Genomic DNA, 57,671 nt, shown 5'->3' on the forward strand with positions numbered 1-57,671 from the left:
TAATAAATAATAAATAATTAGACATAGTTTAAGCTAAAAAAGATATTAAGTATCGTATAATATAAAGATCGCATAATTGCAGAAAAAAACTTAAGGAGAGGAAATGCACCCAGGAAATGCATTAAACTATGACTATACGGTTGCTAAATATTTTATGTTTGCTACCTTATTGTTTGGTGTTATTGGTATGGCTATTGGAACGCTTATTGCCTTTCAGATGGCTTATCCGGATTTAAATTATTTAGCCGGTGAGTATGGTACTTTTTCAAGACTTAGACCATTGCACACTTCAGGTGTAATTTTTGGTTTTATGCTCTCAGGAATTTGGGCTACTTGGTATTATATTGGTCAGCGTGTGCTAAAAGTTAGTATGGCAGAATCAAGCTTTTTAATGTTCATTGGTAAATTGCATTTTTGGCTTTACATGATCACTATGATTATAGCTGTTATTACTTTGTTTGTAGGTGTTAGCACTTCAAAGGAATACGCAGAGCTTGAATGGCCACTTGATATATTGGTAGTTTTAGTTTGGGTTTTATGGGGTGTAAGTATTTTTGGGCTTATTGGAATTCGCCGTGAAAAAACTTTATATGTTTCACTTTGGTATTATATAGCTACTTTCCTAGGTATAGCAATGCTTTATTTATTTAACAATATGGCTGTGCCTACTTATTTTGTGAGTGGAATGGGCGATTGGTGGCATAGTGTTTCTATGTATGCAGGGACAAACGATGCATTAGTTCAATGGTGGTATGGGCACAATGCAGTTGCATTTGTATTCACTGTTGGTATCATCGCTCAAATTTATTATTTTCTACCAAAAGAAAGTGGACAACCAATTTTCTCATACAAATTATCTTTATTTGCATTTTGGGGCTTAATGTTTGTTTATTTATGGGCAGGTGGACACCACTTGATTTATTCTACAGTGCCTGATTGGATGCAAACTATGGGTTCAGTTTTTTCAATCGTTCTTATTTTACCTTCTTGGGGTTCAGCAATTAATATCTTACTTACTATGAAAGGTGAGTGGAGTCAATTAAGAGAAAGCCCATTAATCAAATTTATGATTTTAGCTTCAACTTTCTATATGTTCTCAACTTTGGAAGGTCCTATTCTTTCTATTAAATCAGTTAATGCATTAGCACACTTTACAGATTGGATTCCAGGACATGTTCATGATGGTACTTTAGGTTGGGTTGGCTTTATGACTATGGCTGCGCTTTATCACATGGTGCCTAGAATGTTTAAAAGAGAATTATATAGTAAATCGCTAATGGAAGCTCAATTTTGGATCCAAACTACAGGTATAGTATTGTACTTTAGTTCTATGTGGATAGCAGGTATTACTCAGGGTATGATGTGGAGAGCTACAGATGAGTATGGTAACTTGCTTTATACTTTCATTGATACTGTTGAAGCTATTATTCCTTATTATTGGATTAGAGCTGTAGGTGGCTTGTTGTACTTAGTAGGATTTTTCATGTTTGTTTATAATATTTATAAATCAATTTCAGTGGGTAGAGTGCTTGATAAAGAGCCAAAAAGTGCTTCACCTATGGCAGCATAAGGAGGAAAAATATGTTTAGTTGGTTAGAAAAAAATCCATTCTTTTTTGCTGTGGCAGTATTTATAGTGATCGCATATGCAGGTATTGTGGAAGTTTTACCTGATTTTGCTCAAAATGCAAGACCAATTGAAGGTAAAAAGCCTTATACGGTTTTACAACTTGCAGGACGCCATGCTTATATTAAAGAAAGTTGCAATGCATGTCATTCACAACTTATTCGTCCTTTTAAATCAGAAACAGATCGTTATGGTATGTATTCAGTTAGCGGTGAATATGCTTATGATAGACCATTTTTATGGGGTTCAAAAAGAACTGGACCTGATTTATTGCGTATAGGTAATTTTAGAACTACAGATTGGCATGAAAATCACATGTGGGATCCAGTTTCAGTTGTTCCTGGTTCTATTATGCCAGCTTACAAACATATGTTTAGCAATAATGCAAATATAGAAACAGCTTATGCAGAAGCACTAACTGTAAAAAAAGTTTTCAATGTTCCTTATGATGTTGAAAATGGTACAAAACTTGGTACTTGGGAAGAAGCTCAAGCAGAAGTTAAAGCAGAAGCCCAAGCTATAGTAGATCAAATGAAAAATCAAGATGTTAAAGATGCGTTTGCTAGAGGTGAAATTAGAGAAATTGTCGCTTTGATTGCGTATCTTAATAGCTTGAAATAGGAAAAATTATGGATTTAGAACTAATAAGAGAGTTGCAAGCTTATGGCTTTTTTGCCCTTGTAGTATTCTTAGTGGTAGTTTTGTATTCTTATTGGTTTCATTTGTATAGATCTGAAAAAACAGGTAGAAGAAACTATGAAAAATATGCTGATTTAGCATTACATGATGAAATTGGCGATCGTGTTTTAGAGCAAAATAAAAGGAGTGCTTAATGCAATGGTTGAACTTACAGGATAATGTTAATTTATTATCTTTTATTGGAGCAATTCTTATCATATTGATTACGCTTGTTGTGGTAGGAAAATTGTTTAAAAGTATGAAAGAAGAAAAAAGTCAGGGTGAGCTAAGCGAACATAGTTGGGATGGTATAGGTGAATATAAAAATCCTATACCACTTGGCTGGGCTGTGGTATTTTTCTTAGCTATAGTATGGTGTATATGGTATTTTCTTTGGGGGTATCCTTTAAATAGTTATTCTCAAATTGGTCAATATAATAAAGAAGTGCAAGCGCATAATGAGAAATTTGCACAAAAATTTGCAAATTTAAACAATGAAGATAAGCAAGAAATGGGCAAAAATATCTTTTTAGTTCAATGCTCTTCTTGTCATGGTATTACAGGTGATGGTATCAATGGAAAAGCTCAAAATCTTAATGTTTGGGGTTCAGAAGAGGGACTTATAGAAGTAATTACTAAAGGTTCTAAGGGCTTAAATTATCCTATGGGTGAGATGTTAAGTGCAGCAGATAATGGTATAGATGAAGCTGATATTCCTGCAATTGCCGCTTATGTTGCTTCTGAAATTTCAGCAATTAAAAAAACCGAAAATCCTCAACTTGTGGCAAAAGGAAAAGAATTATTTGTCACTTGTACAGTATGCCATGGTGAAGATGGAAAAGGAACTATTGATGGTCAATTAGTGGCTCCAGATTTAACAAAATATGGTAGTGCAGAATTTGTAGTAGATGTTTTAAATCGTGGTAAAGCAGGTAGTATAGGTGTAATGCCTCATTTTAACAATGGCTTGTTAAATGAGCTTCAAAAAGAAGCGGTCGGCGAATATGTGATTTCTCTTTCAAGGGGCGAATAATGGAAAATTCAAACAGATGTGTATTTTCACTTTCAGGCGTTAGCGGAATGTTAATAGCAACTATTTTATTATTATCGATTTTAGCAGGATTAACTATTTTGGGTCTAAAAACACAACAAGATGTTATGCAAAAACCTTATAAAATAGAAAATGCAGAACAAATTAAAATGTTTGACTCTAAAAGAGAAGAACATATCATTATAAAGGAATGATTATGGCAAAAGTTCTTGAGTATTTAATCATAGCCGGTTTAGTTGTAGCGGCTGGAATCACTGCTTGGTCGGTTTTAACTGCAAATCATCTTTTTATAGGATGAAAAATATATTTAAAGGCGGTTTTTTAGCCGCCATTTTTATTTGTTTTGCTAATTTTTTACATGCTGAAATATTGTTAAATGATAATATCTTAAACACTGCGATAGAACAAAATATCACTACAAGTTCTAGACAAATTTATGAATTAACTGGAGTAAATATCGCTTTAGCATTAAGTGATAAAAAAGATTTTGAAAGTTTAAAAAATTATGAAGCTAATTTAAGTAAGCCATATATTTTACTTGTATTTTCTAAAGCTTCACATAAGGTAGATATACTTGCAAGCGATGATGCTTTGGCTTTTTTTGATAAAGAAGGTGTTTTGAGTCCTTATCCTGAAAAAGGAACAATTTTACCTATACTTGCAAATCCTAAACAAAAAGATATTTATAATGCAGCTATTTTAAATGGTTATGCAGATATAGCCGATCAAGTAGCAAATTATTTTAATATAAAACCTTTTTATGGAAATTCAAATCGTGATACTTTAAATATTATGAGAATTTTAATCTATGGATTTTTATGTGTTGCAATTTTAATGCTAGTTCAAAGAAAAATCAAAAGGAGAAAATAAAAATGGAAAATAAGAAAACATTTTGGCCTTATGGCATTTTGATTTCTTTGGGGCTTATTGTTATAGCTTGTATTGTTACGATTTTTATTGCAAGCAAGGCTCCTGTGTATGAAGATAATTTTTATTTTGATTCTTATCAAAATGTAGAGTTAAATTATAATGAAATTCAAAACAGACAAAAGACTTTTGATGAAAATTTTAAGCTAAGCATTAAAGACAAAGAAAGCTTTATGCATAAGAAAAATCAAGTTTATTATATCAATGAAGGACAAAATGAGCTTAGGATTGCAATTGAAAATTTAAAAGATTATGACTTAAGTAAGCTTCAAATCCAAACTTTACTTTCGCGTCCACATACAAATGTAAATGATGAGAATTTGCAAGTAAGATTAGAAGGAAGTGATTTGGTGTTTGATTTTAATATCAAAGAAAAAGGTGTTTGGCAAATACTTTTAAAAATCACTCAAGATGAAAATAGTGTAGGATTTTTTAAATTCTTTTTGCAGACTAAATAATGAAACTTTTTGTATTTAGCTCACTAAGAGCTTTAAGAAAGTATTATGAGAAAAAACTACAGGTTGATAGTTTAGTAGAACCGGCTATGAGTATAGCCGAATTTATACAAAAGTTAGTTTTTTCTCCGCATTTTCAAGCAACACACTATGAGTGTTTACTTTTGATGAAAAAGGCTTGTGAGCAAACTAAAAATTTAGAGCAAAGCTTAAAAATACCGAGTAATTTTTTTGCTTTCTTAAAAAATAATGCTTATTTATTTAGTTTCTTTAAAGAGCTTAGTTTAGAAAAAAAAGATATCAACTCATTAAAATTTCATGATGCTTACGCTCAGTATGATGAACATTTGCAAATTTTAGAAGAACTTTTTAAAAATTATCTTACCTTGTTAAAAGAGCAAAATCTATATGATGATATTTCTTTGCCGCTAGATTATGAAATTAATAGTGATTTTTTAAAAAATTATGATGAGATTATTTTTGATTTTCAAGGTTTTTTAAATGCCTTTGAAGTAGAGCTTTTGTTAAAAGTTAAGGAAATGCTTCCTCTTAAAGTGCAGTTTAATTGCACTAAATTTAATAAAGATTTTTTAAATACTCTTAGCTTTTTACAAGGACTTTCTCTTAAGGCAAATTATGCTTATTTGTTTGATTTAAATCAAAAAACAATTTTAAAAGAAGAGTGCTTTTTTAAAGAAAGTAAAATTAGTTATAAAAGTTTTCATTTAAGATCTTTACAAGCTGCTTTTGTTTTTGAAAAAATTAATTCTTTTTTAAAATCCGGTATAAGCGCAAAAGATATTGTAGTGATTACACCTGATGAGAATTTTGTAGATATTTTAAGACTTTATGATAAAAACAATGTTTTAAATTATGCAAGTGGAGAAAGTATTAAAAATACACTTTTTTATCACAGATTAAAGTCTTTGTATGAAAGTGCTAAAGATGATGAGTTTGAGTATGAAGAAAATGAAGAATTTTATGAAAGGTGTAATTTAAACAAACATTTGTGTAATTTACATTTTTTTTCTTCTAGTGTTGATTTTACAGAGTTTAAAAAGCTTTTTGATGAAAATATTTCTTATGATTTTTTTGAGAATTTTATTTTTAATTTACTAGAAGATAGTGATGAGGAGTTAAAAAATTATATACATCAAGAGCTTATTTTTATCAAAGAGCTTGTAAAAACACACGAGTTAAGCTTTGTGCAAATTTTAGAATTATTTTTCATGCAAATTGATGGTATAAAATTAAGCAGTGTTGGTGGTGGTGAAGTTACTGTAATGGGGCTTTTAGAAAGTAGGGGACTTAGATATGACGGGGTGATTATAGTCGATTTTAATGATGAATTTATCCCAAAAAGAGTTTCAAGTGAGTTATTTTTAAACAATGAAATTCGCAAAAAAGCAGGACTTATCACTCATGCTCAAAGAGAAAATTTACAAAGACATTATTATTATACTTTAATAGCCAAGGCAAAATTAGTTGGAATTTCTTATGTGGAAAATGAAGAAAAAATCAAATCAAGATTTTTAAACGAGCTTGAACTTCCATTTTATGAAGACAAGACTTATAGTAATAATGCTTATGTGAAATATTTTCAAACTTATCCATGTACTTTTAATCTTGAGCCTATTGTAAGTATTAAAGCAAAGCACGATTATTTTCAAAGTGATCTTTCTTTTTCAAGATTTCATCTTCTTGTGCATTATGGTTTGGATTATTATTATAAATATGTTTTAAGATTAAAAGAGCCAAAGACTTTAGATGATACACTTAGAGCAAATGAGTTGGGGAGTTTTATCCATAAGGCTTTAGAACTTTATTATACACAAAAATCTAAAAATCATTTTGATTATGAAGTTTTTATGCAAGTGATAAAAAGCATTAAACAATACCGAGTTGATGCGCTAAATTTAGCTTTAATACAAACTATATTTAAAGAATTCCAAACACTTGAAAATGAGCATTTTAAGCAAGGTTATGTGGTAGAAAAATGTGAATTTAATCCACCAAGAAAAGAATTTATTGCAGAAAATGGAGTGAAAATTCACGCCATAGGCTTTTTAGATAGAGTAGATAATAATGGCAATGAAAGATTGATTATAGATTATAAAAGTGGTAAGGCAGATGAAAAATCTTATCAACTTGCTTTTTATAAGTTTTTATTAGAAAATCAAAATACCTTATTAAATACAAAAGCTTGCTTTTATGATCTAAAAAATATCAAAATCATACATGAAAATGCTAAAAGTAAGAGCGTGCAAGAACTGAAAGACTTGCTTAATGAGCTTGCTAAAGAGCCTTTGGAAAAAGAATTTTTTAATCAAAAAAACGACAATACTTACAGCCCTTATACCATGCTTTATAAAAAGGAGTTTAAACTTTGAGTTATCATTTTGAGCCTTTTTTAGCTTTGGAAGCTAGCGCAGGAAGTGGAAAAACTTTTGCATTAAGTGTGCGTTTTGTAGCTTTGGTTTTAATGGGAGCTAAGATTAATGAAATTTTAGCCCTTACTTTTACTAATAAAGCTACAAGCGAAATGAAAGAAAGAGTTTTTAAAACCTTTTTAGAATTTGATGTGCTTGAAAATGGAGAGAATAAAGCAGAGTGTAATGAGCTTATGAAAATGCTAGGTAAAAGCAAAGATGAGCTTATAGCTTTAAGAGAAAAATACAAAGATGAGTTTTTAAGATCTAAGCTTAATATCTACACTTTTGACAGCTTTTTTTCACAAATCATTCGTTCTTTTGCTTTAAATTTAGGTCTTATGAGTGATTTTGACATTATAGAAAGTCAAGATAGTTATAAAAATTTCATTTCTAAATTAGACGAAGAAGAATTAAGAGCTTTAGCTTATTACATTGTCCAAACAAAAAGTAAAAGTGATTTTTTGCAAAATCTTGAAAGCTTGTATGAAAGATCTTGTGAGATTAATTCTATACAAAATGCACATTTTCCAAATAAAACTTTTTTAGAAAAAAGCTTAAGTGAGTTTATAGCTTATGCAAGAAATTTAAGCACAGATAAAAACTATCAAAAAAATTTTGAATTTGAAAACATAGAAGATTTCTTTACTAAACCTATTATTTGTGATTTAGATAAAAAGTATTTTGCAAAAGTCATCGATAGTGAATTTTTACAAAAAAGAGCAGAGTTTTTACAAAGCGCAAAAGAGTATTTTACTCAAATGGAAAATTATCGCATTAGTATGCTTGCAAAGCTTTTGAAGCATTTTAAAGAAGCAAGAAATGAAAACAATGCTAAGCAAAATGCATTAACTTTTTCAGATATAGCTTTAAAAACTTATGAGTTAATTAGTGATGAAACTAATAAAGATTTAATTTATTTTAGACTTGATGGTTATATTTCGCATTTATTAATTGATGAATTTCAAGATACTAATGTTTTGCAGTATCAAATTTTAAAACCTATTATCGCTGAACTTGTTTCAGGTGAGGGAGTGAAAAAAAACAGAAGCTTTTTTTATGTGGGGGATAAAAAGCAAAGCATATATGGTTTTAGAGGGGGTAAAAAAGAGCTTTTTGATAAGCTTTTAAAAGATTTTCCACAAATTAAATTAGAGCATTTAGATACTAATTATCGTAGTAAAAAGATTATTGTTGATTATGTAAATGAAGTCTTTAAAGATAAATTTTTTGATAGCTTTTTAAATCCTAGCTTTACTTTGCAAAAAAGCATTAAAGAAGGTGGATATGTGGAAGTTTTACAAAATCATATCCCGCCAAAAAGTTCTTTGCATGAAGCAAGTGGTAAAGAAGTTTTAAAGATCATTCAAAAGCTTTTAGAAAAAGGCTTAAAGCTTAGTGAAATTTGCATTTTGGTATGGATTAACAAAGACGCTACTTTAATGAAAGAATTTCTTGAAGAAAATGACATTAAAGCTTATACGCAAAGCAATGTAGCTTTGATGGATTGTATTAGTGTAAGAGTGCTTTTTGAGTATGCAAAGGCTTGTGTGCTTAAAGATGAGTTTAGTTTGTACTTTGCAAGTAGTATTTTAGAAAAAGAGCTTGAGTTTATCACGCTTGATTTAAACCGCAGTGTAGGTGAGATTTTAAAATACTTAGTACATGTTTTAAAGCTTGATTTAAGCGATGTTAATCTCATCGCATATTTAGAGTATGCAAGTACTTTTGATAATTTCTTCGATTTTTTATTTGCTCCATGTGAATTAAAGTCTTTACAAGCTCAAGATGATGGAGTAAGTATTATGACCGTGCATAAGTCTAAGGGGCTTGAATTTGAAAATTTAATCGTACTTGATAGACTTAGTAAAAAAGCTCCGGATAATGAAACTTTAATGTTTGAGTATGATTTAGAGCAAGGTTGGGAAGTAAAATACCGACACAGTGCTAGAAAACATCTTGAAGATCAAAATTACAATACCTTTTTAGCTAAAAGAGAAAAACTTCAAGCAGAAGATGAGATAAATTGTCTATATGTAGCACTTACTAGAGCTAAAAATTCTCTTTTTATCATAAAAAACGATGAGAGTTTTAAAACCTTTAAGAGTTATTTTCAAGACTATGAAGAAAAACAAATAGGCATTATAGAAGAACAGCTTGTTAAAACAAAAGAGCCTTTAGAAAATTTAGAACAAATAGAAAACTTTGAAGAATTTCAAAAGGTAAATTTACAAGAAGTTAAAGTAAAAAGTCATCTTTCAAGCACGCAAATACACTTTGGTTTGGCTTTGCATGAGTTTTTGCAATATTTTGATTTTAACACTAAAAGCAATTTTGAATTTTGCAAGCAAATGGTGTATAAAAAATATCGTTTTTACTTAGATGATGAAAGTTTTAATGAGCTTTTTAAAAGACTTACTATGCTTTTAAAAGATGAGAGCTTTAACGCGCTTTTAGCGGGTAAAAAGCTACTAAAAGAGCAAATCATCACTTATAAAGGTGAGCAAAAACAGCTTGATATGCTTGCATTTGATGATAATGAAGCTATCATTATAGACTATAAAACGGGTTTAAATTTAAACGAGCATAAAAAGCAAGTTTTACTTTACAAAGAAGCCATAGAAAAAATCTTAGCCAAGACTTCCACTAAGGCTTTTTTGGTATATGTTTTAAAGGATAAAGTGGAAATAGTGGAGGTTTAATAATAATCTATATCATCAAATATAGGTTCTACTATAAAATTTCCATTTTTATCTATAAGTCCCCATTTTTCATTTAACTTGACTTTTGCAATTCCTTGGTTGAAACTATAAACTTTATCAAAAATAGGTTTTATTGCAAATTTTCCATTTTTATCTATAAAGCCATATTTTCCATTTAGTCTAACACTTGCCAAATCTTCTTTAAAATCCCAAGCCCAATCAAAATTAGCTTCTATTGCAAATTTTCCATTTTTATCTATAAAACCCCATTTTCCGTTTAAATTAACACTTGCTAGATTTTCCTTAAAATTAGAAATATTGTCAAATATAGGATTTATTATTATCTCCCCGTTTTTATTAGCAAATCCCCACTTTTCGTTTAAATTAATACCTGCAATATTTTCACTAAAACCAAGAGTATAATCAAAAATAGGATCTAATATAAATTTTCCACTTTTATCTATAAAACCCCATTTTCCATTTATCTTAACACTTGCTAGATTTTCCTTAAAATTAGAAATATTGTCAAATATAGGATTTATTATTATTTCCCCGTTTTTATCTATAAATCCCCATTTTCCATTTAATTTAGCTTGTATGGGCTTTTTATATTTAAGAGGATAGGAATCTAAGCACGCCTTAATATCCCCACTGTTACACTTTTCTTTTAAAATTTCATATTTGTTATTTTGTTTGTTTGGGTTAGTTGTATGAATTTCACTTTTATTTGTATTATAATAAATATTAAAACCAAAAGCTAAAATAGGTAGTACAAAAGCAATAGCAAATTTTATTTTATGTTTAGCAAATAAATTTAACATTATTTCGCCTTATAAAGTATTTTATATTACAATTGTAATATAAACTATTTAAGAATAAGTTACAATATAAAAAAGATATCATTTAAACTTTAAGTATTCTTAAATTAAGTACTAATTAAGCTAAAATAATTATAATCTCATTTTAAAAAAATTTTTGGCAAAGGTAAGATGATGACAAAGATAACAAAGCCAAACGAAGTAAAACGCGAATGGATCGTTTTAGACGCTGAAGGAAAGCGTTTTGGTCGTCTTTTAACAGAAGTAGCGACTATTTTAAGAGGTAAAAATAAACCTTGCTATACTCCAAATGTTGATTGTGGAGATTATGTAATCATTATCAATGCTTCTAAAGCAGTTTTCACAGGTGCAAATAAAGCAGAAGATAAACTATATCACAGACATTCAGGGTATTTTGGAAGCGTAAAAAGTGAAAAATTTGGTGATTTATTAGAAAAAAATCCAGTTAAATTATATAAATTAGCAGTTCGTGGTATGCTACCTAAAACAAACCTAGGTAGAGCTATGCTTAAAAAATTAAAAATTTATGCAGGTAGCGAACATCCTCATACTGCTCAAATTGCTAATAAAGGAAAATAATCATGGCAACAACATACGCAACAGGTAAAAGAAAAACCGCTGTAGCTAAAGTTTGGGTAAAAGCTGGTAGTGGTAAAATCATCGTTAATGGTATGGATTTAAACACTTGGCTTGGCGGACATGAAGCTATAAAATTAAAAGTAGTTCAGCCTTTATTAGTAACTAAGCAAGAAACTTCTATGGACATTAAAGCAACAACTTTAGGCGGTGGTTACAGTGCTCAAGCTGAAGCTTTAAGACATGGTATTTCAAGAGCTTTAGCTGCTATGGATGCAGATTTTAGAGCATTATTAAAACCAAAAGGACTTCTTACTAGAGATAGCAGAACTGTTGAGCGTAAAAAATACGGTCGCAGAAAAGCAAGAAGAAGCCCACAATTCTCTAAACGCTAATATTTTTTGGATCCATTTTGGATCCATTTTCTCTGTTTTTTTAAAAAAATCATATTTTTTTCATATATTTTTATTTTATTTAAAATCAAAGGATTTTTTGTTTAGAATAAATATTTATAATTCCAAGGTCCGATCAGGGAAACCTCCTTTTTGTAGTAAATTTAAGCCCCTTACCCAAAGGGGCTTATTTTATTTTAATCTTCTTTTTTATATAATCGCTCAATTTATTTTATAAGGATTGTTATGAAAAAAATTATAAGCTTAGTTAGTTTAGCTAGTTTTTTATTTGCTTTTGATGCTAGCAAAATAGAAATAACCCCGACCTTTAACTATACAACACCAGAAGGAAATTTAGATCTTAAAAATTATGGTGGAGTTGGCTTAAGATTTGGCTATCACTATGATGATTTATGGATAGATCAAGCTGAACTTGGTTTAGAGTATTATGATAATGCAAAATATAATAATCCAAATGATAATACACATACAAATACTAGTGTTTCGAGATTTTATGTGAATGCTATTAAAGGAATTGATTTAGCTAATCATGTGTATTTATATGGATTATTAGGAACAGGTTATGAGTATTTAAGTCATGGGGCTTATGAAAATAAAAGTGGTATGTTTGCTCAATATGGTGCGGGTTTTAAATTCGCACTTGGAGAAGATTTAGCTTTAAGACTTGAAGCAAGAGATCAAATTAAATTCAACAATGGCGAACATAATTTAATTTCTAGTGTTGGTTTAAGTTTTTATTTTGGCAATAAAGCTCCAAAAACTCCTAATATTGAAACTAAGCAAATTGAAGAAAAGCCACAAGTAAAACAAATCGATAAAACATGTTCAGAACCAAGAAAAGGTGCTTTGCTTGATCATATAGGTTGTGAAAAAACAATAGCCCTTGAGGGACATTTTGGTTTTGATCAGACTAATATAAATCCAGAATTTGCTCAAAAAATTCAAGAAGTAGGTAAGATCTTAGAAGAAAATCCTCAATACTATACTATTTTAGAAGGCCATACAGATAGTACAGGTCCTAAGGCTTATAATCAAAAATTATCATTAGAGCGTGCTAATGCCGTAGCGAAGGAACTTGAAAAAACAGGTGTTACTAAAGAAAAAATTGTAACTAAAGGCTATGGTTTTGAAAAGCCAAAAGCAAGCAATGATACCAAAGAAGGTCGTGCGCAAAATAGACGCGTTGAAGCAAAATTTTTTATTAAAGAATAAGCTTTGCTAAAAAAGACAATTTTATTTGATTTAGATGGCACTTTGATAGATTCTACAAGTGCCATTTTAGATGGATTTGATGCTGCTTTTAAAGCTTTTAATGAGCCTTTAAGAGATTATGAAGCTATTAAGGCTTTGATAGGTTTTCCTTTGGATGTAGCTTTTGAAAAGCTTGGTGTGGCAAAAGAGAAAACAAGTGAATATATTAATGCTTATAGAAATGTATATCAAAAAATCTATATAGAACAAACTTCTTTACTTCCTTTGGCAAAAGAAAGTGTATATGAGGCTAGTTTATTTGCTGATTTAGCTGTTGTTACGACTAAAAGTTCTAAATTTTCTAAACCTTTACTTGATCATTTAGGTATAGGAGAGCATTTTAAAGTTATTATAGGTAGAGACGATGTAACTTATCCAAAGCCAGATGCTGAGCCTATTTTATTAGCTTTGAAGAAACTTTCTAAAAACAAAGAAAATGCTTTTATGGTAGGTGATACTCATTTAGATATAAAAGCTGCTCAAAATGCCAATATTATTCCTGTGGCTGTAAGTAGTGGTTATGAAAGTAAAGAAAGTTTAGCTAAATTTGAAATTCCGCTTTTTAAAAATACCTATGAAGCCATAAAATATATAAGAAATATCCGATAATTTCCCATTTAAACTCTATACCTATAAATAATAAAAAATTTTTATTATTGTTTAAGACAATTAAAGATAAAGTAGTTATTGACTTTAAGTAATTATTTAATTATAAGGATAGATTAAATGAGTAAAATAATGAAAACGATGGATGGTAATGAAGCAGCAGCTTACGCTGCTTATGCATTTACAGAGGTTGCTGGAATTTATCCTATCACTCCAAGCTCTCCTATGGCTGATTATACTGACATATGGGCTTCTCAAGGCAAAAAAAATCTTTTTGGAGTGCCAGTTAAAGTTGTAGAAATGCAAAGTGAAGCAGGTGCAGCAGGGACAGTTCATGGATCTTTACAAGCGGGTTCTTTAACCACGACTTATACCGCTTCTCAAGGACTTTTGTTAAAAATACCAAATATGTATAAAATTGCAGGTCAACTTTTACCTGGAGTAATTCATGTGGCAGCTAGAGCTTTAGCATCTCAAGCGCTATCTATTTTTGGAGATCATCAAGATATTTATGCTGCAAGACAAACAGGTTTTGCTATGCTTTGTTCGCATTCTGTGCAAGAAAGTATGGATTTAGCAGGTGTTGCACACCTAGCAGCTATTAAAGGTAGAGTGCCTTTTATGCATTTTTTTGATGGTTTTAGAACCTCTCATGAAATCCAAAAAATTGAAGTAATGGATTATGCACATTTTGATCGCTTATTGGATCGTAAGGCTTTATTGGAATTTAGAAATTCCTGTCTAAATCCAGAAAATCCAAAAACAAGAGGTACGGCTCAAAATGATGATATTTATTTTCAAACAAGAGAGTTGGCAAATAAATATTATGAAGCTGTTCCTGATATTGTTAATGAATATATGCAAGAAATTTCAAAAATTACAGGAAGAGAATACAGACCTTTTGTGTATTATGGGGATAAAAATGCAACGCGTGTTGTTGTAGCAATGGGTTCAGTGACTGAAGCTTTAAAAGAAGTTGTAGATTATTTGAGTAGCAAAGGTGAAAAAGTAGGGGTTTTAAAAGTTCATTTATATAGACCATTTAGTTTAAAATATTTATTTGATGTAATGCCTCAAAGTGTTGAAAAAATTGCTGTTTTAGATAGAACTAAAGAGCCAGGAAGTTTAGGCGAGCCACTTTATTTGGATTTAAAAAGTGCATATTATGGAAAAGAAAAAGCACCTTTAATCGTTGGTGGTAGATATGGACTTTCTTCAAAAGATGTGGATCCTGCTCAGTTAATAGCAGTTTTTGAAAATCTAAATCAAGCAAATCCAAAAGATGGTTTCACCATAGGAATTAATGATGATGTAACCTTTACCTCATTGCCTGTGGGAGAGAAAATTTCTTTGGGTGATGAAAGTACTATAGAGTGTTTATTTTATGGACTTGGTGCCGATGGCACTGTAGGTGCAAATAAAAACTCTATTAAAATTATAGGAGATAAAACAGATTTTTACGCGCAAGCTTATTTTGCTTATGATTCTAAAAAATCAGGTGGTTACACAAGAAGCCATTTAAGATTTTCTAAAAAACCTATTACTTCAACTTATTTAGTTTCTACGCCACATTTCGTAGCATGCTCAGTGGCTGCGTATTTAGAAATTTATGATGTTTTAGCAGGTATTAGAAAAGGAGGAACTTTCCTTTTAAATAGTATTTGGAGTGCGCAAGAAACTATTGAAAAAATTCCAAATGCGGTAAAAAGAGTTTTAGCGCAAAAGGAAATTAATTTTTATATCATTAATGCTACAAAACTTGCTAGAGAGATAGGACTAGGTAGTAGAACAAACACGATTATGCAATCAGCATTTTTCAAACTTGCTAATATCATTCCTTTTGAAGATGCGCAAAAATATATGAAAGAATTAGCTTATAAATCATATAGTAAAAAAGGTGATGCTATAGTTGAAATGAATTATAAAGCTATTGATGTAGGTGCAGATGGACTTGTAAAAGTTGATATTGATCCTTCTTGGGTAAATTTAGCTAATGAAGCAAAAGAAGAAACTATAGCTTATAAAGGTACTGAGTTTGTTGAAAAAATCGCAAAACCTATGAATGCAGCTAAGGGTGATGATTTACCAGTTTCGGCATTTTTGGGCTATGAAGATGGTAGTTTTGAGCATGGTACTACTGAGTATGAAAAAAGAGGCGTTGGTGTTATGGTGCCAAGATGGATAGAAACTAATTGTATTCAGTGTAATCAATGTGCTTCAGTATGCCCTCATGCAGTTATCAGACCTTTCTTGATTGATGAAGAAGAATTAAACAATGCTCCAGCAGGTGTAAAAGAGCACAGCTTAAATGCAAAAGGCGTGAAAGAACAAAAATTAAATTTCAAAATTCAAGTTTCGCCGCTTGATTGTACAGGTTGTGAGCTTTGTGTGCATGAGTGTCCTACCAAAGAAAAATCTTTAGTGATGGTACCACTAGGTGAAGAGCTTGATCATGGTGAGCAAGAAAATGCAGATTATTTATTCAAAAAAGTAAGTTATAAAGATAATATTTTAAATAGAGAAAATACCAAAGGCATCCAATTTGCTCAACCTTTATTTGAATTTCATGGAGCATGTCCAGGGTGTGGAGAAACTCCTTATATTACTTTAATTACTAGATTATTTGGTGAAAGAATGATTGTTGCTAATGCAACGGGTTGTAGTTCTATTTATGGTGGCTCAGCTCCTTCAACTCCATATAGAAAAAGCAATAAAAATGGTCATGGACCTGCTTGGGGCAATTCTTTATTTGAAGATAATGCTGAATTTGGTCTTGGTATGAAAATAGCAACTGAAACTACAAGACATAAAATAGAACACATAATGAATGAAAGTATGCAAGAAGTACCTAACGCACTTTCTGCATTATATAAAGAGTGGATTGCAAATAAAGAAGATTCTAAAGTTTCTTTGGAATTAAGAGATAAATTAGTTCCATTGTTAGAAGAAAATAAGCAAATCAAAGCAGTTAATGATATTTTAGAACTTAAAAGCTATTTAAGTAAAAAATCACATTGGATTTTTGGTGGTGATGGCTGGGCTTATGATATAGGTTATGGTGGACTTGATCATGTTTTGGCAAGCGGTGAGAATGTAAATATTTTAGTGCTTGATACTGAAGTGTATTCTAACACAGGCGGTCAGAGCTCAAAATCTTCAAGAACGGGTTCAGTAGCACAGTTTGCTGCAGCAGGTAAGCCAGTACAGAAAAAAGATCTTGGTCAAATTGCTATGACTTATGGTTATATTTTTGTGGCTCAAGTAAATTCTAATGCAAATTATGCACAATTGTTAAAAGCTGTAATGGCGGCAGAAGCTTATGATGGACCTTCTTTGATTATTGCTTATTCTCCTTGTATAGCTCATGGTATTAAAGGTGGACTTGGAAATTCAGGAAATCAAGCAGAGTTAGCTACAAAATGTGGATATTGGCCAACTTATATTTATGATCCGCGTTTAGAAGCTGAAGGTAAAAATCCTTTAACAATTTCTTCAAAAGAACCTGATTGGGATTTATATGAAAGCTTTTTAATGAATGAAGTTCGTTATAATTCTTTGAAAAAATCAAATCCTGAGCAAGCAAAAGAATTATTTGAAAAAAATAAAGCAGAGGCACAACGTCGTTACAGACAGCTTAAGCGTTTAGCAAGTGCTGATTTTAGCAATGAAAATTAATTTTGTTTCGAATTTTTTTTCTTGTTTTATGGGTAATTAATGCTTTTGGTGTTAATTATCCATTTTTAAATCAAAATTGTTATGTTGATAATTTAATTTCAATTCAAGATCCTTTTTTTAAAAAGACTACAAATATAAAATCTAATTTTTCTTTGCAAGCTATTGTTTCAAATAAGATTAAGATTAATGATAAGTGGTATGCTTTAAACGATTATATTGATGGTTTTAAAATAGTTGAAATTAGAAATTCTCAAGTTGTATTAAAAAAGGAAGAAAAAATAATGGTTGTAAATTTGTATGAAAAAAATAGTATTTTTATGTATTAATTTTTTGTTTTTTACAAATGTATTTGCCATGCAGTGTAATCAGCATTTTTTTAATATAAGAGTAGAAAACAAAACTTCTTTGCTTGAAATTTTAAATGAACTCGGAAGAGAGTGTGATTTTAGTATTATTATCAAAGATATTTTTGCTCAAGAAAAATTAATGCATGCTCAAAATTATTTACATATAAAGAAAATGTCTTTAAGAGAGATTTTTAAGCTTTTATTGGTGGAAAACAATCTTGCTTATGAATACGATAAAAATGCTTTAAAAATTTATGGAAAACAAGTTAAAACTTTTAAAGTGCATTATATAAGTTCTATTAGAGAAGGACAAAGTATTACTAAAGCTTCAGTGGATTCTAGACCAAAACAAGGAGATTATGATAATTATAAAGAAGTAGATAATTTAGTTATTAGTACTGATAAATTTGATTTTTGGGAGAAAATTTCAGAAGAAATTCAATCTTTGTTGGATGAAAATACAACTAAACCTATTGTCAATACTAATGCAGGAATTATTACTTTAAATGCAACTCCATATGAACTTGCAAGAGTTGGAAAATATTTAGATGACTTAAATAAAAGACTTAAAAAACAAGTTTTAATTGATGTAAGTATTGTTGCTGTGCATTTAAACAAAAATCATTCAAGTGGAATTAATTGGCAAGAACTTGCTTTTAAACTTAATGGTGATGATAATGATTTTATAATTAATAAAGATGGTGTTAGAAATATTAACTTAAAAGCAAATATTGAAACCAAAGCTATTTTAAATTCATTACAAGAAAATGGTAAAACAACTATACTTTCTAACCCAAAACTTATGGCTTTAAACAATCAGCAAGCTATTATTTCTATAGGCGATACAATAAATTATCAAGTAAAAGAAAGTTCTAAAGGAACAGAAAATGGTACAATAGTTAGTGAAATATATAATAATTACTCTATTTTTGTAGGAATTTTACTTAATATATTGCCTGAGATTTCAGATGATCATAAAATTATGCTTAGGATTAATCCAAGCTTGAGTGATTTTAAATATAGTTTTGATAATCATAGACAAAGCAAACCAAGGAATATAGCGCCAGATACTATACAAAAAAAGCTTTCTACTGTAGTTGAGGTTGATGATGGACAAACTTTAATTTTAGGCGGATTGATTAGTAAAAATACCATTAATAATCATAATGAAATAAGCATTTTATCTAAAATTCCACTTTTTGGAGCTTTATTTCAAGGAAAACAAAATTATGAAGATATTAGCGAAATAGTTTTTATTATCAAACCAAGTTTAGTAAAAACTAATAATAAAATTTTAAGTTTAAAAGACCTAGGTTTTCAGCATGAAGATGATATGTTTTAAAATCTTAATATGTTTTTCTTTTTTAAATGCTATAGAAATTCAAAACAATAGTTTCGATCAAAACATATTTTATGAAAAATTCATTAATCAACCAAACTATGAAAATGCTTTAAATTTAGCAAAATATTTTTATCAAAATAAAGAATACAAACAAGCAGTTTTTTGGGCTATAGAAGCTAATGATTTTGATTTATTGCAAAAAGAAGCTTGGCTTGTTTTTATTAATGCTAAAATAAAACTCGGAAGATATGAAGATGCTTTAATAGCTAAAAAAGAATACGAAAAGCTTTTGGAGATTTATTTTGAGTGATACACATCAAAAATTAAAAAACTTAAGTGAGTATTCTTTAAAAGAAATTGCTTCTCAATACAAAATGGAATTTTTAAATTTAAATCAAACTTTTGATTTTGAAAAATATCTTCACATTTTGCCTTTTTCTTTAATAGAACAACATAATATTTTTTGTTTTTATGAAGATGATGAAAATATCCATATAGCTTCCTTTAAACCATTGGAAGAGAATGTTTTGGAAAAAATACAAAATTTATATCGTTTTAAAACTATCAAGATTTTTCTTTGTGTTTTTACGCAATTTGAATTTTTGCTAGAAAGGGTTAAATTTTTAATTAAATTTCAAAATCATCTTAATAGATTAGAGCTTAGTTTGAAAAGTGATGAAAATAAAGATGAATTTTTATTAGAGCAGTTTTTGAATTTAATTTTAACTTATGCTTGTTTTTTAAGAGCAAGTGATATCCATTTAGAGCCTTTAGAAAATGAAGTATATATAAGATTTAGAATAGATGGGGAGTTAAAATATATACATAGTTTTGATGCAAAATCATACCAAGCCTTATTGATGCATGTAAAAATTATTGCTTTGCTTAATGTAGCTGAACAAAGACAAGCTCAAGATGGGAGTTTTTCTAAAATCATTTTAGAACAAAAATATGATTTTAGAGTTTCAATTATGCCTTTATTATTTGGACAAAGCATAGTGCTTAGAATTTTAAAACAAGATGGATATGTTTTAAAACTTAATAAACTTTTTATCAAAGAAGAAAATTTAATTCAGCTGAAAATACACACGAATGCACCTTATGGTCTGATTTTGTTTTGTGGGCCAACAGGGAGTGGTAAAAGTACTTTTATGCATGCTATTTTAAATGAAATTGAACAAAGTAAAAAAATCATCACCTTAGAAGATCCTATAGAATATAAACTTAAATATGCTCAACAAATTCTTTTAAATTCTAAAGCCGGATTTGATTTTCATAAAGCTTTAAGAGCAGTTTTAAGACACGATCCTGATGTGATTATGATAGGTGAAATTAGAGATGAGGATAGTTTGGATATAGTTTTAAAAGCTTCTTTAAGCGGACATTTAGTTTTAAGCACCCTACACACTAATGGCGCTATAGAAGCTATTTTTAGAATGAAACATATGGGTGCAAGAGAATACTTAATAGCTCATTCTCTTAATTTAATTATAGCTCAACGATTAGTAAGAAAACTATGTGAATGTAAAGAACCTAACAAGGAAAAATTTTACTTTCAAAATCAAGTTTTTGAAGGAAAATTTTACAAAGCAAAAGGTTGTGTTGAGTGTATGTATAGTGGATATAAAGGGCGTTTGATGGTAGCTGAATTTTTATTTTTAGATCATAATTTAAAAAATATGATAGAAAATAATGCAAATTATGAAAATATTTTAACATACGCTTTAAAAAAAGGTTTTTTGACTTTAGGTATGGATGCTTTAGAAAAGGCAAAACTTGGCTTAACAAGTATAGATGAGTTAAGAAAGATTAGTTTTTGAAAAAATTTGTTATTTTTTATGTATTAAATAAAGAGCAAAAACAATATATAATAAGGGCTAGAAATTTATATGAAGCTAGAAATTTTGCGTTAAAGTCATTTGTAAATATTATTAGTGTTGAAGAATATTTCAAACCGATAAAACATAAAATCAAAGAAGAAGAGCTTATTTTCATTCTTAAGGATTTAAATATGATCTTAAAGGCAGGATTAAGCTTACAGGAAGCAATTTTAGAATTTTTAAAATCAAGCTATGAAAAACAAAATATTAAAATTTTTAATACAATTTATAATAAACTCAATAATGGAAGTTCTTATAATGAAGCCTTTAAAGATATTTTAAATTCTAGAGAATGTGCTATTTTAAAAATTTGTGATGGCAGAGAAGATTTACATAGGGCTCTTGATATTATTATTAGTTTAAAAGAAAAAAATCTTCATAGTTTTAAGCAGTTAAAAAAGGCTATAGCTTACCCACTTTTCGTTTTTATGTGTATTATTTTTGCTTTTTTTATTCTTATAACTTTAGTTTTGCCTGAATTTAAAACTTTATTTTTACAACTTGAATTGGATTTGCCAAAAATCACTCAAATTCTTTTTATTATAGCTGATTTTTTTAGTCATTTTTATATGATTATTTTATTAAATATAGGAATTTTTATAATACTTGCTTATTCTTTTAGAAAGTCTTTGTTTTTTCATAAAATTCTTTTTTATTTTCCCATTTTTGGAAAAATAATATTTTATCAAGATAAATTTTGTTTTTTCTTAATTTTTTCATATTTATTAAAAGCAGGAGTGGATATAAAAAGAGCTTTTAAACTTGCTTGTGAAGGTATAGAAAATCAATTCTTTAAAAACAAAATGTTTATTATAAAGACTTCATTTGAATCAGGACTTGATTTAGCTCAAGCTTTTTCTAACACAAAGCTTTTTGAGCCTTTTGTGATAAGAATGTTAAATTTAGCTTTAAAAAGTTCTAAATTAGATGAAAGTACTTATGAGCTTGCTTTGTTTTATGAGTATAAAAAAGAAAATTATACTCAAAAGCTTTTGAGTGTTTTGGAGCCTTTGATGACAATTTTTATGGCGAGTTTGATTTTAGTTTTAGCCTTGGGTGTATTTTTACCTATGTGGCAAATTAGTCAAGAAATTTAAGCAAGATAATCATAAGCAACCTTAGCTATAGTTAAAGCAACCATAATCAAAAAGAGTTTTTTGATAAAAGTTCCTTGCGTTTTTAAGACTAGTTTTGATCCTATAAAAGCACCTAAAATTTGGCCTATACCCATTAAAATACCAACTTTCCAAAGCACCTCATAAGAGTATAAAAATACCCCTAAAGCTACTATATTACTAGTAAAATTTAAGATTTTAGTATTAATGCTTGCATTTTTCATGCTAAAACCAAGAAATATCACGCAAGCAAAAATCCAAAAAGATCCAGTACCAGGTCCTAAAAAACCATCATAAAAACCAAGTAGCAAGCCAAAGATAATTTGAAAGCTTGTAGTGCTCATTTTAGCTTTATTATGTACATGGCCTAAATCAGGCTTGAAAATAGTGTAAAAAAAGATTAAAACAAGGCAAATTAATACAATGATTTTAACAGCATTTTGATCTATTAGTAAGACTGCATAAGTTCCAATGGCAGCACCAATAGCAGTAAATAAAATTCCCAAGGCTATCTTTTCTATATGCATAGATTTTCTATAAGCTAAAACCGCAGTGAGTGATCCAAAGGTGCTTTGAAGTTTATTAGTAGCTAGGGCTAAATGAGGAGGAATACCACAAGCAAATAAAGCAGGTATGGTAATAAGCCCACCACCACCTACAATCGCATCAACACAACCTGCAAAAGCAGCAACAAAGAATAAAATCACATAATAAGTTAATTCAAGCTCCATAAGCTTTCCTTGTTTTGTCCGATTCTATATAGAGCAAAATCATATTTTATAGGATCAGTAGGATCGAATTTTTTAAGACTTTGCGTAAGTTCTAAAACACTTTTAAAATCATAAATCTTACGCTTTAAAAGCTTAAGTTTTAATGAAACTTTATGAGTATGAGTGTCTAAGGGTATGAGTAAATCTTTTTTGTCTATATTTTTAAACAAACCTAAATCTAATTCATCTTTTCTTACCATCCACCTAAGATACATATTGTATCTTTTTAAAGGACCTTTTGGAATGTTAAATTCTTTTGAAAAGAAAAATTCATAACCATAACTTTTATAAGGATTAAGCTTGTAAATTGTTTCTATGAAAGCTTTTATTGCTTGTGTTATGTTTTGCTCTTTTTGATAAGTTTTGGTAAAAATATTTTCTATACTATCTTCATTTTTTAAGCGCTTGAGTGTGATAAAAATTTGAGCTATATCTTGAGAGTTTTGAAAGCGGTATTTTAGATTTTTACATTCTTTTTTAATAATCTCATCGCTTTTCTCAAGCAAGGAAAAATCAAGTTTATTTAAAAAATTTATAATATTTTTAGCATTCCCATAGGCAAATAAAGCACAAAGCAAGGCTATATTTTCATCTTTATAAACACTTGCAATTTGCAAAGGATCAGGATGAGAAAAAAGCTCTTTTTGAGTGTTTTTGCTTAAAATTGCTTCATCTAAAAGAGCTTTAATTTGCATTAAGATTTTAAACCAAGCAAGGTTTCAAGCATTTGATCAACGGTAGTTACGATTTTAGCTGCAGCGCCATAACTTGCTTGATATTGTATGAGTGCTGCTAATTCTTCATTGGTATTTACACCACTTTTTGATTGGTATTCTGCATAAGCTGTATTAAATACCGTCATATTAGTCGCATGCGCAAAGCCATTGCTTTCAGCATCTGAAGCAATTTGGCCTGTAAATTTTCTATAATATCCATCTAAAGTCATAGTATCTACTGTACCATCTTTATTATAAAAATTTACTTTTTGATTTTGAAGTTGCAACATAGCATTAGCTACATCGTTATTTCCATCAACTCCGTTTGAACTTGCTTTTAAGCTATTTGGATCATTTCTAATGCTTGAATTTACATTAATGCTACTTGCATCTTGACCATTGAAAAATGAAGATACATTTAAAGCGCCTGGGAAATTTGTGCCATTGTCCTTAAAAGCTATTTTATAACCTTTTTTTAAGCCATTGATTTGGAAATTTCCACTATCACTTTTTCCATCATAATGATAAAAGGCTTGAAAATAATCATTTAAATCATTACCGCTAACACCATCTTTATTATCATCAACATCTGCATTGATTTGTTTAATAACATCTTCTATAGTGGTATTAACATCTATTTTTATAGTTCTAGTAGCAACCGGCTCACCTTTTTCATCATAAACTGTGATGTCAAAGCTTCCTGCTTGGATGTTTTTATCATAACTCATTAAAGAAGTATCAGATTTTAAACCTTTTAAATCATCTGAATTTACTTTATCGGTTGCTGCTTGAGCATAGACATTATTAGTTTGAGTTATGAGTGTTTTTGTAAAGGTATTGAGCATATCTTTATACTCTTGTAATTTTCCATCGCTGTAAGTATCATGATTGCCATCATAATTTCTACCTCTAAGATCAAGTTGAGCACCAAGCTGTCCGCCTGAAATTTTGCTTGTTAAATCATAGCGGTTTTCATCATTTACTTCATAATAAATTTGATAAAAACCATTAGGGTTGTTATTATCTAATTTTAAAGGGTGAAAGCTAGAGCCATTTACTATACTAAAACCTTGAATACTTAAATCATAATATCTTCCAGAATCAGTCATGGTAGATTCTAAAGTACTATCTTGAGAGCTTGTTCCTTTCCAAGCAACAGCATTAACTAACTTTGAAAGTCTAAGTTCAAGTTCATCTCTTTTGTCTCTTAGTTGATTTGCATTATCGGTAGGTAAAACTTCTTCATTTTCAAGTTGTTTATTAATATTTGCAATTTCTTGACCAATGTTATTAATCTCATCTACGGTTTGTTGAATTTGCTCATTAACGGTTTGTTGCATTTTGCTAAGATCTTGTAATGTTTTTTGTATGTTTTGAGCTAATGTGTTTGCACTATTAACAAGATCTATTTTACTTGCTCCATCGCTTGGGTTGGAAGCAAAGTTATTCCACGCATCATAGTAATTTTTATAATCTTGTAAAATACCAGTTCCTTGCATATCAGGAAATCTTTGACTTGCTTCTTGTAAAATTTGTCCTAAATAATTTGTATAGTTTTGTTGAGTAGTGGCGTTTTTTAGCTCATAATAAGAATGCTCATCATGCAATCTTTTAATAGTATCAATTTGCGTACCTGTTCCTAGGTGTAAGCCACCTCTATCAAGAGACATACCTGAACTTTGCACCGCTCTTTGTCTAGTATAAAATACTGCATTTGCATTAGAGATATTGTTACCTGTGGTATTGATTTGAAGTTCAGCAGCTCTTATACCACTAACCCCTGTATATAAACTATCAAAAATTCCCATGACTTAGCCTTTAAACATTGATCTTAAATAATGAATCTGGAATTGTCTTATTATCCCCATAAGCATTATTTGTTCCATTTTGTTCAAACATTGTATTTAAAAGATTGTCGTAAAAATTTTTAATAATAAGAGCTAATTTAGCATATTCTTTATTTTTTTGATGTAAGGTGTTTAAATTTTGCTTTAAAAGAGCAAGTTTTTCTTTATCTTCATCATCTAAAAGTTCGTCTAAACCCTTATTGTTTCCTTGATTGCTAAGTTCTACTAAAGCCTTATCAAGATTTTTTTTAGCAATTTGAAAATCATTTACAAGTTTAGTTTTTTCTTCTACGCTTTTGCTAACATGTTGGTGATTAGCGGCTTGAATTTGAGCTATATCTTCTAAAGTAAGATTGATGAGTTTTTCTAAAATAGAATTTGTTTTGTCTAAGTGTTGTTTAACCATTTTTTATCCTTTCTTAGGCACTAACCCAAAAAAGGATAAAAATTATAATAAAGAATCTACTATTGCTTTTGAAGTGGCTTGCAAGTCTATTTTATACTCGCCATTCTTTATTTGTGAAGCAATAAAAGATGCCTTATTTTCTTCTACCTTTTGAGTTTCTTTTGCCTTGTTATTTTCTTTGTTTTCTGTTTTATTTATATCGCTAGTAGCAACTTGAGCCACATAGCTTTGATGTATAGGGTTTATCATTTTAAGCCTCCAGTTCTATTGAAAAACTCTAAGAACCATATCGACACTTAAAAAAATAACTTAACGCCTTTCTTTTAAATAATCAAATAATAATTTTGAAAAACCTAAACCACCACTTAATGCTTTACTCATAGTATCATTATACATAGATGAATAAATTTCATCACTTGCATCTTTTCCAAATAAAGAATTTTCTTGTTTTAAAGAAATATCCAAAACACTTTTGATTAAGAAAGCTTCAAAAGCATCGGTTTGTTCTTTTAAAGCTTTATCTTCATCATTTAATGCTTGTATATGAGTTAAATCATTTTTAAAAGCACTATCTGCATAGTTTTTAGCAGCCTTATAGCTATTATTATGCTTGGTAATGTTTTCATAAAGCTCACTGCTGTAATTTTTGCTCGCTAAATAATTATCAACTCTCATCATATCACCTCTAATTCAGCACTGATTGCACCAGCTCTTTTTAGATTTTGCATAATAGCTATGATATCATTTGGTGCTGCTCCAAGTTTATTTAACATTCTAGCTATGTTTGCCACTGTTGTTTTATTGTTTGTGATTTTTAAAGTATTAGATACAGGGTCTAAAATACCACCATCTTTCATATCAATTTCATTTTGTCCTAAAGCTACGGTATTGTTTGGATCAATTTTTATAGTAATATCTTTATGAGTAATTAATATAGGTTCAACTTCTATATTTACTCCCGCTACGATAGTTCCTGTTCTTTCATCAATAATCACTTTGCTTTCTGGGGTATAAGCTATATCTTGTTCTAATACTCTTGCCATAAATTCAACATGAGAAAATTCTTCAGGTTTTGTTAATTTTATAGTTCTAGAATCTAAAGCTTTTGCTATATCTGTGTCAAAAATAGTATTTAAAACTCTTTCTATATTATTAGCTGTTTTAAAATCTGCTTCTTTTAAGCTTAAAATCAAATCTTCACTTTGGCTAAAGTTTTGTGGAATTTCTCTTTCTACTACAGCGCCATTAATAACATTTGCTGAGGTTGAGTGTGTTCCTGCTGCACCCGGTCTTGGGCTAAGTCCACCTATAGCTAATGAACCTTGAGCTACTGCATAAATCTCTCCATCAACTCCTTTTAGAGCTGTCATAAGTAAGGTTCCACCTTGTAAAGATTTTGCATCACCTAAAGAAGCCACACTTACATCAAGCTTATCCCCACTTCTTGCAAAAGCAGGAAGCTTTGCTGTTACCATTACTGCTGCTGTATTTTTTGATTTTATATCGCCTGGGCTAACTTTTACATTCATACCCTGAAGCATATTTGAAATAGATTGTAGAGTAAATTCACTACTTGTACCATCTCCACTTCCGTTTAAGCCAACAACCAAACCATATCCTATAAGTTGGTTATCTCTAACACCTACTACATTAGTAAGTTCTTTAATAGTAGCTGCAAAAACGCTTAGATTTAATACCAAGCAAAATAGTAATATTCTCATCGATTCTTCCTTTAATCTATGCTATTTTCATAAAATTAAAGCAAAAAAAGTTCCAAATTTATATAAAGGAGTAAAAACTTAGAGTAGTTGAGCCAAATTTTTTTTCTTTAGTTTTTTCGTAATCTTGTATTTTAGTTGGAGTTTTAAAAGTGCTGTGGTGTTCTATGATAATGATTTTTACATTTGAATTTTGTATATTTTCTATCAATTTTAAAGTTTTTTCATAAATATCAAAAAAACCTTCTCTAATATCAAATGGAGGATCAAGATATAAAATAATATCTTCTTTGGAATTTTGAATAATTTGAGGAGTTTTTTTAAAAGTATCATCATTAAAACAAAGAGTATTTTGATCAACACCAGAAGCGTTTTTTAAAGCTATTTCATAAGCCTTTTTATCTTTTTCTATGGCATAACTTTTTAAACAACCATTGCTTCTTGCTTCTAATGCCATTAAAGCACTTCCTCCAAAGGCCTCTATAAAAACCTTATCTTGCAAAGAAAAACGCAAAACATTAAAAACACATGATTTTACTATGCTTTTAGTGCTTCTTGTGGTATCTAGGCTAGGAAGTAAAATTTTTTTACCCTTATAAATTCCACTTTCTATGGTGGTGTAAATTTTTTGAGCTTGTTTTTTTGAGCTTGTTTTTTTATTCTCTTTGTAATTTTTTAAAAAATCTCTTACGCTTTGATATTCTTGTGTTTTATGCATTATTATTTTCTTCTTTGATAAGATTTTTTAACTCTGTTTTATAAAGATCAAATATTGCATCGATTTTTTCATGACTTTCTTGGCGTAGTTGTTCTAAAATGGCTTCACATTTTTGATTCATAATTTTTTTCTCACGCATTGCTATTTTATAGGCAATATTTTGCAAGCTTGCATTGAAATCATTTAAAGCACATAGCAACTCTTCTATGTTAAAAGGGTGAGTTAAGAAATTTGATTTTTTGTTGATGATAAATTGTGGCTTTTGTGTGTTGATTTTTTCATCACAGACTAAAAAATCACAATCTTTTTTTAAAACTAAAAAATCTTTTAAAGCAATTTCTAAAGTTTTTTCTAAAATTAAATCCTTGCATTCAAGAGCGATTTTCATTGACTAAACTCACTTTTAATTTGTGTTTTTTTAAAGTGTATGGTACTATACCTAGAGCTAAATTTGCAAGCTCTGCGAAACTTAAAATATAAAAATCTTCAAAATTTCTATTTGAAATTGCTTGTAATTCTTTAGAACACTTATCAAACATATAAAAAGAATAAAAATCTTCTACAACTAAAAAATCACAACCACTATCATAAGCATCTAAAATGATTGCTGCTGCGCTTTTATAAGCTAATTGCGCATTTAAACTTAAGAACCCATAGCCACAACTCTTATATTTTCTTTCAAAATCAATTATATTTGCTTTAAGAATCTTAGCAAGTTCTAAAGAGCAATTAGCATGGGAAAATCCTTGATATACACCTATGTTAAATTTATCAAAAAAATATTTAATGTGTTCTGTTTTTAAGTATTTTAAAAAAAACTCTGGAGCGTATTTAATCTTATCGATTTTACTCATAATTTCATAAGAGCTATATTCGCAGGCTAAGATATTATTCTCATCCATCATTCTAGAATATTCATCTAAAATATCTTTAGGATCATAGTCAATAATAAAATAATTTTTACCCAAAGGTTTTTCACATAATGTGCTTTCAACACCGACTGTATCTAAGACATTTTTGATAATATCAAAATAACAAAATAAATCATTATTGCTATTGGTGTAAATTTTATACATTTTAATTCCTTAAAAAATACTTCTTGCAAGACCTGATTTTACAAGCATAACTTTTAATTCTTTGATGTAAGATTCATAGTCAAGCTCATTAGATGAAATAAAATTTTTGAATTTAGTATGATAATAAATTCCTTTTTCTTCATCTGCTATCAATTTTAAAAATTGTGGAGTTTTTTCTGGATATTTAAGTAGCATTTTATAGGCAAATATAAAGAAACTATCTCCTAGATATTCAGGTAGAAATTCTCTTACTTCGCTTGTATAATATAAAAAGTCATATTGCTTGTAAAGCTCTATATCATGTATGTCAATAAGTCCTTTAAAAAGCTCAAGTTTTTCTAAAAAATCACTCTTATCCATGATCAAGTCTTTAATAGCTCTTTTAGTATCGAGTGGTTCTATGATGAGTTCTTTTCCAAATCTTTCAATAATATTACTTAAATCTCTTCTTTGTCTAATGGTAACTTGATTAACTTTAATACAACTTTCTGGATTTTCTTCAAAATCAAAATATATATCATCTTTTTTAATCTGACTTAAAATATCATAAACACTTTTAAAATTTTTACTATCATAAACATATGGTTTATAATAAGCTAAATAATCACTATCTTTATCAAAACGAAAAATTCTTAAAGTTATTTGCATTTTTTATCCTTGGTATTATTTTTGATTATATACATTTTAAACTTATAAAAATTTGATTATTATATAAAATTAAAAGCTTTTTGTATAAAATATTCACATGGATAAAGAAAAATTTATTATCAATGCCTTTGCTAATCCTATCAATGGAGATGATGGGGCAATCATCGATGGATATTGTTATTCTAAAGATTTATTTTGTGAGGATGTGCATTTTAAACGATCTTGGATGAGTTTAGAGCAAATTGGCGCAAAAGCTATGCTCGTTAATATTTCTGATGCAATTGCTATGAATGCTACACCAAAATACGCTCTTTTGGGGCTTTCTTTACCAAAATGTTTAGAAATGAAACAAGTTAAAGCTTTGCAAAAAGGCTTGCTAGATAGCGCAAAAGAATTTGGGGTGCAAATTATAGGTGGAGATACTATAGCAGATAGGAAAATTAATATTAGTATAACTATTATTTCTAAAGTGAATAAAAGGGCTATTTTTAGAAAAGGTTTAAAAAAGGGAGATTTGCTTGCTTTTAGTGGGAAATTAGGTGAGAGTTTAAAAGGTTTAAATATACTATTTCGCGGTGGAAAATTGCATTCTAAACATCGTTTTATAAAACCGAATTTAAGGCAGAAATTTTTTTATGATATAGCAAAAAAAGTCAGAGTGAGTATGGATATTTCAGATGGTTTAAATAAGGATCTATCGAGAATACTCTTTATAAATCAACTTGGTATAAAATTTCTTAAAAAATTAGATAAATTTAGCTTAAATAGTGCAGAAGAGTATGAAATTTTATTTGCTTTTGATAAAAAACATAAAGTATTTATACAAAATATGGCTAAAAAACATAGAATTAAACTAAATATTTTTGCAAAAACAACAACAGGAAGGTATAAATTTTATGGAAGAGAACATCATTTTTAAGCCCTTATATACTTTAAAACACAGCCCGATAAATGTGTATTTTTCAAAAAATAGTAATGATTTTGTAGTAAGAGAAAAGCCTTTGTATGAATTTAGTAGTAAAGGTGAACATCTTATTTTACATATACAAAAAAAAGATCTAAGCACCAGTGAAGCTTTGAGAATTTTAAGTGAGCAAAGCGGTGTTAAAATGAGAGATTTTGGTTATAGTGGTTTAAAAGATAAACAAGGCTTAACTTTTCAATATATTTCTATGCCTAAAAAATTTGAAGAGGGCTTAAAAAATTTTAAACATGATAAGATGAAAATTTTAGAAAGTTTTTATCATGATAATAAACTTAGAATAGGGCATTTAAAAGGAAATTCATTTTTTATAAGATTAAAAAAAGTTTCAAAAGTAGATGCTTTAAAAATAGAACAAGCTTTCAAAAATATCCAAGAACAAGGTTTTGCTAATTATTTTGGATATCAGCGTTTTGGTAAATTTCAAGATAATTTTTTACAAGGACTAGAAATTTTAAAAGGTAAAAAAATCAAAAATAAAAAAATACAAGAATTTTTAATTTCTGCCTTTCAAAGCGAACTTTTTAACAGATATTTGAGTAAAAGGGTGGAATTATCACATTTTATCAATGATTTTAGTGAAAAAGAAATAAAACAAATTTATGATTTAGATAAAGATGAAATTAAAAGTTTAAAAAATCAAAAGCAGTTTTTTAAGATTTTAAAAGGTGAAGTTTTAGGGCATTATCCTTTTGGTAAATGCTTTGTATGTGAAGATTTGCCAAGTGAAGTAGAAAGATTTAATCAAAAAGATATTAGTTCTATGGGACTTTTAATAGGCTCTAAAGCTTATGAAACAAATGAAGGTCTAGCTAAAAAATTAGAAGATGAGATTTTTTCTTTTGCATATGAGTTTAAAGATAAAATGCAAGGTTCAAGACGCTTTATGTGGTCTTATTTGCAAGATTGTAAAAGTTATTATGATGAAGAAAAAGCTCATTTTACTTTAGAATTTTTCTTGCAAAAAGGTTCATATGCTACAGTGGTTTTAGAAGAGATTTTACACGCAGATATTTTTGATCAAACCTATAATACATAATTTTAAAAATTGATATTGAGTATCAGTTAAAATTTATCTTTTATAAATTATAATAACAATTATCATTTTTATAAAAGGAAAGCTCAATGTCAGTTTTGGTTATAGGTGCAGATGAAATTACTCCAATTAAGGCAGTTTTGACAAATTTAGGCGCAAAAAGTATAGAGCATTGGGATGCTAGAAATGAAAATAGGGTAAATAGAAAACCCATTCCACAAAATACTGAATGCATAGTCATGCTTACTAGTTTTTTAAATCACAACACCATGAAAAAAATTAAAACAGAGGCAAAAAAACGCAATATACCTTTGGTTTGTGCTAAACGCAGTGTGAGTTGTGTATATTGCGAATATTGCAAGGTTTTTGGTCTTGAACAAACTTATGAATGTACAAAAAAGGCATAATATGTTTGGTTTTAATAACAAAGAGGATTTGGTACCTAAAATATTTAGAGATTTAGAACAAGAAAATATTAATTTTATTTTTTTAAATTTGTATAATTCTTTGGTGGAAAATGATCTAAAAATACCTTATATTTATGCAAAAAAAGCTACTAGTTTAAGAAATATTTTTGAGTTAAAAATCCAAAATATGATCACAGAAAGGGTTTTGAAATTTAGTAAAATAAAACAATTTTGTCCATATTCTCATAAAATCATCAAAGCATATAAAGAAGGAAATTTAAATAAATTACAGCTTGAAGCAAAGATGCCAAAATATGCTTTAGTTAGATTAATACAAAATGTTTTTATGTCATCAAATTTTATCTTAGATCCACAGGTGGCTTTTGAGTCTTTTGTATATGATAAAATTTGTAAAAGCAATGTAAAGGCTAGGGTAGATATTCAAGAAAATATCATTATTATCAATGATAAAATGGCTATTATGCCTTCTTTTTTTGAAGATAATAAAAAGGATATAAATTTAGCTTTGCAAATTATCAAAAAAAATGTTTTTGAAATATTTTATATTGTGTATCCAAGAAATAAAAATTTTACTCAACATAAAGAAATAAGACATAATTTATGTGAAAATAACAAAACTTTGCTAAAATTAGTTCCCTATACTATTAATAATCAAATTTTAAGGAGATGTTAAATGTCAGTAGCAGTAATTTATGGTAGCTCTATGGGAAATACCGAAGGTGCGGCAAATATGATCGCTCAAAAATTAGGAATTTCAGATGTGTTAAATATTGCAGATATTAATGCAGAAAAAATCAATTCTTATGATAAATTAATCTGCGGAACTTCTACTTGGGGAAGTGGAGATTTTCAAGATGATTGGGATAGTTTTGATTTTTCAGCTTTAAATCTTAGTGGAAAAACCGTTGCAGTTTTTGGTATGGGAGATAGTGAAAGCTACTCAGATACATATTGTAGTGCTATGGGAAAACTTGCTCAGGCTTTAAAAGCAGCAGGTGCAAATTTAGTAGGTTCAGTTTCTACAGGTGGTTATACTTTTGAATCAAGTGATGCGGTAGAAGGAGATAAATTTGTAGGGCTTGCATTAGATAATGATAACCATGAGGATTTAACCGAAAGTAGAATTGATGCTTGGTTAGAACAAATTAAACCTTCTTTTTCTTAAATCTAGATGCCAAAAAGGCATCTTTTAAAATTTCCTTTTTTTTGTTTCACTTAATATATCTTGTGCTAAAGAATCTACTTCATTTGCAATAGCATTTGTATGTATTGCTGTTTGAGAATTTTGTTGTGTAAGTTTTTCTATAGTAGCCACTGACTCATTAATTTGGCTAATATCATTAGCTTCTTCCTTTATAGCTTCACCCATATCATTTATAGACTGGGCTAAGATATTAGTATTAGCTTCAATCTCACCTAAAGACTTTTGAGTTCTTTCTGCTAAGTTTCTAACTTCATCAGCAACAACAGCAAAGCCACGACCATGTTCTCCTGCACGAGCTGCTTCAATAGCTGCATTTAATGCAAGTAGATTAATTTGATCAGCAATATCTGAAATCATAGTGGTAACACTTTTAATATCATTACTTTGTTTAACTACATCTTGTGCTTTGATAGAAATTTCACTCATAGTTGAATTCATTTGCTCTAAAGCTCTTGCACTTTCTTGTAATGATGAGGTTTGATGTGTGGCATCATTTGTAAGTTCATACATACTTTGTTTGAGTGCTTCGGCTTTTTGATTTAATAATTCACCTTGGTTTAGTGATTTTGAAAGCATGTTTTTAATTTCATTCCCAAGGGCATTGATTGCTTTTTCAACATCGCCTTTTGGGGTATTAATAGCTGCAGTAAAATCTAATTGTTTATAACTATCAAATACCGCTTGAATTTCGTTTAAATTATTACCAATTTTTTGTTGTAAAGTATCAAGCATTTTATTTAAAACATCTATGAGTTCTTGAATTTGCGGATTGTTAGCATGAGAGCTAATGTGTAAATTAAGCTCACCTGTTTCTATTTTTCTAGCAACATTTACAGATTCTTCAATAGCTTTTGCATCTTTACTTAAAGCCTCTTTGATAATATTAATATTTTCATTAATCTCATCAGCCATTTTCCCAAATTCATCTTGAGTTTTTAGTTTAATAGGGTGTGAATGAATGTCTTTATGATTTAAATAGTTAAAGAAATTATGCAAGCCTGAAGATATAATAGCAATTGGCTTAAGATTATAAGAAATGATTATTCTAATAAAAATCAAAGTAATAAAAATAGCAATTAAGGAAATAATAATTTGTTCCATCAATGTTTGTTTAGCTGTATCGCTGTAAAAATCATAATCAGCTATAGAGCAAATAGTATATTTTGGATTGATACTACCATTACAAATTAAAGCTTTGATCCCTTCTTCTTTAGTTTGAATTTTGAAAATATCCCTAGAAAGACCTTTGTTTGCACCTTCAGTTGTTTTAAAATAATTTGAAATAATATCTTTACTAATATTAGTTGAGGTTAAGATTTTGGAAGAATCGGTATGAAAAAGATAAGTTCCATCATCAGCTAAAACAGCAGCATGTGAATAAGGTGTTTTACCTATAGCCAAAACTTCTTCTGAGAATTTTTTCAAATCATAATCAGCAGCAACTACACCTATAACTTCTCCATTGTCTATAATAGGACTAGCATAAGAAATGGTTGGTTTTTGCATACTAGATGATATGTAAGGATCTGTGACAATTAACTCTCTTTTTTCCTTGGCTTCTTTATACCATCCTCTAGATCTAGGATCATAACCACTTTCTGGAGTTTGATTATTGCCATTTGATCTAAATATAGTTCCATCTTCAAAACCCACATAGGTTAAATCAAAACCCAAAGAATTTCCTATAGAATTTAATAAACTAGTATATTGTGTTGAATTTAGATTATTTTTATTTTCTTTGATGTATTTTGTTAAAGAATTGATCACATTGCGTCTATCGCTTGCGTATAAATCAAATCTTTTACTCACATCAAAAGCAACCTTTTGTTGAAACTGAACTAACAGTGTATGGCTATTGGATTTAGATTTAACATAATTAAAAAAACCTAAAACACATAGCAAAACTACAACAAAAATACAAACTAAGAAAGCTATTTTGTTGGAAAAATTACCTAGTAGGTATTTCTTAATAGAAGAGAGCATTTTTTCTCCTTGATAAAGTCAATATTTGACTTTATGATTATGATGGTTTGTATGATTTTATTAAAAAAATATTTAAAAAATTATAAAAAAATTAATTTTTATTAAAAAATATTATATTTTTAGGATATTTTTAAATAAAAAATTCTAATTTTTTAGAAAGTAGAATTTTATTATCGGTATATTTTGCCCATTGTATATTTAGAGCAAAAATACAAGCTTTTGCAAGTTTTGCAAAGGGAAATTTTTCATAATATATTTTTTCTTGTTCTGCGGTAGCTTTTCTAAAAATAGCTTTAATTTGCACTCCTTTAATAAGATTGATAATATTTGTATCTAGTGCTATATTAACTCCTACTTTTGGATTTTTATAAGAAAGCTGAATGTGTCTAGTATGTTCTTCGCTAGCAAAAATCAATGCAAGATTTTTATCATCAAAAGTATAATAGCAACTTGCGCAATATATTTCATCATTATCTTGCACGCTCAAGGTTAAGAGTTTTTGAGAATGAATGAATTTTTTAATTCTCTCATCCATTATTTTTAGCTTCTAAATTTAAGATCTTTTGGTAACTTAAATGAGTTAAAAAAATTACATAAAATACTTGTAAAAATAGTCCAAGTAAAGGAATGCTTGATAAAATAAAAAATATTAAAGTACTTATTTTAAAGTTCAAAGGTGAAGAGTTCTTATAAAAATTATTAAAAGAATTTTTATCCAAGACATTGCTTAATACATCTAAGAGTAAAAGTTTATGAAATAAATAATAAAAAACTCCATAATAAATCACAATACTTATAAAAGGTATGATTAGTAAAAAAGTAGCGATTATAAATAATACGCAAAAAGTCAATATAAATTTAAATGTTTTGAGTAAAACTTCTAAAGAATTTACTTCTTTTTGTATGAAATAGTTGTAGTATTTTTGATTTATTTTTTTTACTATATAAGGCGTTAAAAAAGAAATAATTAGCATGGATAAAAATACTGAGGCAAAAACTACTATGAAAAATCCACCTATGGCACTCAAAAATGTAAGTGAAAATTGTACTATGGAAAAGCTAAAAAACCAAGCCATGAAAGTTCCGCTAATGACATCTTCAATATAAGAAAAAAAGATATCATAGGTGTAGAATACAAGCAAGGCTAAAATAATTAAACTAACAAAAAAAGGCAAAAAAGAAAATTTTAAAAAAGGTTTACTAAAAAAATTTTGCAAGCTTAGATATAAAATATTCATTTTAATTCATCGTAATAATTTTGAAGTTTTTTGTAAATTTCTTTATAATCTAAGGTTTCTTTTAAAATTTGATTTAAAACTTCATTATCTTCTACACCATTCCATGTTTTTTTATATGTGCCTTCTTTATAGCCATTTTCTTGTCTGAATTGATTTAAAATATTTTTTCCAATATATGTTTTGTAAAGTTTAAAGAAATTTAAGCCACATTTTCTAGCTAGAATAAAATAGACACTTAAAAGCTCACCTAAATCATAATCAAATCCACTGCATTTATGGATAATAAGCTCAATATCATTTAAAATTCCATAAATATCTGCTTCATTTGGATTAGAAGTTTCTTTGCAAAAATCATCAAAAAAACTTACAGAAGAAACTTCTTCTGCTATGAAATTTTTATCATTAATTTGTTTTTCTTTGTATTCTTCTAAAATTAAACTCAAGATAAAATGCCATATATCTACTATTTCAATACATACATTATCCCAGTTTGCAGGAGTGTGTATACTTTTCCAATGCTTCCAGGCAAAAGAATCAATAAGTTCAGCACACTCCATATAAATGCATCTTCTAAAGCTAATTAATTTACCTTCTTTGGTATAGCCATTTTCCCATCCTATACCATTAGTATCATCATTTAATTTTTGCTGGAGTTCTAGCATGCTTTTTAAAATATCTTTTACTTGCATTTATTTTCCTTCTTAAGCGTAAAATCCAAATTCTTTATTATTTTCTTCTTCTTTTTTCTTTTCTTGATTGTTATATTGCTTCCAAATTTCTTCTAATAATTTAGCACTATCTTGGAAAATCTGTTTTTTAATATCTTCAAGATCAGTTTTTGTCATTTCTTTATTTAAACTTTTATCCATAATATTAAATAACTCATGCAAGGTTGCTTTTTTGTGCTCTTCATTTTTTGGTATAGGCAGAGCATCACCAATTTTCATCGCAGTGGTGATAAGCTCTTTTGGCTTTAAGGTTCCTACTCTTGAGTTTTTCATAAATTCATCAATTTGAGGCTGTACTTTGGCTACTGCTTCTTTAATTTCTTCAATTTCTTCTTGCGAAAGTTTTGTGCCACTATATGAAAACGAAAAACCAAATTGATTTCTTAAACTCAAAGATGCTGAATTTCCATCTTTATCTAATTTTGCTTCTTTTTTATCGTACATAGAAAAAGAAAGATGATTGCCATTTTTTGTTTTTATATCCATAGAAAAATTTTGAGAGTTGTAGCTAGAAATTTGCATAATGTTCCTTTCAAATCAAGATAAAGTTATATCGTCAAAATAACTAAATCTTAAATAAATTTGCAAAGTTTTTAAGCTTTGCAAATTTCAAATACTAGGGAGATAAATATTTTATCATTAAGTCTTTAAACACTCGTTAAATCCCAAAATAATTTTAGTATTTTTTCATTATTTGAGTGTATTAAAATTTGTTTTTTGTTATGTATATTTTTACATGCTTTTAAAGCCTGTTTTAAATTTTCTTTTAAAGAAAAAATCAATCCAAAAGCAATAGCTTCTTTATCTAAACCACCTAAAATATAAATCAAAGGCATACGCATTGATTTAGAAATATCAAGCTTTGCTTGTTCATTAATGGTAGTTTTAAAATCAAATTTGCTAGGATGTTTGAACTTATAAGCTAAAGCAAGATCTAAAAACTCATCTAAATGGCTTAATTTTTTTCCGCTAATAAAAGGATATATAAAATAAAATAAATCTAAGATATTATTACTAATTTTGCTTTCATTATTATAATTTTCTTGTATAAAATTATAATATGTTTTAAATTGCTCTTGGTAATTTTGTACTAAAGTCATAGCCATTTTAGTTTTTGCAAAATTATTTAAAAAAACTTTAGGATTAGCTTCAAAACTAAAGTCTAAAAAATTAATCTTTGTGTCATTTTGATAAAAAATTCCACTAATATCGCTTTCTAAATCTAACAAAATATTATCTGAATTAAGCTCATTGTTAGAGCTATTATGAATTATTTTATTATCCAATATAATAGAAAAATTATTATAAGCAAATTCATTGCTCATAGGTTTTTCATAAAAACCAAAATCATCCCAAAAATTCTCTTCACTACAGGCAATACAGCCATGTCCTGCAGCTACTGGCCAAGAGGTTTTGGAGTTAAATTTAACCTTAGGGCAATTATTATAAGCATAAGGTCCTTTACAACCTACTTTAAAAAGACAATAACCTTGTTTTATATTTTCATCGTTAAAACTTTGAGCAAAATTACCTGCTTCAAATTTAGCTTTTCTTTCACATAAATCATGCAAACATTTACCATAAAAAGCCAAAGGTCTATTTTGTTCATCTAAAGCCATGTCTTGCTCAAATAATATATAAAAGCAAAGCGCTGCGATGATATTTACATCACTTGGAGGACAACCTGGTATATTGATTACTTTTTTTTCCAAGACTTTAGAAATTCCTATGCTTTTGGTAGGGTTTGGATGTGCAGCTTGAATTCCTCCATAGCTTGAGCAAGTTCCCATAGCAAAGATTGTTTTAGCATTTTTGGCACATTTTTGTAAAATTTCATATCCATTTTCACCATGTGCTCCTATAGTTAGATAAAAAGGATCTATAGCACAAACCCCGCCTTCAACGGCCAAAAGAAAATCTTTTTTTTCTAAAACTTCTTCTAAATGCGATTCTGCCTGGTATCCGCTTGCACTCATAAAGGTTTCATGATATTCTAAAGAAATGAAATCAAAAATCAGATCTAAAAAGTCAGGCAATGAAGTTCTAAGCAAACTCTCACTACACCCTGTGCATTCACTTAAATGAAGCCATATGAGACTAGGTGGGGTGTGAAGTTGAAAATATCTATGTGCTAAAGGGCTAAAATCATTTGGCAAACCTAAAGTTTTAATGATAGAATTTACGGCTTCTAATGAGATATTTTTCTCTTCTTTATGCGAGTTTTCTAATAGAGCAATTTTATGCTCTAATATGCTTTTTAATTCTTCATTGCTTAAAGACATTTTTTAACCTTTGGCTATTTGTATCATATTTAAAAAATCATTTGCATTTAATGCGGCTGAACCTATTAATACTCCATCACAATTTTTTAAAGCACAAATTTCTTTAATATTGTTTTGATTAACACTTCCGCCATATAAAAGCTTAGCGTTAGTAAATTCTCTTAAAAAATTAAGTATGGTATTAATATCATCAAGATTAGCACTAACTCCTGTGCCTATAGAATAAATAGGCTCATATGCTATGATAAGTTTTTTATAAGATAAATCAATATTTTCAATTTGTTTTTTTAAAAAATCTAAGCTTTTATTAGTATTTTTGGTTTCTAAACTTTCGCCTATACAATAAATGATATTAAAATCAAGATTTTTTGCAAAATCAAATTTAGCTTTTAAAAAGCTTTCATTTTCATTTAAAGCTCTTCTTTCAGAATGACCTATTAAAACACTTTTGATATTAAATTCTTCTAAGTGAATTTTACCAATTTCTCCGGTATAGGCTCCATTTTCACAAGGGTAGAAATTCTGCGCGCCTTGCTGAAATGAAAAATTGTCTTTTAAAAAAGCTATGCTAGGTGGGAAGATGAAAATTTCATCTTCTTTGTTTAAATTTTGGTTTAATTCTTGAGCGTAAAGTTCAAAGCTTGATCTTGTATGATTGCACTTTAAATTTGCTGCAAAAATCATTCATTATCCTTTATGGTCAAAGGTTTTACACCAGGAAGTTCTTTTCCTTCTATAAGTTCTAATGATGCTCCACCGCCAGTTGAAATGAAAGTCATCTCATCAGCATCACCAGCTCTTGCTACAACATCAGCAGTATCGCCACCACCTATTACAGTTGTTGCGTGAGATTCACTAATATAATGGCTCATTTTAATGCTACCTTTTGAGAATTTATCGATTTCAAAAACCCCCATAGGCCCATTCCACCATATAGTTTGAGCATCAGAAAGTGCTTCTTTAAATAATCTTACGCTAGCAGGACCTATATCAAGTCCCATCCAACCTGCAGGAATTTCTTGCACAGGGGTGTATTTCATCACTGCCTCTTGGGAGCAAGTTTGTGCTGCTGTAACATCCACAGGAAGGTAAATTTTTACACCTAGATTTTTACCTTTGAGTAAGATTTTATTTGCTTCTTCAATTAAATCTTCTTCTAAAAGAGAATTTCCTATATCATAACCTTGAGCTTTTAAGAAAGTAAAGGCCATACCTCCACCTATGATTAATTTATCTACTTTTGGAAGTAAGTTAGTCAAAGCTTGTAATTTTCCACTTACTTTAGAACCACCTACTACGGCTACAAAAGGACGCGCAGGGTGTTTGATAAGATTGCTTGCAAACTCAATTTCTTTTTGGAGTAAAAATCCCGCACCCTTGTTTGTATTATCAAAGTATTTTGTAATAGCTTCAACGCTAGCATGGGCTCTATGACAAACCCCAAAAGCATCATTAATATAAACATCAGCCATAGAAGCAAGTTCTTTGGCTAAATTTTCATCATTCTTAGTTTCACCCTTTTCAAAGCGTAAATTTTCTAAAAGCAAAATTTCACTTGATTTTAATTCGCTAGCTTTTTTCTTTGCATCTTCACCTATAACATCTTTAGCCATGATGACTTCTTTAGCCATTAAGCGTGCAAGTCTTTTTGCAACTGGTTCTAAAGAGTATTTTGAAGCTATTTCTTTTGGACGCCCTAAATGTGAAGCTAAAATAACCGCACAGCCATTATCTAAACAATACCTTATAGTAGGGATGGCCGAGCGAATACGACGATCGTCGGTGATATTTAAAAACTCATCTTGAGGAACATTAAAATCACATCTTATAAATACTTTTTTCTTTGCAAGATCAATATCTTTAATCGATAAAATACTACTCATCTTAAGCCTTTGCTATAAATACTGCCATATCTACTAAACGAGAAGAATAACCCCATTCATTATCATACCAAGCAACCACTTTAACAAAATCATCACAAATTACTTGAGTTAAATCACTTGCTACAATTGCACCATAAGAGCAAGTTATAAAATCACTTGAAACTCTTTCTTCATCATCAACTAATAATATGCCTTTTAAATTACTAGCAGCTGCTTTTCTAAAGGCTTCATTGATTTCTTCTTTACTTACTTTTTTCTTTAAAGTTGCAGTTAAATCCACAGTTGATACATCAGCTACAGGCACACGCATGCTTTGACCATGTAATTTTCCATCAAGTTCAGGCATAACAAGCTTCATAGCTTTTGCTGCACCGGTAGAAGTAGGGATGATATTTTGTGCAGCAGCGCGTGATCTTCTTTTATCTCTTGCTTTTGCATCAATAATACTTTGACCATTGGTGTAAGCATGTATAGTAGTCATTAAACCTTTTTCTATGCCAAAATTATCTTGTAAAACTCTACAAATTGGTCCTAGGCAGTTGGTGGTACAACTTGCATTTGAGATGATATTTTCGCCTTTGTATTCATGTGCATTTACTCCTAAAACATAGGTTGGAGTTTTATCTTTTGCAGGTGCACTCATGATGACTTTTTGCACCCCATGATCTAAAAATCCTTGACATTTTTCCATAGTTAAGTGTGCACCGGTACACTCTAAAACAATTTGTGCGCCATATTTTGCAAAGTCCAAATCTGCTACATTTCTACTTTTTAAAACTTTTATTTTTTTATTATCAATTATTAAATCATCATTTTCATTTTCAACACTACCATCATATACCCCATGAACGGTGTCGTATTTAAAAAGATATTTTGTGAGTTCAATATCAGTAGTATCATTAATCGCTACAAGTTCTATATCATCGCGTTTCATGATAATTCTTGCAACACATCTTCCAATGCGTCCAAAGCCATTTATTGCAACTTTTACAGCCATTTTCATTTCCTTTTTATGATTAAGTAGATAAAATTCTACTAAAAAAAGGTTAAATTTTAATGAAAATCGCACTTTTTGGCGGTAGTTTTGATCCGCCTCATTTAGGTCATAATGCTATAGTCTTAAATGCATTAGAAAATTTAGAGCTTGATAAGCTCATTATTATGCCTACTTTTATTAGTCTTTTTAAACAAGAATTTACTGCAGATGAACAAAGACGCTTAAAATGGTGCAAGGAAATTTGGGGAAGCTTAATAAAAGTTGAAATTTGTGATTTTGAAATAAAAAAGCAAAGACCTGTGCCTAGTATAGAAAGTGTTGAATTTTTATATAAGCAATATGAAATTTCAAAATTTTATCTTATTTTAGGAGCTGATCATTTGCAAAGTCTTGAAAAATGGCATGAATTTGAAAGATTGCAAAATTTGGTAGAATTTGTTATAGCTAAAAGAGATGATATTTTTATACCAAAACATTTTAAAACTTTAGATACTAAAGTAAATATCTCTTCATCTTTTATAAGACAAACTTTACAAACAACGCAAGTTTGTGAGCAAATCAAAGAAGAAGTTAAGCTTTATTATTCTAAATTTAAAAATATTTAACAAAAGGAAAACAATGCAAGAAAGAATTAATAATATAGTGCAGATTTTAGATGATAAAAAGGCAGATTTAATAGAAAGCTTTGATATGCAAGATAAGGATTATTTTGTTAAATTTGTAGTGATTGCTACTACTATGGGGGAAAGACACGCGCTTTCTTTGATTGATGATTTAAAAACTAATCTTAAAAGCAAAGGTGAGGAGTTTTTAAATATAGAAAGTAGTGAAGAATGGACTGTACTTGATTTAGGAGATATTTTGATTCACTTAATGAGTGAAACTTATAGAACAAAATATAATATAGAAGAATTTTTGAAAAGTTTAAATAAAGAAAATCAAAACTAGGGTTAAGATTTGGATAATTTAATTACTGAGTTATCAGATTTAGCTAAAGAATATTTTGAAAATTCAGAATTTGAAAAATGCGATGAAGTTTTAAGCGAGCTTATAGCTTTTCGTAAAGGTGAAGTTACACTAGCGCAAGATGGTAAAGTGATTTTTATAGATGATGAGGATAAAGAGCGTTTGCTTTTAGAGGCTTATCATAATAGAGCGTTTTGTGGATTTAATTGTTTGAAATTTCAAGAAGTACTTTTGGCTTTCAATAAAACCATGTACTAGATAATACATATTATTTAGTATATTTTAACAGAGCTAGAGTTTATATACTTTTAGATAAGCAAATAAAAGCCTTAAAAAAATTGTAAACTTGTATTGATCTAGCTCTTGATTAAGAAGTGACTTTGAGAATTTGGAAGATTATCAAAAGGCTATAGAATTTTTTAATAAAATGATTGGGTAAGCAAGTTTTAGAATATACCAAAGAATTACCAAAGCTTGATGGAGAAAATGAGTTTGCATTAAAAAATCAAAATATTTTAATGCAAAAATTAAAACAACAAAATAAAAAATGGTGGCAAATTTGGAATTAAATTAGAGTTTGTTGATGTATTCTTCAATCTCTTTTTTGATTTTGTCTTTTTTGTCTTTTAAAGTTTGTTTTTTATTTTTATACTCTGTTTTACTCATATAATCTTTTTGTTTTTTTAATTCTTTTAACTCTTGTTCGATTTTTTCTATCTCTTGCTCTTTAAGTTTTTTGGCCTCTAATTTTTTATCATAAAAAAGAGGATCTTTTGCGCAATCTGCCTGGACTTCTTTTAAGACTAATTCTAAACTTAAAGCTTTTTCTTGATGATTGTAATTTTTAGCATAAGCTATTTCTTTTTGAATTTGCTTTATTTTAACCTCACATTGCGTGGAAAATGCAAATGAGCAAAGTGTAAGTAAAAATAACAATTGCTTCATAATTTAAACCTTTCTTTTTTGAAATTTTAGTTTATTATACTAAATAATTTATTTGCTGTTTTTAATAAAAACATGAGTTTTAAAAAAAGTTATTTGACCTTTTATAAAAACAAAGATGAATTATTATCAAGCTTATAGTTTGATTTTCTCATATTTTAAACTTATATGATTTTTATACTAAAATAATCCTAAGTAGATAATGTAATAGGATTTGATAACTAGAATTAATAAATTTTTAAACATGAATATTGTTTATTTTTTTAAGTAAAATTGATACAAATCCTTCAAAATCAGGCAATTTTAAATCCTTAATTTCTCTTTGTTGTTTTCCCCACATACTTTCAGGAAAAAACCCATCTTCTTTAAAGCGTGCCATAACATGAAAATGCACTCTTGGCACATAGTTTGCAAAGGAAGCTATGTTGATTTTTTCTGGGTTGTAGTATTCTCTAAGGCTTAACTCACAAGCTAAAACATACTGAAAAAGCATATTTTGCAAAAAGGCTGGACAATCACTTAATTCTCTGTAATTTTCTTTAGTAAAAATTTTTACCCAAGGAATTTGAGAATCTTCTTTTTCTATAAATAAAAAATCATTTTCATAAATCATCTAAATCCTTAAAAAGACTAGGGTTATTCCTAGTCTTTTGATTATTTTTTTACTCCTATCATTTTTGTAGGATCTACAAATTTAGCAAAGTCTTCTTCGCTTACTAAGCCAAGTTCCATAGCACTTTCTTTTAAAGAAATACCTTTTTTATGAGCATTTTTTGCTACTTTAGCTGCATTTTCATAGCCAATGTGTGGATTTAATGCAGTTACTAGCATTAAAGAATTATGCAAGTTAAAATCAATTTTTTCTTTATTTGGCTCTATACCAACAGCACAATGGATATTAAATGAATGCATAGCATCAGCTAATAAATCAAGGCTTTGCAAGAAGTTATAAATAATCACAGGTTTGAAAACATTAAGCTCGAAATTTCCTTGGCTTGCTGCAAAGCCAATAGTCGCATCATTTCCCATAACTTGCACTGCAACCATAGTTAAAGCTTCGCATTGAGTAGGATTAACCTTGCCTGGCATGATAGAACTTCCTGGCTCATTTTCAGGTATGTTTAATTCCCCAAGACCACATCTAGGACCACTTGCTAGCCATCTAATATCATTTGCTATTTTCATTAAATTTGCAGCTAAGCCTTTCATGGCCCCATGAGTAAAATTAATTGCATCATGGCTTGTTAGGGCATGGAATTTATTTGGACTTGAAACAAATTTAGTGCCTATTAGCTTGCTTAATTCTTCACTTACTTTTTCACTAAGTTCTGGATGCGCATTCAATCCTGTACCAACAGCTGTCCCACCTATTGCAAGTTCTCTTAATGTAGGTAAAGAAGCGATGATTTGCTCTTTTGAGTGAAGTAACATAGAAAGATATCCGCTAAATTCTTGAGCTAGGGTAAGTGGTGTAGCATCTTGAAGGTGAGTTCTTCCTATTTTAATAATTCCTTCAAATTCTTTTACTTTTTTTTCAAAAGTTGCAATAAGCTCATCTAAAGCAGGGATAAGTTTTTTCTCTACTTGCTCTACCGAAACTATACTCATAGCAGTTGGAAAAGTATCATTTGAACTTTGACTCATATTTACATGATCATTTGGATGAACAAGCTTTTCTTTTCTAAAATCTCCACCCATAATTTCAGTTGCACGGTTTGCTATAACTTCATTCATATTCATATTGCTTTGAGTGCCTGAACCTGTTTGCCATATTGCTAATGGGAAATTATCGTCAAATTTTCCTGCTACAATTTCATCGCAAGCTTGCACGATAGCATTTTTTTTAACATCATCTAATTTGCCAAGTTTATTATTTACCAAAGCCAAAGATTTTTTAAGATTTGCAAAAGCATAAATTAAAACTTTTGGCATTTTTTCACAACCAATTTTAAAATTTTCAAAACTTCTTTCAGTTTGTGCTCCCCAATATTTATCATTAGGAACTTTAATCTCTCCCATAGTATCGTGTTCGATTCTGTATTCCATGGCCTTTCCTTGTAATAAAATAAGTTGTGATATTTAAACTAAATAAACCCTAAAGTTTGCTTATAATTTAAGAAGTATTTATAAAATTTTTGAAGAAAGGTGTAGTTTTTTTCAAAACTACACAAATATTATTCTACTGTAACACTTTTTGCTAGATTTCTTGGCATATCCACATCATTGCCAAGTCTTATAGAAACTTCTAAAGCTAGAAGTTGTAAGATTACCATCATTTCGAAAAATTCGCACATATAGTGCTCTTGTTTTGAAGTTTTTATAAAATCATCACTTAAATCAAAATCAAGTGGAGAGATAGCAAGTAAAGTAGAATCCCTTGCAGCTAATTCTTCTACATTTGATTTAGTTTTTTCATAAAGACAATTTTGCGGCATTAATGCAACGGTAAAAAGCTCACTATCTGCTAGAGCAATAGGTCCATGTTTCATCTCTCCTGCTGGATAGCCTTCAGCATGTAAGTATGAAATTTCTTTAAGTTTTAAAGCTCCTTCTAGTGCTAATGGATAAAATACATCTCTTCCTATAAAGAAAAAGCCATGGCCATGTAGGTATCTTTTTGAAATTCTATGTACTTTTTCATGTAAGTTTTGTTCAACTTTAACTATACTTGGCAAGCTTCTTAGAGCTTTGATTTCTTTACTCATATCTAAATTTGCTTTTTGTGCAAGATAGATTGCAAGCATCCATAAAGTTGCTACTTGAGTGGCAAATGCTTTAGTTGAAGCTACACCTTTTTCAATGCCCGCTCTAGTAAGTAAAGATATATCAGCCAAACGTACGATGTTAGAATTATCCACATTACATATTGCTAAAGTTTTAACTCCTTGTGTTTTTGCTATTTTTAAAGCTTCTAGTGTATCAGCTGTTTCACCACTTTGTGAGATTACTACAAAAAGAGTATTTTTACCTATAATGGCTTCTCTGTATCTAAATTCACTTGCTACTTCAACTTTAGTTTTAATCTTTGCAAGTCTTTCAAGTAAATAAGCCCCACTTAATGCTGCATGATAACTTGTACCACAAGCACAAAGTGTGATTTCATCTATGTTTTGTAAAAGAACTTCATCTATATCTTCAAAAACAATCTGCTCACCTTGCAAGCGTCCCATTAAAACTTCACCTAAAACTCTACTTTGCTCATAAATTTCTTTTTCCATGAAAAATCTATAACCATCTTTTTGAGCATAACTTTTATCTTGACTTAAAGCCACAAAAGTAGGTTGTACGCAAGCTTGATCGTGACAAATTTTGCATTCATTTAAATTAACATATCCATAATCTCCATCTTCAAGATAAGCTACTTTATCCACTAAAGAAACTAAAGGTGCATCACTTGATGCAAAATAATATTCATTTTCATCGCCATTTTTTCCGATGATGAGTGGCACAGCATTTTTAGCAAAATAAATTGTATTAGGATCTTTTTTACTCACAAGCAAGATTGCAAAAGCACCTTTTAGTTCAGCTATGGTCTTTTTAAAAGCTTCAAATGGTTCTAAATTACTCGCATGATATTCAAATAAATGTACAATAACTTCAGTGTCAGTTTGACTTAGAAAATTAATACCTTCTTGTGTGAGTTTTGTTTTTAATTCTTGGTAATTTTCTATGATTCCATTATGTATTACACAAGAGTATTGTCCTAAATGTGGATGCGCATTTATTTCGGTTGGTTTTCCATGAGTTGCCCAACGCGTATGGCCTATAGCAAGCCCAAATCCATCACTATTAAAATTAGCAGTCTTATTAGCTAAATTTTCTAATTTTCCAACTGCTTTAAAAAAGTCTAATTCTCCATCTTTCATTACTGCTATACCGGCGCTATCGTAGCCTCTGTATTCAAGCTCTTTTAAACCTTCTAATATGATTTTTTTCTTTTCTTTAGTTCCTATATAACCTACTATTCCACACATCTTTTACTCGCTTATTAGTGATTTAAGAATTTGATCTTTATGATCTTGCAAGCTTTCATTTTTATGCAAAATCAAAACATTTCGCGTTCTTTCTTTTATGGTTTGAATTTTTGCTGCACTTAAGATAATATCATATCTTGCAAGTACATCCATTACATAAGCCATTAAACCTTTTTGATCTTTTGTGTTTAAGGTTATTTTGGCATAGCTTTTGGAATAATTCATGTCTAATTTTAATTCATCTTTTTTAATGTTTGGTTTTTTTGCCTTTTTTTGTACTTTTAAATGCAATTTAGAATTAAGTAAATTTTCTAAACTTTGTTTTTGATTATCACTTACTATATCTGAATATTCAAATTTCAGATAAACTTTTTCATCAAATAATTCAAAAAAACTCATAAAGACTAAATTTAAAGAACTTAAAGTGTTGAGTATATTTTCAAGATTATTTTTTCTATTCATTATAAGCTCTAGAGTAAAATTATCTTGATTGTCAAGCCAAAAAGTAAAATTTTCTTTTTGCGCAATCTGTGTTATTTTAATAATTTTTTCAAAGCTATTTTTTATAAAAAAGAGATTAGATTTAATATGAGTGATATTGTTTTGAGTTTGCTCATCAAGATCTAAAAAAGCCTTGCTTCTTTTTAGAGTTTGTTCTTTTTTTACCCTTCTTTGACTCTCATCAATTAAATTTTCATCCTCAAAACCTTCTAGTGCATTTTGAAACAATCTTTCTAAACTTTTATAATAAAAATGATTTTCTATACCCAAAGCTTTAGCATTGCAAAAAGATAAAAGATGTAAGGTTTTTAGGGTATGAGTATCATTTAATTTGGAAATAAAATTTAATACAATAGTAGAATTATAAATATCTTCTTTTTCTATAATATCTTTAAAAGCATTGAAATTTTTAAATAATCTTAAGCCAAAATCTAAAAGTTCATTATCAACTTGGAATTTTCCAACATAAGCTCTGTAAATATTAGCTAAAGAAATTTCATTTTCTTCATGAATAGCACTTAAAAGTATGGTAAGCTTTATTATTAGAAGTGTTTTTTTATCAAATTTGCAATCTTTTTCTTCAAAGTATTTTAAGCAAAGTAATGCTCTATCTAATGCACTATAAATACCTTCTTCTTCGAGTAAAAATTTACTTTGAATTAATGGTTTGCAAAAATCTTTTAAAATGTTTGCATTGTTTAGTAGTTTTAAAATACTAAAAGAATGTTTTTTTTCTAATATACCTTTAAATAACTCCAAATTTTCATCATTATTTTTTGCTCTTTTTAATGCAAAAATTAGTTTAATATCAAAAATAAAATCCTCATCTTCTAGTTTTAAAAGTCGATTGAGTATTAAATTTAAATTTTCATTTTCATCTGAATGAGTAAAAAAGTTATCTTGTATTTCATAAAGTTTATTTTCTTTATAATGTTTTTCTTGGATGCACCTTGCTAAAAAATGTGTATAAATTCCACAAATTTGCATACTTTGCATTGCTTTTTGAATGAGTATGGATTTAAGATCTAAATTTTTCTTTTCTTTTTTATGCATTAAGTTAGCAAGTTCTTGTGAATTTTGTATTAAAAATAAATTTGTGTTTTTACCTTCTAAAAGATTCATTGCACATTTAAGTGAAAATAAAAAATCACTCGCAAGCTTAAATTCGCTAAATTCTTTTTCATTGATAAAATTAAGCATATAATTTTTGGGAGAATCTTTAAATAAAATATTTAAATTTTCTATATTAAGTTGCTCATCTAAACCGCCAAAATTTTTATTAATATCAAATTCTTGCTTGATTAAGGGTTGATAATAAGGGTTAAATTCTTGCAAGATTTTTAGAGCAAATTCTTCTTTTAACTCATCTTGAGCTTGGGAAATTTTTTCTTTGATTTGTTTAAATAAAATCTTAGAGCCGCTAATATAGCGGTATTGTAAAATATTTTGTTTAAGCTCATTTTTAGCTATATTATAAAGTCCATTTATTTCACAAATTTGATAGTTAATGCTTAAACCAATATCGTTTAAAAAAGTAATAAATGCTTTCATTAAAGGCTTAATATTATAAGCTTTTATATCTTTATAAATAAGTAATAAATCAATATTTTCTTTTATGCTTAAATTCATTTTAGCATATTGTTTAATGGCGATAATACAAAAAGGAATTTTGTCATTATGTGGAAAAAAATCATCAAAAAAATCATTTAAAACAAGCTCATAAATATCTTCTATAAAACGATCAATCTCTTTAGAATGGTAAAAGCTAAAAGAGCCTTGCTTTAAAAAAAGTCTAGAACAATATGCTTCATAGTCTTTTAAAGAATTTTTTAATTTTTGAATTTTTTGCATATCCATTTTTGAAAATTATTCCTTGCTTTAAATTTTTATTAAAATCATACCAAAAAATACTTTGTATTAAATTTTAAGTAAGTTAAAATTATAATTGTAGTTTAAAATTAAAAATATGGTAAGAATATGCAAACAATTATAGAAAAATTAGAAAATCAAGAAAGATTAAACGAAGAAGAGGCTAATAAACTTTGGGATTTAGAGCTTTTTACTCTAGCTAAATATGCACAAAAAATTCGTACTAATTTGCATGGCAAAAAGGTTTATTTTAATATCAATCGACATATTAATCCTACAAATATATGTGCAGATACTTGTAAATTTTGTGCTTTTTCAGCACATAGGAAAAATCCTAATCCTTACACTATGACACATGAAGAGATAATGAAAATAGTTGATGAGACAGTTTTAAGAGATACGAAAGAAATTCATATTGTTTCAGCGCACAATAAAAATACATCATGGCAGTGGTATTTAGAAATTTTTAAAATGATTAAAGAAAAATATCCATTTTTACACATTAAAGCTCTAACTGCTGCTGAGGTTGATTTTTTAAGTAGAGCTTTTGATATGAGTTATGAAGAAGTAATAGAAAAAATGCTTGAGTATGGTGTTGATTCTATGCCAGGTGGTGGAGCTGAAATTTTTGATGAAGAAGTTAGAAAAAGAATTTGTCATGGTAAGGTAAGTAGTGAAAATTGGCTAAAAATTCACAAACTTTGGCATGAAAAAGGCAAACAAAGTAATGCTACTATGTTATTTGGGCATATAGAAAGTAGAGAAAATAGAATTAATCACATGATAAGATTAAGAAATCTCCAAGATCAAACAAGTGGGTTTAATGCTTTTATTCCTTTAGTTTGGCAACAAGATAATAGTTTTATTGCAGGTAAAAAGCCACTTGGCTCGGTGGAAATTTTAAAAACTTTAGCTATAGCAAGAATAGTGCTTGATAATATTAAAAATATCAAAGCTTATTGGGCAACTATGGGTATAAATTTAGCTATGGTGGCTCAAGATTTTGGCGCAAATGATTTAGATGGTACCATAGAAAAAGAAAGCATACAAAGTGCAGGCGGAGCAAAAAGCTCAAATGGCTTAAGTTTAAAAACCTTCATAGAGATGATTCAAAGTTCAGGTTATATAGCAATAGAGCGAGATAGTTTATATAATGAACTAAAAATTTATTAAGGATTAAAATGGATTTTTTTAAACTTAAAGAGCATAATAGCGATGTAAAAACTGAAATTTATGCAGGTATTGCTACCTTTTTAGCAATGATTTATATTATACCAGTTAATGCTAATATAATGAGCAATTCAGGTATGCCACTAGAAGCTTTAATCGTAGCAACCGCTTTGGTAACTATTATAGCTACTACTTTAAGTGCTTTTTTCTCTAATACTCCTGTGGCTATGAGTGTAGGCATGGGATTAAATGCGTATTTTACTTTTAGCGTGTGTAATACTTATCAAATTCCTTGGCAAAGTGCTTTGGGGGCTGTTTTTTTATCAGGTATTGTTTTTACTTTATTATCTTTTACTAATTTTAGAATTTGGGTTATAAAAAGCATACCAAATGATCTAAGAAAAGCTATATCAGCGGGTATTGGAACTTTTATAGCTTTTATGGGACTTGTGCAAATGGGAATTATTACCAAAAGCGAAGCAACTTTAGTAGGCTTGGGAGATTTTTCAAGCACTAAAGTACTTTTTGGATTATTTGGTTTGTTTTTAGTTTTTGTTTTTTGGGCTTGGAGGATTAAAGCTGCTTTTATCTTAGCTGTTTTTGTAAGTGCTTTGTGTGCTTGGATTTTTGGTATTGATGGAGCTAGGTTTCCAGAACAACTTTTATCGATGCCAGTTATAAACGGAGATAATGGCTTAAGTGCAATATTTGGTAAGCTTGATATTAAAGGAGCTTTAGAGCTTAGTATGATTCCTATAGTGCTTACTTTTTTTGTTACTCAGCTTTTTGATAGCGTAGGGACAATCACAGGCGTAGGCTCAAGAGGAAAAATATTTGATGATCCAAAACAAGGTGATAAAAAACTAGGAAAAACTTTAGGAGTAGATGCTGTTAGTTCAGCTATGGGAGCAGTTGTTGGCACCTCTACTGTAACGGCATTTGTGGAGAGTTCAGCGGGAGTTGAAGCAGGCGGTAGAACAGGTCTTACAGCTTTAGTTACTGCTATATGTTTTGTTTTCACTTTATTTTTACTACCGGTATTTAAAGCTATTCCTGCAAATTCTATTTATCCTGTATTGGTTCTTGTTGGAGTTTTAATGTTTATGGAAGTTGCAAATATTAATTTTAAAGATAAAGCAATAGCTGTGAGTGCGTTTTTTATTATTATTATGATGCCGCTGACTTATTCTATTACAACAGGTTTTGCTTTTGGTTTTATTGCGTATTTATTTATGCGTATTATGCAAAAAGAATTTGATAAAATTAATCTTGGAATTATCATTTTAAGTGCAATTTCATTATTGGTATTTTTATTACAATTTTTATAGGAAGTGATTATGTATTATTATGCTTATGAAGAATTTCAAAAAGAAATTATCCCTTTTACGCGCAAAATAAAAGAGGAATTTAATCCCGATGTTTTACTTGCTATAGCAAGAGGTGGTATGACTTTAGGCCATTTTTTAGCAGAAGGTATGGGTAATAGAAATTTATTTTCTTTAAATTCTATCCATTATGAAGATACTCAAAAATTAGATACGATTAAAATTTTTAATATTCCTGATCTTAGCTCATATAAAAAAGTTCTTTTGGTAGATGATATCATAGATAGTGGTGAAACTATGATAGAAATTAAGAGAGTCTTAAGTCAAAAGTTTCCTCATTTAGAGCTTAAAGTAGCAAGTGTTTTTTACAAAACTTCAGCATTATTAATCCCTGAATTTTATATTAAAGAAGCTAAAGAATGGATTGATTTTTTCTGGAGTATTAAAATTTAGTTTATTATTAGCTATAAATAATACAATATAATTAAATACTAAACTAAAAGGAAGGACAAACATGAGTTTAACAAGAAGAAAATTCTTAAAAGGTCTTGCTGCAACTTCAGCAGTTGCTTCCGTTAATCCTTTAATGGCAGCACAAACAAAATTTTACGATACTAAAAAAATTCCTCATGCAACTCACTTTGGTGCTTTTTGGGCTGAAGTAAATTCAGAAGGAAAAATAGTAAAAGTTACTCCACAAAAATCTGATAAACATCCTTCAGTAATAACTGATGCCATTATCGATAGAACTTATTCAGACACTAGGGTAAAGTATCCTTGTGTTAGAAAAAGCTTTTTAGAAGGTAAAAAAAGACCTAAATTAAGAGGTAAAGAACCTTTTGTAAGAGTAAGTTGGGAGAAAGCTTTAGAGCTTGTATTGGAAAAATTAAAAGAAACCCCTATTGAAAATTTATTTAATGCAAGTTATGGTGCATGGGGACATGTAGGTTTATTGCACAATTGTAACTCAGTAGCAGGAAGATTTTTTAATACCGCTTTAGGTGGCCATATTGGTACTGATGGTGAGTATAGTAATGGTGCTGCTGGTAAAGTAAATGCTAGTATAGTAGGAGATTTGGAAGTTTATTCTTTACAAACTTCTCATGAAGTTATTTTGGAAAACACTCAGGTTTATGTTTTATGGGGAGCTGATCTTTATAAATGTAATCAAATTGATTTTAAAGTTGCAAATCGTGGTAATGATGATTATTATAAAAAATACAGCAAATCAAAAATTAAATTTATAACTATTGATCCTCAATATACTCAAACAGCAGAAATTTTAAATGCCCAGTGGATTAAGATTCGTCCAAATACTGATGTTGCTTTAATGCTTGGTATGATGAATTATTTATATAAAAGTGGAAAATATGATAAAAAATTCATTGAAAAATACACTGATGGTTTTGACAAATTCTTACCTTATTTGCTTGGAAAAACTGATGGTATTGATAAAACTCCAGCTTGGGCTGCAAATATTACCGGCGTTGAAGAAAAAGTTATTACCGCATTAGCAGATACTTTTGTAAAAAATAGAACCTTTTTAGCAGGTAACTGGGCTATGCAAAGAGCACACCATGGTGAGCAAGCTGATTGGACTTTAATGGTTTTAGCTTCAATGATAGGTCAAGTAGGCTTACCTGGTGGTGGATTTGGTTTTTCTATGCATTATTCAGGTGGTGGTCAAGCATTTTCAGGTGTAAGATTACCAGTAGGTTTACCACAAGGTAAAAATAATCTTGATACTAATATTCCTGCAAGTAGAGTTTCAGAAGCTATTTTAAATCCAGGTAAAACAGTTAAATTTAAAGGTAAAGAAATCACTTATCCTAAAATTAAACTCATGTATGTAGTGGGCGCTTCTGTATTGGGCCATCATCCAAATACAAATGAACTTATCAAAGCTTTAAGAACACTTGATACATTAATTGTACATGAGCCTTGGTGGACTCCTATGGCAAAAATGGCAGATATTGTATTACCTTCAACTACAACTTTAGAAAGAGATGATATTAGCTTTGGTGGCTCTTATTCTCAAGATTATGTTTATGCTATGAAAAAAGTAATTGAGCCTTATTTTGAAAGTAGAAATGACTATGATATTTTCGAAGAATTAGCAAAAAGAATTGGCGAGAGAGAGCATAAAAAATTTACAGGTAATAAAACAAAACAACAATGGCTTGAAGGTTTTTATGGAAGAAGTGATTGTCCTTATTATATGGAATTTGCTGACTTTTGGAAACAAGGTTTTATCCATTTTGAACCACCAAAAGAAGCTTATAATTTTGTAAGACACTCTGAATTTAGAGCCGATCCTGTGGCAAATAAACTTGCAACAGAAAGTGGAAAAATCCAAATTTATTCTCCAAAATTTGAAAAATACAATTTAGATGATTTTAAAGCACATCCAACATGGTTTGAGCCTGCAGAGTGGCTGGGTAATGAAAAATTAGTTAAAAAATTTCCTTTCCATTTAGTAAGTCCACATCCAAGATATAGAGTGCATTCTCAACTTGATAATACTTGGGTGAGAGATTTGTATAAAATTCAAGGTAGAGAACCTGTGATGATTAATACAAATGATGCCAAAAAACTTGGTATTACCCACGGAGAAGTTGTAGAAGTATATAACGATCGTGGATCACTTTTAGCAGGTGCTTTTGTAACAGATAATATCATGGAAGGAGTTGTTAGTATCCAAGAAGGTGCTTGGTATGACCCTGAAGATGTAAGCGATAGCAAGCCAAGATGTAATGCAGGTCATGTAAATGTTTTAACAAGCTCAAGACCAACTTCAACTATGGCTCAAGCAACTAGTGTAAATACTTGCTTAGTGGGTATTAAAAAGCTAAAAGAAGTTATAAAACCTTATAATTCAACTACACCACCAGAAATCATAGGAGCTTAAAATGAAGAAAATTATATTGACATTAACTTTTTTAGCTAGTGCTTTGTTTGCTAAAGATATGTTTATTTTTAATGAAAAAGTAGATCTTTTAGATAGTGCTAGTAAAAAAGTAGTAGGACAAATTTATGAAGGCTCTAAAGTGGAGCTTATAAAAGAAGAAGGTGAATACTCTTTAATTAAAGTCAAAGGTGAGGTTGTGGAGTCAAATCCAAAAAGCCTTGCTTATACCAAAGATGGAATTTATCTTTTACTTACTTTAAATGGTAAAAATGCAAGTAATGAAATGGAATTTTTAGTTAAAAGTAAAGATTTGACCGATCAAGAAATTCTTGCTTGGGATGAGATAGAATTAACTTATTATGATACTTGCACAAGTTGTCACGCAGCACATAAACCAAAAGAACATTTAATGGAAGAATGGGATGCATATTTATCTGCTATGCAAGGTTTTGCTAAAATCACTGATGCGGAAAAAGATAGAATTTTAAGATTTTTACAATCTCACGCAAGTAATGGGCCTGTAAAACTTGACTAATCAAAAATGAAAAGGTATTTATTAGCCGTTTTATTTTTTGATTTTTGTGCTTTATTATATGGTGTAAGCACTTTATCTATCAGCTACAATGAAGCACAAATTTATTTTTACGATCATAGCTTAATTGCTATGATTGCTAGATTTGGTACTGCTCTTCTTGGACAAAATGATTTTGGATTAAGACTTCCGTTTGTTTTGTTGCATTCTTTAAGTTGTATTTTGTTGTATATTTTGGCTTTAAGATACACCAAAACTTCTTTTGATGCTTTTATTTCTGTTGTGCTTTTTATATTGCTTCCTGGTAGTGTAGCCAGCGCTTTGCTTATCAATGAATCTAGCATAGTAATATTTTTTACGCTTTTGATTTTGGTGCTGTTTGAATATAAAAAATTCTTTTTATTTTATATCTTGTTTTTTTTAGTTCTTTTTGTAGATGGAAATTTTGTAATTTTATATTTATCTTTTTTCTTTTTTGCTATATATAAAAAAGATAAATTACTTATTGCATGCTCTTTGATTTTATTTGCTATTGCAATGAGTATTTATGGTTTTGATGCAAGTGGAAAACCTAAAGGATATTTTTTAGATACTTTAGGTATTTTTGCAGCTTGCTTTTCACCTTTAATTTTTCTTTATTTTTTTTATGTTATTTATAGAATTCTTTTACAAGATGATAAACCTCTTTTATGGTTTATTAGTGCAACTACTTTCGTTTTTTGTTTGATTTTTTCTATAAGACAAAGACTTTTTTTAGAAGACTTTTTACCTTTTTGTGTAGTTTGTACTCCATTATTAGTTCGTTATTTAATGTCTTCTTATCGCTCAAGAATGCCACAATTACGCCTAAAACATAAAATTTTTATAGAATGCTCTTTGGTTTTTTTACTATTTTTTTATCTTGGTATTATT

Annotated in this window: 60 protein-coding genes and 1 pseudogene (1 of these 61 only partly in view); 34 read left to right on the forward strand and 27 right to left on the reverse strand. The window is 29.1% G+C overall.

Annotation, left to right across the window (positions count from 1 at the left end):
• The first annotated feature begins 103 nt into the window (after positions 1–103).
• The 9 genes from ccoN to L8U04_RS02365 all read left to right on the forward strand — a co-directional run bounded on the left by ccoN (position 104) and on the right by L8U04_RS02365 (position 9,868).
• On the forward strand, positions 104–1,570 hold the full coding sequence (gene ccoN / locus L8U04_RS02320; RefSeq protein WP_263709318.1) for a cytochrome-c oxidase, cbb3-type subunit I: 1,467 nt from the start codon (positions 104–106) through the stop codon (positions 1,568–1,570).
• A gap of 11 nt (positions 1,571–1,581) precedes the next feature.
• Positions 1,582–2,247: a cytochrome-c oxidase, cbb3-type subunit II gene (gene ccoO, locus L8U04_RS02325; RefSeq protein ID WP_087700416.1), complete on the forward strand. Its 666-nt coding sequence runs from the start codon at positions 1,582–1,584 to the stop codon at positions 2,245–2,247.
• Between the two features lie 8 nt (positions 2,248–2,255).
• Positions 2,256–2,459, forward strand: coding sequence for a cytochrome c oxidase, cbb3-type, CcoQ subunit (locus L8U04_RS02330; protein WP_133319395.1), 204 nt, complete (start codon positions 2,256–2,258; stop codon positions 2,457–2,459).
• Positions 2,459–3,337 carry a cytochrome-c oxidase, cbb3-type subunit III gene (gene ccoP / locus L8U04_RS02335; protein ID WP_263659490.1) on the forward strand — a complete coding sequence of 293 codons (879 nt, stop codon included), beginning with the start codon at positions 2,459–2,461 and terminating at the stop codon, positions 3,335–3,337. The genes L8U04_RS02330 and ccoP overlap by 1 nt, the downstream gene beginning before the upstream one ends.
• Entirely contained in the window at positions 3,337–3,549 is a 213-nt protein-coding gene (locus L8U04_RS02340) for a DUF4006 family protein (protein ID WP_133319393.1), read from the forward strand. The genes ccoP and L8U04_RS02340 overlap by 1 nt, the downstream gene beginning before the upstream one ends.
• A 100-nt stretch (positions 3,550–3,649) precedes the next feature.
• Positions 3,650–4,225 carry a hypothetical protein gene (locus L8U04_RS02350; RefSeq protein WP_261529512.1) on the forward strand — a complete coding sequence of 192 codons (576 nt, stop codon included), beginning with the start codon at positions 3,650–3,652 and terminating at the stop codon, positions 4,223–4,225.
• A gap of 2 nt (positions 4,226–4,227) precedes the next feature.
• Entirely contained in the window at positions 4,228–4,740 is a 513-nt protein-coding gene (locus L8U04_RS02355; protein WP_165955270.1) for a FixH family protein, read from the forward strand.
• Complete coding sequence (locus L8U04_RS02360) at positions 4,740–7,127, forward strand: PD-(D/E)XK nuclease family protein (RefSeq protein ID WP_263709320.1); 2,388 nt, start codon at positions 4,740–4,742, stop codon at positions 7,125–7,127. Before L8U04_RS02355 ends, L8U04_RS02360 begins: the two co-directional genes overlap by 1 nt.
• A complete protein-coding gene (locus L8U04_RS02365; protein ID WP_263709322.1) occupies positions 7,124–9,868 on the forward strand; it encodes a RecB-like helicase in 2,745 nt (914 codons plus the stop codon). The genes L8U04_RS02360 and L8U04_RS02365 overlap by 4 nt, the downstream gene beginning before the upstream one ends.
• On the opposite strand, the gene L8U04_RS02370 is transcribed toward L8U04_RS02365, so the two are convergent.
• Entirely contained in the window at positions 9,865–10,689 is an 825-nt protein-coding gene (locus L8U04_RS02370) for a WG repeat-containing protein (RefSeq protein ID WP_263709323.1), read from the reverse strand. The two genes, L8U04_RS02365 and L8U04_RS02370, sit on opposite strands and share 4 nt — an antisense overlap.
• Before the next feature lie 171 nt (positions 10,690–10,860).
• On the opposite strand from L8U04_RS02370, the gene rplM reads away from it, so the two are divergent.
• The 10 genes from rplM (at position 10,861) to L8U04_RS02420 (ending at position 21,894) form a co-directional block, all read left to right on the forward strand.
• Positions 10,861–11,286 carry a 50S ribosomal protein L13 gene (gene rplM, locus L8U04_RS02375; protein WP_039617653.1) on the forward strand — a complete coding sequence of 142 codons (426 nt, stop codon included), beginning with the start codon at positions 10,861–10,863 and terminating at the stop codon, positions 11,284–11,286.
• A gap of 2 nt (positions 11,287–11,288) precedes the next feature.
• Entirely contained in the window at positions 11,289–11,678 is a 390-nt protein-coding gene (gene rpsI / locus L8U04_RS02380) for a 30S ribosomal protein S9 (RefSeq protein WP_039617655.1), read from the forward strand.
• Positions 11,679–11,921: 243 nt separating this feature from the next.
• Entirely contained in the window at positions 11,922–12,908 is a 987-nt protein-coding gene (locus L8U04_RS02385) for an OmpA family protein (protein ID WP_263709324.1), read from the forward strand.
• A gap of 3 nt (positions 12,909–12,911) precedes the next feature.
• Positions 12,912–13,556: an HAD family hydrolase gene (locus tag L8U04_RS02390; RefSeq protein WP_263709325.1), complete on the forward strand. Its 645-nt coding sequence runs from the start codon at positions 12,912–12,914 to the stop codon at positions 13,554–13,556.
• 117 nt (positions 13,557–13,673) lie between these two features.
• Entirely contained in the window at positions 13,674–17,228 is a 3,555-nt protein-coding gene (nifJ, locus tag L8U04_RS02395) for a pyruvate:ferredoxin (flavodoxin) oxidoreductase (RefSeq protein WP_133319384.1), read from the forward strand.
• Between the two features lie 2 nt (positions 17,229–17,230).
• Entirely contained in the window at positions 17,231–17,554 is a 324-nt protein-coding gene (locus L8U04_RS02400; protein ID WP_133319383.1) for a hypothetical protein, read from the forward strand.
• Positions 17,526–18,917: a pilus (MSHA type) biogenesis protein MshL gene (gene mshL / locus L8U04_RS02405; protein ID WP_263709326.1), complete on the forward strand. Its 1,392-nt coding sequence runs from the start codon at positions 17,526–17,528 to the stop codon at positions 18,915–18,917. The genes L8U04_RS02400 and mshL overlap by 29 nt, the downstream gene beginning before the upstream one ends.
• Complete coding sequence (locus tag L8U04_RS02410) at positions 18,898–19,227, forward strand: CDC27 family protein (RefSeq protein WP_133319381.1); 330 nt, start codon at positions 18,898–18,900, stop codon at positions 19,225–19,227. Before mshL ends, L8U04_RS02410 begins: the two co-directional genes overlap by 20 nt.
• Positions 19,220–20,737: a GspE/PulE family protein gene (locus tag L8U04_RS02415; RefSeq protein WP_133319380.1), complete on the forward strand. Its 1,518-nt coding sequence runs from the start codon at positions 19,220–19,222 to the stop codon at positions 20,735–20,737. Before L8U04_RS02410 ends, L8U04_RS02415 begins: the two co-directional genes overlap by 8 nt.
• Entirely contained in the window at positions 20,734–21,894 is a 1,161-nt protein-coding gene (locus L8U04_RS02420) for a type II secretion system F family protein (RefSeq protein ID WP_263709327.1), read from the forward strand. The genes L8U04_RS02415 and L8U04_RS02420 overlap by 4 nt, the downstream gene beginning before the upstream one ends.
• Here the strand turns inward: L8U04_RS02420 and L8U04_RS02425 are convergent.
• The 11 genes from L8U04_RS02425 to L8U04_RS02475 are packed head-to-tail and all read right to left on the reverse strand — an operon-like array spanning position 21,891 to position 29,811.
• Complete coding sequence (locus L8U04_RS02425; RefSeq protein ID WP_133319378.1) at positions 21,891–22,643, reverse strand: TSUP family transporter; 753 nt, start codon at positions 22,641–22,643, stop codon at positions 21,891–21,893. The two genes, L8U04_RS02420 and L8U04_RS02425, sit on opposite strands and share 4 nt — an antisense overlap.
• Entirely contained in the window at positions 22,628–23,377 is a 750-nt protein-coding gene (locus tag L8U04_RS02430; protein ID WP_263709328.1) for a TIGR02757 family protein, read from the reverse strand. Before L8U04_RS02430 ends, L8U04_RS02425 begins: the two co-directional genes overlap by 16 nt.
• The gene (flgK, locus tag L8U04_RS02435; RefSeq protein ID WP_263664621.1) at positions 23,377–25,206 is read right to left on the reverse strand and encodes a flagellar hook-associated protein FlgK; all 1,830 of its coding nucleotides are present in this window, start codon (positions 25,204–25,206) and stop codon (positions 23,377–23,379) included. Before flgK ends, L8U04_RS02430 begins: the two co-directional genes overlap by 1 nt.
• A 10-nt stretch (positions 25,207–25,216) precedes the next feature.
• Positions 25,217–25,651: a flagellar export chaperone FlgN gene (flgN, locus tag L8U04_RS02440; RefSeq protein ID WP_133319375.1), complete on the reverse strand. Its 435-nt coding sequence runs from the start codon at positions 25,649–25,651 to the stop codon at positions 25,217–25,219.
• A 42-nt stretch (positions 25,652–25,693) separates the two neighbouring features.
• Positions 25,694–25,900, reverse strand: a complete 207-nt coding sequence (locus L8U04_RS02445; protein WP_133319374.1) for a flagellar biosynthesis anti-sigma factor FlgM — start codon at positions 25,898–25,900, stop codon at positions 25,694–25,696.
• 60 nt (positions 25,901–25,960) lie between these two features.
• Entirely contained in the window at positions 25,961–26,326 is a 366-nt protein-coding gene (locus L8U04_RS02450) for a rod-binding protein (RefSeq protein ID WP_207921002.1), read from the reverse strand.
• The gene (locus L8U04_RS02455; RefSeq protein WP_263660510.1) at positions 26,326–27,372 is read right to left on the reverse strand and encodes a flagellar basal body P-ring protein FlgI; all 1,047 of its coding nucleotides are present in this window, start codon (positions 27,370–27,372) and stop codon (positions 26,326–26,328) included. Before L8U04_RS02455 ends, L8U04_RS02450 begins: the two co-directional genes overlap by 1 nt.
• Positions 27,373–27,430: 58 nt before the next feature.
• Positions 27,431–28,087 carry an RsmD family RNA methyltransferase gene (locus L8U04_RS02460; protein WP_263666251.1) on the reverse strand — a complete coding sequence of 219 codons (657 nt, stop codon included), beginning with the start codon at positions 28,085–28,087 and terminating at the stop codon, positions 27,431–27,433.
• Positions 28,080–28,475: a hypothetical protein gene (locus L8U04_RS02465; protein ID WP_263659833.1), complete on the reverse strand. Its 396-nt coding sequence runs from the start codon at positions 28,473–28,475 to the stop codon at positions 28,080–28,082. Before L8U04_RS02465 ends, L8U04_RS02460 begins: the two co-directional genes overlap by 8 nt.
• Positions 28,459–29,163: a hypothetical protein gene (locus tag L8U04_RS02470; RefSeq protein WP_220566453.1), complete on the reverse strand. Its 705-nt coding sequence runs from the start codon at positions 29,161–29,163 to the stop codon at positions 28,459–28,461. The genes L8U04_RS02465 and L8U04_RS02470 overlap by 17 nt, the downstream gene beginning before the upstream one ends.
• Before the next feature lie 9 nt (positions 29,164–29,172).
• Entirely contained in the window at positions 29,173–29,811 is a 639-nt protein-coding gene (locus L8U04_RS02475; protein WP_133319369.1) for a DUF5644 domain-containing protein, read from the reverse strand.
• A gap of 97 nt (positions 29,812–29,908) precedes the next feature.
• Here L8U04_RS02475 and L8U04_RS02480 point away from each other — a divergent pair, with 97 nt between their 5' ends.
• The 5 genes from L8U04_RS02480 (at position 29,909) to fldA (ending at position 33,422) form a co-directional block, all read left to right on the forward strand.
• Positions 29,909–30,730, forward strand: a complete 822-nt coding sequence (locus tag L8U04_RS02480; RefSeq protein WP_263709329.1) for a thiamine-phosphate kinase — start codon at positions 29,909–29,911, stop codon at positions 30,728–30,730.
• A complete protein-coding gene (gene truD / locus L8U04_RS02485) occupies positions 30,699–31,832 on the forward strand; it encodes a tRNA pseudouridine(13) synthase TruD (RefSeq protein WP_263709342.1) in 1,134 nt (377 codons plus the stop codon). Before L8U04_RS02480 ends, truD begins: the two co-directional genes overlap by 32 nt.
• An 86-nt stretch (positions 31,833–31,918) precedes the next feature.
• Positions 31,919–32,236 carry a DUF2325 domain-containing protein gene (locus tag L8U04_RS02490; protein WP_133319367.1) on the forward strand — a complete coding sequence of 106 codons (318 nt, stop codon included), beginning with the start codon at positions 31,919–31,921 and terminating at the stop codon, positions 32,234–32,236.
• A 1-nt stretch (position 32,237) separates the two neighbouring features.
• The gene (locus L8U04_RS02495; protein ID WP_263709330.1) at positions 32,238–32,930 is read left to right on the forward strand and encodes a hypothetical protein; all 693 of its coding nucleotides are present in this window, start codon (positions 32,238–32,240) and stop codon (positions 32,928–32,930) included.
• Complete coding sequence (gene fldA, locus L8U04_RS02500; RefSeq protein ID WP_133319365.1) at positions 32,931–33,422, forward strand: flavodoxin FldA; 492 nt, start codon at positions 32,931–32,933, stop codon at positions 33,420–33,422.
• Positions 33,423–33,446: 24 nt separating this feature from the next.
• Here the strand turns inward: fldA and L8U04_RS08340 are convergent, their stop codons facing one another.
• From L8U04_RS08340 to gap, 10 genes and pseudogenes are all read right to left on the reverse strand, one after another.
• The gene (locus tag L8U04_RS08340) at positions 33,447–34,562 is read right to left on the reverse strand and encodes a methyl-accepting chemotaxis protein (protein WP_412175290.1); all 1,116 of its coding nucleotides are present in this window, start codon (positions 34,560–34,562) and stop codon (positions 33,447–33,449) included.
• A gap of 213 nt (positions 34,563–34,775) precedes the next feature.
• A pseudogene (locus L8U04_RS08345) lies at positions 34,776–35,444 on the reverse strand (cache domain-containing protein); the annotation flags it as partial.
• 130 nt (positions 35,445–35,574) lie between these two features.
• Positions 35,575–35,979, reverse strand: coding sequence for a hypothetical protein (locus L8U04_RS02510; RefSeq protein WP_263662833.1), 405 nt, complete (start codon positions 35,977–35,979; stop codon positions 35,575–35,577).
• Positions 35,972–36,682: an EI24 domain-containing protein gene (locus tag L8U04_RS02515; protein WP_133319362.1), complete on the reverse strand. Its 711-nt coding sequence runs from the start codon at positions 36,680–36,682 to the stop codon at positions 35,972–35,974. The genes L8U04_RS02510 and L8U04_RS02515 overlap by 8 nt, the downstream gene beginning before the upstream one ends.
• A complete protein-coding gene (locus tag L8U04_RS02520; protein WP_133319361.1) occupies positions 36,679–37,371 on the reverse strand; it encodes a dUTP diphosphatase in 693 nt (230 codons plus the stop codon). The genes L8U04_RS02515 and L8U04_RS02520 overlap by 4 nt, the downstream gene beginning before the upstream one ends.
• Positions 37,372–37,383: 12 nt before the next feature.
• The gene (locus tag L8U04_RS02525; RefSeq protein ID WP_133319360.1) at positions 37,384–37,932 is read right to left on the reverse strand and encodes an ATP-binding protein; all 549 of its coding nucleotides are present in this window, start codon (positions 37,930–37,932) and stop codon (positions 37,384–37,386) included.
• Between the two features lie 125 nt (positions 37,933–38,057).
• Positions 38,058–39,692: a hydrogenase small subunit gene (locus L8U04_RS02530; protein WP_263709333.1), complete on the reverse strand. Its 1,635-nt coding sequence runs from the start codon at positions 39,690–39,692 to the stop codon at positions 38,058–38,060.
• Positions 39,693–39,695: 3 nt separating this feature from the next.
• Positions 39,696–40,376, reverse strand: coding sequence for a triose-phosphate isomerase (locus tag L8U04_RS02535; protein ID WP_263665544.1), 681 nt, complete (start codon positions 40,374–40,376; stop codon positions 39,696–39,698).
• Entirely contained in the window at positions 40,373–41,575 is a 1,203-nt protein-coding gene (locus L8U04_RS02540) for a phosphoglycerate kinase (RefSeq protein ID WP_263659824.1), read from the reverse strand. Before L8U04_RS02540 ends, L8U04_RS02535 begins: the two co-directional genes overlap by 4 nt.
• Before the next feature lies 1 nt (position 41,576).
• A complete protein-coding gene (gene gap, locus L8U04_RS02545) occupies positions 41,577–42,572 on the reverse strand; it encodes a type I glyceraldehyde-3-phosphate dehydrogenase (protein WP_220566300.1) in 996 nt (331 codons plus the stop codon).
• 59 nt (positions 42,573–42,631) lie between these two features.
• On the opposite strand from gap, the gene nadD reads away from it, so the two are divergent.
• The 4 genes from nadD to L8U04_RS02565 all read left to right on the forward strand — a co-directional run bounded on the left by nadD (position 42,632) and on the right by L8U04_RS02565 (position 44,107).
• Positions 42,632–43,177, forward strand: coding sequence for a nicotinate (nicotinamide) nucleotide adenylyltransferase (nadD, locus tag L8U04_RS02550; RefSeq protein ID WP_220566299.1), 546 nt, complete (start codon positions 42,632–42,634; stop codon positions 43,175–43,177).
• Positions 43,178–43,190: 13 nt separating this feature from the next.
• Positions 43,191–43,520 (forward strand): ribosome silencing factor, encoded by a 330-nt coding sequence (gene rsfS / locus L8U04_RS02555; protein WP_133319354.1) that lies wholly within the window; start codon positions 43,191–43,193, stop codon positions 43,518–43,520.
• A 9-nt stretch (positions 43,521–43,529) separates the two neighbouring features.
• Positions 43,530–43,796 carry a hypothetical protein gene (locus L8U04_RS02560; RefSeq protein ID WP_263709334.1) on the forward strand — a complete coding sequence of 89 codons (267 nt, stop codon included), beginning with the start codon at positions 43,530–43,532 and terminating at the stop codon, positions 43,794–43,796.
• A 173-nt stretch (positions 43,797–43,969) separates the two neighbouring features.
• A complete protein-coding gene (locus tag L8U04_RS02565; protein WP_263709335.1) occupies positions 43,970–44,107 on the forward strand; it encodes a hypothetical protein in 138 nt (45 codons plus the stop codon).
• A gap of 1 nt (position 44,108) precedes the next feature.
• On the opposite strand, the gene L8U04_RS02570 is transcribed toward L8U04_RS02565, so the two are convergent.
• From L8U04_RS02570 to L8U04_RS02590, 5 genes are all read right to left on the reverse strand, one after another.
• Entirely contained in the window at positions 44,109–44,483 is a 375-nt protein-coding gene (locus tag L8U04_RS02570) for a DUF1090 domain-containing protein (RefSeq protein WP_263709336.1), read from the reverse strand.
• Positions 44,484–44,718: 235 nt separating this feature from the next.
• The gene (locus tag L8U04_RS02575; protein ID WP_263661051.1) at positions 44,719–45,093 is read right to left on the reverse strand and encodes an HIT family protein; all 375 of its coding nucleotides are present in this window, start codon (positions 45,091–45,093) and stop codon (positions 44,719–44,721) included.
• A gap of 41 nt (positions 45,094–45,134) precedes the next feature.
• Positions 45,135–46,526 carry a class II fumarate hydratase gene (gene fumC, locus L8U04_RS02580; protein WP_263709337.1) on the reverse strand — a complete coding sequence of 464 codons (1,392 nt, stop codon included), beginning with the start codon at positions 46,524–46,526 and terminating at the stop codon, positions 45,135–45,137.
• Between the two features lie 128 nt (positions 46,527–46,654).
• On the reverse strand, positions 46,655–48,454 hold the full coding sequence (glmS, locus tag L8U04_RS02585) for a glutamine--fructose-6-phosphate transaminase (isomerizing) (protein ID WP_263709338.1): 1,800 nt from the start codon (positions 48,452–48,454) through the stop codon (positions 46,655–46,657).
• A gap of 3 nt (positions 48,455–48,457) precedes the next feature.
• A complete protein-coding gene (locus L8U04_RS02590; RefSeq protein WP_412175289.1) occupies positions 48,458–50,806 on the reverse strand; it encodes a nucleotidyltransferase in 2,349 nt (782 codons plus the stop codon).
• A gap of 126 nt (positions 50,807–50,932) precedes the next feature.
• Between L8U04_RS02590 and mqnE the strand changes: the two genes are divergently transcribed.
• The 6 genes from mqnE to L8U04_RS02620 all read left to right on the forward strand — a co-directional run.
• A complete protein-coding gene (mqnE, locus tag L8U04_RS02595) occupies positions 50,933–51,997 on the forward strand; it encodes an aminofutalosine synthase MqnE (protein ID WP_263709339.1) in 1,065 nt (354 codons plus the stop codon).
• Between the two features lie 8 nt (positions 51,998–52,005).
• Positions 52,006–53,322, forward strand: a complete 1,317-nt coding sequence (locus L8U04_RS02600) for an NCS2 family permease (RefSeq protein WP_263661047.1) — start codon at positions 52,006–52,008, stop codon at positions 53,320–53,322.
• A gap of 9 nt (positions 53,323–53,331) precedes the next feature.
• Entirely contained in the window at positions 53,332–53,772 is a 441-nt protein-coding gene (locus L8U04_RS02605; RefSeq protein WP_133319347.1) for a phosphoribosyltransferase, read from the forward strand.
• Positions 53,773–53,833: 61 nt separating this feature from the next.
• Entirely contained in the window at positions 53,834–56,227 is a 2,394-nt protein-coding gene (locus L8U04_RS02610; protein WP_263661046.1) for a molybdopterin guanine dinucleotide-containing S/N-oxide reductase, read from the forward strand.
• Between the two features lies 1 nt (position 56,228).
• The gene (locus L8U04_RS02615; RefSeq protein ID WP_133319345.1) at positions 56,229–56,762 is read left to right on the forward strand and encodes a hypothetical protein; all 534 of its coding nucleotides are present in this window, start codon (positions 56,229–56,231) and stop codon (positions 56,760–56,762) included.
• A gap of 6 nt (positions 56,763–56,768) precedes the next feature.
• Positions 56,769–57,671, forward strand: the 5' portion of a protein-coding gene (locus tag L8U04_RS02620) for a hypothetical protein (RefSeq protein WP_263661045.1). 255 nt of this gene lie beyond the right edge of the window; the window shows 903 of its 1,158 coding nt (coding positions 1–903); its start codon is at positions 56,769–56,771; the stop codon falls past the right edge of the window.

Origin of the sequence: Campylobacter sp. IFREMER_LSEM_CL908 (assembly GCF_025771545.1) — a bacterium.
Taxonomy (GTDB): domain Bacteria; phylum Campylobacterota; class Campylobacteria; order Campylobacterales; family Campylobacteraceae; genus Campylobacter_D; species Campylobacter_D lari_D.

Coding starts and splice junctions, on each gene's coding strand:
- rplM (WP_039617653.1), top strand. CDS start 10,861: ATGACAAAGATAACAAAGCCAAACGAAGTAAAACGCGAATGGATCGTT.
- flgK (WP_263664621.1), bottom strand. CDS start 25,206: ATGGGAATTTTTGATAGTTTATATACAGGGGTTAGTGGTATAAGAGCT.
- L8U04_RS02590 (WP_412175289.1), bottom strand. CDS start 50,806: ATGCAAAAAATTCAAAAATTAAAAAATTCTTTAAAAGACTATGAAGCA.
- L8U04_RS02350 (WP_261529512.1), top strand. CDS start 3,650: ATGAAAAATATATTTAAAGGCGGTTTTTTAGCCGCCATTTTTATTTGT.
- ccoN (WP_263709318.1), top strand. CDS start 104: ATGCACCCAGGAAATGCATTAAACTATGACTATACGGTTGCTAAATAT.
- nadD (WP_220566299.1), top strand. CDS start 42,632: ATGAAAATCGCACTTTTTGGCGGTAGTTTTGATCCGCCTCATTTAGGT.
- glmS (WP_263709338.1), bottom strand. CDS start 48,454: ATGTGTGGAATAGTAGGTTATATAGGAACTAAAGAAAAGAAAAAAATC.
- L8U04_RS02355 (WP_165955270.1), top strand. CDS start 4,228: ATGGAAAATAAGAAAACATTTTGGCCTTATGGCATTTTGATTTCTTTG.
- nifJ (WP_133319384.1), top strand. CDS start 13,674: ATGAGTAAAATAATGAAAACGATGGATGGTAATGAAGCAGCAGCTTAC.
- L8U04_RS02575 (WP_263661051.1), bottom strand. CDS start 45,093: ATGATTTATGAAAATGATTTTTTATTTATAGAAAAAGAAGATTCTCAA.
- L8U04_RS02495 (WP_263709330.1), top strand. CDS start 32,238: ATGTTTGGTTTTAATAACAAAGAGGATTTGGTACCTAAAATATTTAGA.
- L8U04_RS08340 (WP_412175290.1), bottom strand. CDS start 34,562: ATGGAACAAATTATTATTTCCTTAATTGCTATTTTTATTACTTTGATT.
- L8U04_RS02570 (WP_263709336.1), bottom strand. CDS start 44,483: ATGAAGCAATTGTTATTTTTACTTACACTTTGCTCATTTGCATTTTCC.
- L8U04_RS02430 (WP_263709328.1), bottom strand. CDS start 23,377: ATGCAAATTAAAGCTCTTTTAGATGAAGCAATTTTAAGCAAAAACACT.
- L8U04_RS02460 (WP_263666251.1), bottom strand. CDS start 28,087: ATGCATAAAACACAAGAATATCAAAGCGTAAGAGATTTTTTAAAAAAT.
- L8U04_RS02450 (WP_207921002.1), bottom strand. CDS start 26,326: ATGAGAGTTGATAATTATTTAGCGAGCAAAAATTACAGCAGTGAGCTT.
- L8U04_RS02610 (WP_263661046.1), top strand. CDS start 53,834: ATGAGTTTAACAAGAAGAAAATTCTTAAAAGGTCTTGCTGCAACTTCA.
- flgN (WP_133319375.1), bottom strand. CDS start 25,651: ATGGTTAAACAACACTTAGACAAAACAAATTCTATTTTAGAAAAACTC.
- L8U04_RS02385 (WP_263709324.1), top strand. CDS start 11,922: ATGAAAAAAATTATAAGCTTAGTTAGTTTAGCTAGTTTTTTATTTGCT.
- L8U04_RS02615 (WP_133319345.1), top strand. CDS start 56,229: ATGAAGAAAATTATATTGACATTAACTTTTTTAGCTAGTGCTTTGTTT.
- L8U04_RS02455 (WP_263660510.1), bottom strand. CDS start 27,372: ATGAGAATATTACTATTTTGCTTGGTATTAAATCTAAGCGTTTTTGCA.
- fldA (WP_133319365.1), top strand. CDS start 32,931: ATGTCAGTAGCAGTAATTTATGGTAGCTCTATGGGAAATACCGAAGGT.
- L8U04_RS02360 (WP_263709320.1), top strand. CDS start 4,740: ATGAAACTTTTTGTATTTAGCTCACTAAGAGCTTTAAGAAAGTATTAT.
- L8U04_RS02525 (WP_133319360.1), bottom strand. CDS start 37,932: ATGCAAATTTCTAGCTACAACTCTCAAAATTTTTCTATGGATATAAAA.
- L8U04_RS02330 (WP_133319395.1), top strand. CDS start 2,256: ATGGATTTAGAACTAATAAGAGAGTTGCAAGCTTATGGCTTTTTTGCC.
- L8U04_RS02600 (WP_263661047.1), top strand. CDS start 52,006: ATGGATTTTTTTAAACTTAAAGAGCATAATAGCGATGTAAAAACTGAA.
- L8U04_RS02510 (WP_263662833.1), bottom strand. CDS start 35,979: ATGGATGAGAGAATTAAAAAATTCATTCATTCTCAAAAACTCTTAACC.
- L8U04_RS02425 (WP_133319378.1), bottom strand. CDS start 22,643: ATGGAGCTTGAATTAACTTATTATGTGATTTTATTCTTTGTTGCTGCT.
- L8U04_RS02490 (WP_133319367.1), top strand. CDS start 31,919: ATGTCAGTTTTGGTTATAGGTGCAGATGAAATTACTCCAATTAAGGCA.
- ccoO (WP_087700416.1), top strand. CDS start 1,582: ATGTTTAGTTGGTTAGAAAAAAATCCATTCTTTTTTGCTGTGGCAGTA.
- ccoP (WP_263659490.1), top strand. CDS start 2,459: ATGCAATGGTTGAACTTACAGGATAATGTTAATTTATTATCTTTTATT.
- L8U04_RS02540 (WP_263659824.1), bottom strand. CDS start 41,575: ATGAGTAGTATTTTATCGATTAAAGATATTGATCTTGCAAAGAAAAAA.
- L8U04_RS02535 (WP_263665544.1), bottom strand. CDS start 40,376: ATGATTTTTGCAGCAAATTTAAAGTGCAATCATACAAGATCAAGCTTT.
- L8U04_RS02340 (WP_133319393.1), top strand. CDS start 3,337: ATGGAAAATTCAAACAGATGTGTATTTTCACTTTCAGGCGTTAGCGGA.
- L8U04_RS02445 (WP_133319374.1), bottom strand. CDS start 25,900: ATGATAAACCCTATACATCAAAGCTATGTGGCTCAAGTTGCTACTAGC.
- L8U04_RS02515 (WP_133319362.1), bottom strand. CDS start 36,682: ATGAATATTTTATATCTAAGCTTGCAAAATTTTTTTAGTAAACCTTTT.
- mshL (WP_263709326.1), top strand. CDS start 17,526: ATGAAAAAAATAGTATTTTTATGTATTAATTTTTTGTTTTTTACAAAT.
- fumC (WP_263709337.1), bottom strand. CDS start 46,526: ATGGAATACAGAATCGAACACGATACTATGGGAGAGATTAAAGTTCCT.
- L8U04_RS02465 (WP_263659833.1), bottom strand. CDS start 28,475: ATGAAAATCGCTCTTGAATGCAAGGATTTAATTTTAGAAAAAACTTTA.
- L8U04_RS02605 (WP_133319347.1), top strand. CDS start 53,332: ATGTATTATTATGCTTATGAAGAATTTCAAAAAGAAATTATCCCTTTT.
- L8U04_RS02370 (WP_263709323.1), bottom strand. CDS start 10,689: ATGTTAAATTTATTTGCTAAACATAAAATAAAATTTGCTATTGCTTTT.
- L8U04_RS02475 (WP_133319369.1), bottom strand. CDS start 29,811: ATGCAAATAACTTTAAGAATTTTTCGTTTTGATAAAGATAGTGATTAT.
- L8U04_RS02410 (WP_133319381.1), top strand. CDS start 18,898: ATGAAGATGATATGTTTTAAAATCTTAATATGTTTTTCTTTTTTAAAT.
- L8U04_RS02520 (WP_133319361.1), bottom strand. CDS start 37,371: ATGCAAGTAAAAGATATTTTAAAAAGCATGCTAGAACTCCAGCAAAAA.
- rpsI (WP_039617655.1), top strand. CDS start 11,289: ATGGCAACAACATACGCAACAGGTAAAAGAAAAACCGCTGTAGCTAAA.
- L8U04_RS02480 (WP_263709329.1), top strand. CDS start 29,909: ATGGATAAAGAAAAATTTATTATCAATGCCTTTGCTAATCCTATCAAT.
- mqnE (WP_263709339.1), top strand. CDS start 50,933: ATGCAAACAATTATAGAAAAATTAGAAAATCAAGAAAGATTAAACGAA.
- L8U04_RS02530 (WP_263709333.1), bottom strand. CDS start 39,692: ATGTCTTTAAGCAATGAAGAATTAAAAAGCATATTAGAGCATAAAATT.
- rsfS (WP_133319354.1), top strand. CDS start 43,191: ATGCAAGAAAGAATTAATAATATAGTGCAGATTTTAGATGATAAAAAG.
- L8U04_RS02470 (WP_220566453.1), bottom strand. CDS start 29,163: ATGTATAAAATTTACACCAATAGCAATAATGATTTATTTTGTTATTTT.
- gap (WP_220566300.1), bottom strand. CDS start 42,572: ATGGCTGTAAAAGTTGCAATAAATGGCTTTGGACGCATTGGAAGATGT.